At 43.4% G+C, this 57,671-nt stretch carries 46 protein-coding genes; 11 read left to right on the forward strand and 35 right to left on the reverse strand.

All coding sequences use genetic code 11. The features are described from left to right. Nucleotides 1–90 precede the first annotated feature (90 nt). Complete coding sequence (locus DXD04_RS04115) at nt 91–2,025, reverse strand: NAD(+) synthase (RefSeq protein WP_117671152.1); 1,935 nt, start codon at nt 2,023–2,025, stop codon at nt 91–93. A 198-nt stretch (nt 2,026–2,223) separates the two neighbouring features. Here DXD04_RS04115 and DXD04_RS04120 point away from each other — a divergent pair, with 198 nt between their 5' ends. Both DXD04_RS04120 and DXD04_RS04125 read left to right on the forward strand, forming a co-directional pair. Next, nucleotides 2,224–2,646, forward strand: coding sequence for a Fur family transcriptional regulator (locus tag DXD04_RS04120; RefSeq protein ID WP_117671154.1), 423 nt, complete (start codon nt 2,224–2,226; stop codon nt 2,644–2,646). 47 nt (nt 2,647–2,693) lie between these two features. Further along, entirely contained in the window at nt 2,694–3,245 is a 552-nt protein-coding gene (locus tag DXD04_RS04125) for an NADH peroxidase (RefSeq protein ID WP_007562386.1), read from the forward strand. Between the two features lie 307 nt (nt 3,246–3,552). On the opposite strand, the gene DXD04_RS04130 is transcribed toward DXD04_RS04125, so the two are convergent. The 7 genes from DXD04_RS04130 to DXD04_RS04160 form a co-directional block, all read right to left on the reverse strand. After that, on the reverse strand, nt 3,553–4,737 hold the full coding sequence (locus DXD04_RS04130) for a DUF418 domain-containing protein (RefSeq protein ID WP_117671156.1): 1,185 nt from the start codon (nt 4,735–4,737) through the stop codon (nt 3,553–3,555). 122 nt (nt 4,738–4,859) lie between these two features. Then, nucleotides 4,860–5,234 (reverse strand): preprotein translocase subunit SecG, encoded by a 375-nt coding sequence (gene secG / locus DXD04_RS04135; RefSeq protein ID WP_117671158.1) that lies wholly within the window; start codon nt 5,232–5,234, stop codon nt 4,860–4,862. A gap of 6 nt (nt 5,235–5,240) precedes the next feature. Further along, nucleotides 5,241–6,026, reverse strand: coding sequence for a tetratricopeptide repeat protein (locus DXD04_RS04140; protein ID WP_117671300.1), 786 nt, complete (start codon nt 6,024–6,026; stop codon nt 5,241–5,243). Nucleotides 6,027–6,037: 11 nt separating this feature from the next. After that, nucleotides 6,038–6,571 (reverse strand): LptE family protein, encoded by a 534-nt coding sequence (locus DXD04_RS04145; protein WP_007562379.1) that lies wholly within the window; start codon nt 6,569–6,571, stop codon nt 6,038–6,040. After that, nucleotides 6,558–7,877 (reverse strand): sigma-54 interaction domain-containing protein, encoded by a 1,320-nt coding sequence (locus DXD04_RS04150; RefSeq protein ID WP_117671160.1) that lies wholly within the window; start codon nt 7,875–7,877, stop codon nt 6,558–6,560. The genes DXD04_RS04145 and DXD04_RS04150 overlap by 14 nt, the downstream gene beginning before the upstream one ends. Before the next feature lie 73 nt (nt 7,878–7,950). Continuing rightward, nucleotides 7,951–10,599, reverse strand: a complete 2,649-nt coding sequence (locus DXD04_RS04155; protein ID WP_373102737.1) for a DUF5686 and carboxypeptidase-like regulatory domain-containing protein — start codon at nt 10,597–10,599, stop codon at nt 7,951–7,953. Nucleotides 10,600–10,800: 201 nt separating this feature from the next. Beyond that, complete coding sequence (locus tag DXD04_RS04160; protein WP_022052881.1) at nt 10,801–12,108, reverse strand: inositol-3-phosphate synthase; 1,308 nt, start codon at nt 12,106–12,108, stop codon at nt 10,801–10,803. 264 nt (nt 12,109–12,372) lie between these two features. Here DXD04_RS04160 and DXD04_RS04165 point away from each other — a divergent pair, with 264 nt between their 5' ends. Then, nucleotides 12,373–13,278: a PfkB family carbohydrate kinase gene (locus DXD04_RS04165; protein WP_117671161.1), complete on the forward strand. Its 906-nt coding sequence runs from the start codon at nt 12,373–12,375 to the stop codon at nt 13,276–13,278. An 89-nt stretch (nt 13,279–13,367) separates the two neighbouring features. Here the strand turns inward: DXD04_RS04165 and pstB are convergent, their stop codons facing one another. The 6 genes from pstB to DXD04_RS04195 all read right to left on the reverse strand — a co-directional run bounded on the left by pstB (nt 13,368) and on the right by DXD04_RS04195 (nt 19,775). After that, the gene (gene pstB, locus DXD04_RS04170; protein ID WP_117671163.1) at nt 13,368–14,138 is read right to left on the reverse strand and encodes a phosphate ABC transporter ATP-binding protein PstB; all 771 of its coding nucleotides are present in this window, start codon (nt 14,136–14,138) and stop codon (nt 13,368–13,370) included. Further along, entirely contained in the window at nt 14,126–14,995 is an 870-nt protein-coding gene (pstA, locus tag DXD04_RS04175) for a phosphate ABC transporter permease PstA (protein WP_007562367.1), read from the reverse strand. Before pstA ends, pstB begins: the two co-directional genes overlap by 13 nt. 22 nt (nt 14,996–15,017) lie before the next feature. Then, nucleotides 15,018–15,875, reverse strand: a complete 858-nt coding sequence (gene pstC, locus DXD04_RS04180) for a phosphate ABC transporter permease subunit PstC (RefSeq protein ID WP_007562365.1) — start codon at nt 15,873–15,875, stop codon at nt 15,018–15,020. Between the two features lie 15 nt (nt 15,876–15,890). Next, the gene (gene pstS, locus DXD04_RS04185; protein ID WP_040313108.1) at nt 15,891–16,949 is read right to left on the reverse strand and encodes a phosphate ABC transporter substrate-binding protein PstS; all 1,059 of its coding nucleotides are present in this window, start codon (nt 16,947–16,949) and stop codon (nt 15,891–15,893) included. 47 nt (nt 16,950–16,996) lie between these two features. Continuing rightward, a complete protein-coding gene (locus tag DXD04_RS04190) occupies nt 16,997–17,998 on the reverse strand; it encodes a hypothetical protein (protein WP_229035358.1) in 1,002 nt (333 codons plus the stop codon). Nucleotides 17,999–18,236: 238 nt separating this feature from the next. After that, complete coding sequence (locus DXD04_RS04195; RefSeq protein WP_117671165.1) at nt 18,237–19,775, reverse strand: alpha-N-arabinofuranosidase; 1,539 nt, start codon at nt 19,773–19,775, stop codon at nt 18,237–18,239. A gap of 208 nt (nt 19,776–19,983) precedes the next feature. Here DXD04_RS04195 and mltG point away from each other — a divergent pair, with 208 nt between their 5' ends. Beyond that, entirely contained in the window at nt 19,984–21,009 is a 1,026-nt protein-coding gene (gene mltG / locus DXD04_RS04200) for an endolytic transglycosylase MltG (protein WP_117671167.1), read from the forward strand. 8 nt (nt 21,010–21,017) lie between these two features. On the opposite strand, the gene DXD04_RS04205 is transcribed toward mltG, so the two are convergent. Then, complete coding sequence (locus tag DXD04_RS04205) at nt 21,018–21,707, reverse strand: potassium channel family protein (protein ID WP_007562353.1); 690 nt, start codon at nt 21,705–21,707, stop codon at nt 21,018–21,020. Nucleotides 21,708–21,710: 3 nt separating this feature from the next. Then, the gene (locus tag DXD04_RS04210; RefSeq protein ID WP_117671169.1) at nt 21,711–23,540 is read right to left on the reverse strand and encodes a potassium transporter TrkG; all 1,830 of its coding nucleotides are present in this window, start codon (nt 23,538–23,540) and stop codon (nt 21,711–21,713) included. A 184-nt stretch (nt 23,541–23,724) separates the two neighbouring features. Between DXD04_RS04210 and DXD04_RS04215 the strand changes: the two genes are divergently transcribed. Further along, nucleotides 23,725–25,089: a TrpB-like pyridoxal phosphate-dependent enzyme gene (locus DXD04_RS04215; RefSeq protein ID WP_022052869.1), complete on the forward strand. Its 1,365-nt coding sequence runs from the start codon at nt 23,725–23,727 to the stop codon at nt 25,087–25,089. Nucleotides 25,090–25,320: 231 nt separating this feature from the next. Here DXD04_RS04215 and panD read toward each other — a convergent pair whose 3' ends face one another. Beyond that, complete coding sequence (panD, locus tag DXD04_RS04220; protein ID WP_117671303.1) at nt 25,321–25,671, reverse strand: aspartate 1-decarboxylase; 351 nt, start codon at nt 25,669–25,671, stop codon at nt 25,321–25,323. Between the two features lie 6 nt (nt 25,672–25,677). Further along, nucleotides 25,678–26,523: a pantoate--beta-alanine ligase gene (gene panC, locus DXD04_RS04225; protein WP_117671171.1), complete on the reverse strand. Its 846-nt coding sequence runs from the start codon at nt 26,521–26,523 to the stop codon at nt 25,678–25,680. 257 nt (nt 26,524–26,780) lie between these two features. Between panC and DXD04_RS04230 the strand changes: the two genes are divergently transcribed. Together DXD04_RS04230 and DXD04_RS04235 are read left to right on the forward strand one after the other, a co-directional pair. Next, on the forward strand, nt 26,781–27,596 hold the full coding sequence (locus DXD04_RS04230) for a glycogen/starch synthase (RefSeq protein ID WP_007562342.1): 816 nt from the start codon (nt 26,781–26,783) through the stop codon (nt 27,594–27,596). Between the two features lie 26 nt (nt 27,597–27,622). Beyond that, nucleotides 27,623–29,098 carry a DUF4270 domain-containing protein gene (locus tag DXD04_RS04235; protein WP_117671173.1) on the forward strand — a complete coding sequence of 492 codons (1,476 nt, stop codon included), beginning with the start codon at nt 27,623–27,625 and terminating at the stop codon, nt 29,096–29,098. 66 nt (nt 29,099–29,164) lie between these two features. Here the strand turns inward: DXD04_RS04235 and DXD04_RS04240 are convergent, their stop codons facing one another. The 11 genes from DXD04_RS04240 to DXD04_RS04290 form a co-directional block, all read right to left on the reverse strand. Beyond that, nucleotides 29,165–30,535, reverse strand: coding sequence for a glycoside hydrolase family 57 protein (locus DXD04_RS04240; RefSeq protein ID WP_117671175.1), 1,371 nt, complete (start codon nt 30,533–30,535; stop codon nt 29,165–29,167). A gap of 14 nt (nt 30,536–30,549) precedes the next feature. Beyond that, complete coding sequence (locus DXD04_RS04245; protein WP_117671177.1) at nt 30,550–31,821, reverse strand: glycosyltransferase family 4 protein; 1,272 nt, start codon at nt 31,819–31,821, stop codon at nt 30,550–30,552. A 15-nt stretch (nt 31,822–31,836) separates the two neighbouring features. Further along, entirely contained in the window at nt 31,837–33,774 is a 1,938-nt protein-coding gene (locus DXD04_RS04250; protein WP_117671179.1) for a glycogen debranching enzyme N-terminal domain-containing protein, read from the reverse strand. A 275-nt stretch (nt 33,775–34,049) separates the two neighbouring features. Next, a complete protein-coding gene (gene serS / locus DXD04_RS04255) occupies nt 34,050–35,324 on the reverse strand; it encodes a serine--tRNA ligase (RefSeq protein ID WP_117671181.1) in 1,275 nt (424 codons plus the stop codon). Nucleotides 35,325–35,426: 102 nt separating this feature from the next. Beyond that, nucleotides 35,427–36,644 (reverse strand): OprO/OprP family phosphate-selective porin, encoded by a 1,218-nt coding sequence (locus tag DXD04_RS04260; protein ID WP_117671183.1) that lies wholly within the window; start codon nt 36,642–36,644, stop codon nt 35,427–35,429. A 3-nt stretch (nt 36,645–36,647) separates the two neighbouring features. Next, nucleotides 36,648–37,451: a 3-deoxy-8-phosphooctulonate synthase gene (gene kdsA / locus DXD04_RS04265; RefSeq protein ID WP_117671185.1), complete on the reverse strand. Its 804-nt coding sequence runs from the start codon at nt 37,449–37,451 to the stop codon at nt 36,648–36,650. Between the two features lies 1 nt (nt 37,452). Further along, nucleotides 37,453–38,385 (reverse strand): diacylglycerol/lipid kinase family protein, encoded by a 933-nt coding sequence (locus DXD04_RS04270; RefSeq protein ID WP_117671187.1) that lies wholly within the window; start codon nt 38,383–38,385, stop codon nt 37,453–37,455. A 6-nt stretch (nt 38,386–38,391) separates the two neighbouring features. Continuing rightward, a complete protein-coding gene (gene miaA, locus DXD04_RS04275) occupies nt 38,392–39,303 on the reverse strand; it encodes a tRNA (adenosine(37)-N6)-dimethylallyltransferase MiaA (RefSeq protein ID WP_117671305.1) in 912 nt (303 codons plus the stop codon). Between the two features lie 123 nt (nt 39,304–39,426). Further along, on the reverse strand, nt 39,427–40,437 hold the full coding sequence (gene gap, locus DXD04_RS04280; protein ID WP_007562676.1) for a type I glyceraldehyde-3-phosphate dehydrogenase: 1,011 nt from the start codon (nt 40,435–40,437) through the stop codon (nt 39,427–39,429). Nucleotides 40,438–40,670: 233 nt separating this feature from the next. After that, the gene (locus DXD04_RS04285; protein WP_117671307.1) at nt 40,671–41,624 is read right to left on the reverse strand and encodes a PCMD domain-containing protein; all 954 of its coding nucleotides are present in this window, start codon (nt 41,622–41,624) and stop codon (nt 40,671–40,673) included. A gap of 108 nt (nt 41,625–41,732) precedes the next feature. Continuing rightward, nucleotides 41,733–42,227: an SPOR domain-containing protein gene (locus DXD04_RS04290; RefSeq protein ID WP_022054022.1), complete on the reverse strand. Its 495-nt coding sequence runs from the start codon at nt 42,225–42,227 to the stop codon at nt 41,733–41,735. 194 nt (nt 42,228–42,421) lie between these two features. Between DXD04_RS04290 and DXD04_RS04295 the strand changes: the two genes are divergently transcribed. The 4 genes from DXD04_RS04295 (at nt 42,422) to DXD04_RS04310 (ending at nt 46,592) form a co-directional block, all read left to right on the forward strand. Next, nucleotides 42,422–42,625 carry a YtxH domain-containing protein gene (locus tag DXD04_RS04295; RefSeq protein WP_007562680.1) on the forward strand — a complete coding sequence of 68 codons (204 nt, stop codon included), beginning with the start codon at nt 42,422–42,424 and terminating at the stop codon, nt 42,623–42,625. Nucleotides 42,626–42,701: 76 nt separating this feature from the next. After that, nucleotides 42,702–43,070 carry a phage holin family protein gene (locus tag DXD04_RS04300; protein ID WP_007562683.1) on the forward strand — a complete coding sequence of 123 codons (369 nt, stop codon included), beginning with the start codon at nt 42,702–42,704 and terminating at the stop codon, nt 43,068–43,070. Nucleotides 43,071–43,074: 4 nt separating this feature from the next. Then, nucleotides 43,075–43,344, forward strand: a complete 270-nt coding sequence (locus tag DXD04_RS04305; RefSeq protein WP_117671189.1) for a hypothetical protein — start codon at nt 43,075–43,077, stop codon at nt 43,342–43,344. After that, nucleotides 43,344–46,592: a S41 family peptidase gene (locus DXD04_RS04310; RefSeq protein WP_117671191.1), complete on the forward strand. Its 3,249-nt coding sequence runs from the start codon at nt 43,344–43,346 to the stop codon at nt 46,590–46,592. The genes DXD04_RS04305 and DXD04_RS04310 overlap by 1 nt, the downstream gene beginning before the upstream one ends. 84 nt (nt 46,593–46,676) lie before the next feature. Here the strand turns inward: DXD04_RS04310 and DXD04_RS04315 are convergent, their stop codons facing one another. The 6 genes from DXD04_RS04315 to DXD04_RS04340 form a co-directional block, all read right to left on the reverse strand. After that, entirely contained in the window at nt 46,677–47,897 is a 1,221-nt protein-coding gene (locus DXD04_RS04315; RefSeq protein ID WP_117671193.1) for a glycoside hydrolase family 88 protein, read from the reverse strand. Between the two features lie 12 nt (nt 47,898–47,909). Continuing rightward, nucleotides 47,910–49,562: a glycoside hydrolase family 43 protein gene (locus tag DXD04_RS04320; RefSeq protein ID WP_117671195.1), complete on the reverse strand. Its 1,653-nt coding sequence runs from the start codon at nt 49,560–49,562 to the stop codon at nt 47,910–47,912. A 149-nt stretch (nt 49,563–49,711) separates the two neighbouring features. Next, entirely contained in the window at nt 49,712–51,601 is a 1,890-nt protein-coding gene (locus tag DXD04_RS04325) for a glycoside hydrolase family 97 protein (protein ID WP_259299515.1), read from the reverse strand. A gap of 127 nt (nt 51,602–51,728) precedes the next feature. Continuing rightward, nucleotides 51,729–53,219 (reverse strand): glycoside hydrolase family 30 protein, encoded by a 1,491-nt coding sequence (locus DXD04_RS04330; RefSeq protein ID WP_117671199.1) that lies wholly within the window; start codon nt 53,217–53,219, stop codon nt 51,729–51,731. A gap of 15 nt (nt 53,220–53,234) precedes the next feature. Next, on the reverse strand, nt 53,235–54,680 hold the full coding sequence (locus DXD04_RS04335) for a glycosyl hydrolase family 28 protein (RefSeq protein WP_117671201.1): 1,446 nt from the start codon (nt 54,678–54,680) through the stop codon (nt 53,235–53,237). A 196-nt stretch (nt 54,681–54,876) separates the two neighbouring features. Beyond that, nucleotides 54,877–57,375, reverse strand: coding sequence for a family 43 glycosylhydrolase (locus tag DXD04_RS04340; RefSeq protein ID WP_117671203.1), 2,499 nt, complete (start codon nt 57,373–57,375; stop codon nt 54,877–54,879). Nucleotides 57,376–57,671: the final 296 nt, after the last annotated feature.

Raw genomic sequence — 57,671 nt, forward strand, 5'->3', positions numbered from 1 at the left:
CAAAAGTTTTGTGTCTAACTTTTGGGGTGCAGTACATTTTGAGACAGCCTCTTGTTTTTTACTCCTTCTATAATATACAGGCACTTATGCTTAAAGTAATTCACATTCTTTCAACCACAATGCAGCACTGGCATCACTCGGCATACGCCAGTCTCCTCGCGGACTCAAAGATACGGAACCTACCTTCGGCCCATCGGGCAAGCAGGAACGTTTGAACTGTTGCGCAAAGAAACGGCGATAGAAGTTGGTAAGCCATTTCTTGATAGTCGTACTGTCGTACACCCCACGGAAGGCAATTTCGGCCAGATAGAAAATCTTTGCCGGACGGAAACCAAAGCGCAGGAAATGGAAGAGGAAGAAATCGTGCAGCTCATACGGCCCGACCAAGTCTTCCGTTTTCTGCTTGATATTGCCGTTTTCATCGGCGGGAATCAGTTCCGGACTGATGGGAGTATCGATAATATCCAACAACGTATTTCGTGAAAGTGTATCTACACCGGTCTGAGCCACCCAGTTTACCAGGTAGCGAACCAAGGTCTTAGGGATGCTGGCATTTACTCCATACATGGACATGTGGTCACCATTGTACGTAGCCCACCCCAAAGCAAGCTCTGAAAGGTCACCGGTACCGATTACCAGTCCGCCAATCTTGTTGGCATAATCCATCAATATCTGGGTTCTCTCTCTGGCTTGACCGTTTTCGTAGGTCACATCATGCACGGACATATCCTGACCTATATCCTGGAAATGTTGGATGCAGGCATCCTTTATACTGATTTCTTTCGTGGTAACCTGCAGAGAGCTCATCAGTGAAAGTGCATTGTGGTAGGTACGGTCTGTAGTACCGAATCCTGGCATGGTAACTCCCACAATACCTTTACGGGGCAGATTCAACTTATCAAATGTCTTGACACAAACCAGAAGCGCCAAGGTAGAATCCAATCCACCGGAGATACCTAACACCACCGTCTTGCAATTGGTGTGTACCAAGCGCTTGGCCAGTCCGGCTACCTGAATAGAGAAAATCTCCTCGCAACGTTCGTCCAGCTGGCGTTCACCAGAAGGCACAAACGGATGAGGTTCTACCGAACGGGTAAGAGTCAAATCGCGGGAAGCAACAAGGGCGGTAGAGATATGCTGCATAGGATGCTGATCACGATACATACGTACGCTGCTGGAGAAAGTGGTATTTGTCAGACGTTCTCCTCTCAAACGCTCCACATCTATCTCGCTGACCACAAGCTGTTCTTCAAATGAGAAACGGTCGGAAGCGGCAAGCAGGCTTCCATTCTCATAAATCAATGCGTTTCCGGCAAAAACCACATCGGTGGTAGATTCTCCGAAACCACAGGATGAAAATACATATCCGGCCAGACAACGAGCTGACTGCTGTGCCAACAGCGAACGGAGGTACTGATGTTTGCTGATATTCTCGGTATCGGCAGACAGGTTGAAGATAATCTCCGCGCCTTTCAGAGCCAATGCAGAGCTGGGAGGTACAGGCGCCCATACATCCTCACACAGCTCGATTCCGAAGCATACATCCGGCGTATCGAACAACAGGTTTGTACCCATCGGCACCACCTGACCACACAAACGTACATTCATGGAATCCGGATGGGCCACAGCAGAAGTAAACCAGCGTTTCTCGTAGAATTCTTTATAATTAGGCAGATAAGTCTTAGGCACAATACCCAGAATCTTACCTTTCTGAAAAACCACGGCACAGTTCATCAGCGTAGAATTGACCACGACCGGCATACCGACAATGGAAATAATGTCCAGCTGACGGGTATTATTGACAATCTGCATCAAAGCCAGTTCAGCCTGCTCAAGCAATAAACTTTGCGCAAACAAATCTCCACAGGAATATCCTGTCAGGTTCAATTCCGGAAAAACAATAATCTGAATCCCCTTTCCATCGGCTATTACAATCTGTTTTTCCGTCTGTTGTGCATTGAATTTGCAGTCGGCTACTTTCACTGCAGGAACGGCAGCCGCCACTTTTACAAAACCAAATCTCATATAATTTGTTATATATAAATAGATATGCAAAAATAAACAGAATATTTGAACATCTACACAGAATAAAGAGGGAGATTTTAAAGAAAAGGCATAAAGCAAAAAAAATAAAAAACAGAGGAGAGTATTTGTGGTTATAAAAAATCTTTGTATATTTGCCTTCGAATTAGAATTGTAACAATTACATAATTGAAAATAAATATGACAGCATACGAATACTTGCTCAGTTACCACATCAAGCCGTCTGTACAACGCATTGCCATCATGGATTATCTGTTGAACCATAAGACACATCCATGTATCGATGAAATACATACAGCTTTGTGCAAGGAAATCCCCACGCTCTCTAAAACAACGGTATATAATACGCTAAAGTTGTTTGTAGAACACGGCGCGGCCAAAATGCTGACCATAGATGAAAAAAATGCCTGTTTTGACGGAGATGTGCATCCGCATGCTCATTTTCAATGCAAGGTCTGCAATAAAATCTACGATGTGGAGATTCCACAGAACCTCAGTGAGGCCGAACCCTTCCGTAAAGAAGGTTTTATCGTAGAAGAAGTGCATCAGTATTATAAGGGAATTTGCCCCGAATGTGCTGAAAAAGGATTGATGAATAACTAAGAATTAACTTATTAATATAATAACTAACTACTTAAAATTTTTGACTTATGAAAAAGTTTATCTGTACAGTTTGTGGTTACATTTACGAAGGTGAAACAGCTCCTGAAAAGTGTCCGTTGTGTAAAGCTCCTGCTTCTAAATTCAAAGAAATGGAAGAAGCTGAAGGTGGTTTGCAGTTTGTAGACGAACACGTAATCGGCGTAGCTAAAGGTTGCGACGACGAAATGATCAAAGACTTGAACAACCACTTCATGGGCGAATGTACTGAGGTTGGTATGTACCTGGCTATGAGCCGTCAGGCTGACCGCGAAGGCTATCCTGAAGTAGCAGAAGCTTTCAAACGTTATGCTTGGGAAGAAGCTGAACACGCTGCTAAATTCGCAGAACTTTTGGGTGACTGTGTATGGGATACTAAGACAAACCTTGAAAAACGTATGAACGCTGAATGCGGTGCTTGCGAAGACAAGAAACGTATCGCTACTCGTGCTAAACAGCTGAACCTGGATGCTATCCACGATACCGTTCACGAAATGGCTAAAGACGAAGCTCGTCACGGAAAAGGTTTCGAAGGCTTGTACAACAGATACTTCAAGAAATAATTGAAAGTATAGCTTTCATCACTAACGGAGGCCACCTCAATCACGAGGATGGCCTCTATTTTTTTCTCTTTGAGAACCATAAAAGCTGAATTCACAGTTCTTTAATCAAAGCCAGTACTCCTTAGGCAGTACCGGAGTACTCCTTAGGCAGTACCGGAGTACTTCTTCGGCAGTACTTCAGTACTTCCTTTGCAGTACTGAAGTATTTCCCTGAAAGTACTGGGAAAACATATTTTTCTACATATAAGAAAGGCTGCCCCAATTCTCTTGGAACAGCCCTGTCTTGTTTATATATCTACCCAAATGATTAACGGTTCGTCTTTCCTAACCAGGTCAGTCGATGCCAGATAGTTTCCAACGGGCCACGTTTGAAATGGCGGAACCACCAGTGAGCAAAAGCAAGCTGGGCCAGGAAGAATACAATTCCAACCAATAAACTCAACGTAGTGCCACAAGATTTATGCAAGGCCAGTCCGTAACCGAAATACAGAAAACTTCCTATCACTGATTGCATGATATAGTCGGTCAGACTCATTCTTCCGTAGGGTACAAGTATCTTCAGTATCCGTCCCTTCCCCATCCAATACAACAGGAGGAATGCGGATACGATGGCCAGCATAAAGCAGAAGTTATACCAGGAATTGAAAATGGTCTTCAAACTGTCAAGCATCAGAGGCTGTGAAGCTATTGAAAATATAAAACCTTTAAGAAAATAGAAAATCACCGCCAAAGGAAGTGAAAAGCATAACACATAAGTCCAGAATGTACGTGCCTTTGTCAGAGCAGCTTCAGAAGAAGAATCAAAATATCCCACACGTCCTATCCACAAACCAAGGATGAACAAAGAGCAGGTCTGGAAAACTCGTCCGTAGCACCAGGCCCAGTTCAGGCTGGCCAACTGACCGATTGTGAAATTTACCTTCACCATCTCCCACCAGGATTCACCTCCTAACTGAGGATATACATTACCCAACGAGAAAATCATCTGTTTCGGTGCATATTCAGGATTGACAAAACCACACAGCACTTTCAGCCATTCCACGGGCTGCAGCATCAATATCAGTGCCAGTATCAGCAATCCCTTATTGCTCCAATGACGTACAGGCACAAGGATAAAACCTAAAATGGCATATAGCACCAAGATTTCACCCGGGAAAAACAAAGAATTGACAAAGCCAAAACCCAGCAATAGCAGCAAGCGCCACATATAGCGGTTCTTAAAATCTTCCCCTCTTTTTTCCGAACCCCGGCTCTGCAAATAGAACGTGAAACCGAACAGCAAGGCAAAAATAGCGTATGCCTTACCCGAGAACATGAAGAACAGCATGTCCCACAAGCTTTTATCCAAAGCGCCAAGCACCGGAGAGGTAGTTTCTGGAAAAGAATAAAAATTAAAATGTTCAATGTTATGAAGCAGGATAATCCCCATTACCGCGAATCCTCGTAACGCATCAATAGCCAGGATTCGCTCTTTCTTTTGAATGTTTTCCATCGTCTGTAAAATTAACAATAAAAAAACGGGAAACCTGTTTTTAAAAAGCAGGCTTCCCGTTTCTACAATTATGGCACGCCATCTCCCACAAAAGAGAATGTGCCTTATCTCATATTATTATCTTAGTTCTTTGCAGAATCATTTACGGCAGCCGGAGCAGTAGTAGCCGCAGCATCAGTCTTCTGAGGAGCAGCAAAACCTGCAGGAGCATTCAACGGATTTGTTTTCTGCTCTTTTACAGCCTGTTCCATGATTACTGAAGAACCTTCTACCTGAGAAGGAACTACGTAAGAAGTAGCTACACTGATTACTACCATGAAAGCAGCCAAACCCCAAGTCAGTTTTTCAATAAAGTCAGTTGTCTTACGAACTCCCATAATCTGATTAGACGAAGTAAAGCTAGAAGAGAGTCCTCCTCCTTTTGAATTCTGTATCAGTACCACGAAGCACATCAATACAGCAGCAAGCACCATTAATACAACAAATAATAAATACATTTTCTTTTATTTTGATTTAGCGTTAATAATCAATTTTTCCAAAAACCTGATTTGGTCTGCAAAGTAAGTATTTTTTTTCGGATATTTCAAATTTAATTTTTTAATAATTTCCAGCGCTTTATCATAGCGTTGCTGTTTAACATAAATTTTAGCCAAAGTTTCCGTAAAATAATCTTCCCCTTCTTCCGTATCAGACTCTTCTTTTTCTGTATCAGGCACAACCTCCTCCGTTTCTATTGTTTCAGAAGAAAATTCCTCTTCCGACAAAGCAGTCTCCTTTATCGGCTCCACTCCTTCGGCTTCTTCACGAGCCGCCTGTTCTATAAAGTGGTCGATTAAATCCTGTCCGCGCAGGGGATTTACAGAAGCGGTTTCTGTATTTTCCTCCTTTTCCATCAGCACAGAAGTATAATCTACGGCTTCTACCGGCAAAGGAAAGAGTTTCTCCACAGAAAGGTCCTTATCGTCGGCCAGAAAACGGTCAATCAGGTCCAGCGTTCTATCAGATGTTTCTGACGATACATTTTCTTTTTCGGCTACATGCCGGTTAATGACAAACTTATCTCCTTCAATGGCATAAAACAGGATACTCAAATCGGCTACAAACAAAGCCCCCTTGCGCAACTCATCTTTAAAAGAAGGATCACGCAACAGATACAAATTCTTCAAATACAAAATACGGGCTGTCTGGAAAAAAGGATACTGCACCAGAAGCTGTCTTAATTCATACAGGCTTTCAGTGCCCAACTCTTCCGGGTGTTCAATCCAATGCTGTAGTCGTTGTTGTACCATCATTCCTGCTCTTACCAGTTGGCTACAGTTGCATTAAATATCTGCTCCACGATTTCGTCAATCATCTGCTGTACAAGCTCTTCTTGCACGGACGATAACTGCTGGCTGGCATTGTATTCACGGCTGGCAGTAAACTGCTGGTCAGAAATATCTTCCGCATGATTGGTATTATTGACAAATCTCACATTTACCGTCATTCTCAACTCTGCCATCGTAGAATAACCGTCAGAACCTACCCCTTTATTGTAAGCATCGTAGTTCGTAATTTCACCCGACAATTCCAGGTCACCTCCCTGACGAACCTGTTTCAGACGAGTCTGCTGCATATATTTATCCTGCAAAGCCGTGTTGAACATCGACTCCATCGGTCCCCATACAAAGGCAGCCGAACGGTTCGGAAAGTTCTGAAAACTGATTGTCTTCACCTTATCATAGTTAATGGAAGAACCATTAAATTTATACGAAACCGTACATGCCGTAAGGATACACAAACAAACGGCCAGAAAATATTTACTCAGTCTGCTATATTTTTTATTCAAGTCCATATTCTTTGATTTTTCTATAAAGGGTACGTTCTGAAATTTTCAAATCATTCGCTGCATTTTTTCTTTTTCCATGATGCCGCTCCAATGCCTTCCGAATCATTTCTTTCTCCACTTCATCCAATGAAAGGTTTTCTTCAATGTATTCTTCCGTATCCTGCACATCGTCCGACACATCTGCATGTGTAACCTTCACATTCGGATTTACTTGTGACACATTCGTTACCGGAGTCACGCTGGATACCTTGCCCACTTCCTCCGCAGGATTCAATACCACTGCAGAAGGCTGTATCAGGCTGGATGGAGTTTCGGGGATATAATGTACCGGCATAGACGACGGAGCAGTGACCGTTCCACCAGCCGCACGTTCGGCCATGATGTCATGCACCAGTTTCTTCAATTCGGTCACATCCCTCCTCAGGTCAAACAACACCTGATAAAGTATCTCTCTCTCACTCTGGAAACTCTTTTCACCTTGCGGCTTCACGCCACCCAGCAATGTCGGGAATTTAGACACGGGTTGAACTGGCAAATACCCCCGAAGAATTTCGGCAGTAATCTCACGGTTGGTTTCGATAATGGAGATTTGTTCCGTGATATTTTTCAACTGACGGATATTACCCGGCCAGGTATACGATACGAGTAACAGCTTGGCATCCTCCATCAACTGAATGGCCGGCATACGGTATTTTTCGGCAAAATCTGCAGCAAACTTACGGAACAAAAGAGGAATATCATCCGGCCGTTCACGCAGTGCCGGCACTTTAATAGGCACCGTATTCAGACGATAGTACAAGTCTTCACGGAAACGTCCGTTCGCTATGGCTTCCGTAAAATCCACATTCGTGGCTGCCACAATCCTGACATCCGTTTTCTGCACCTTAGAAGAGCCGACCTTTATATATTCTCCGCTTTCAAGCACACGAAGCAAACGAGCCTGAGTAGAAAGAGGAAGTTCACCCACCTCATCCAGAAAGATGGTGCCGCCATTAGCCTCAGCAAAATATCCGTTACGGTCGCTGATGGCACCGGTAAATGCCCCTTTCTCATGACCAAACAGTTCGGAATCAATCGTACCCTCCGGAATCGCTCCACAGTTTACCGCAATATACGGTCCATGCTTTCTCCGGCTAAACTGATGGACTATCTGAGGGAAGCTTTCCTTACCGACTCCACTTTCTCCCGTCACCAGTACAGACAAGTCTGTAGGAGCCACCTGAATAGCCACATCAATGGCACGGTTCAGTCCTTCACAATTGCCTATGATGCCAAAACGAAGTTTTACACTCTGTATCTCTGATTTCACCATATAGTCTTCGATTATATGGCAAATTTACAAAAAGTTTGAAACCCGTACATGCATTTACTCCAAAAAGTATAATTTAGAATACGGTACGAATCATGAAGCGTATACCCCACTTGCTGGCTGTAGGCAGTTCATTGTAATTCAAACGACGCACATATTCCACATGGAGCAACTTGAAGATGTTATGAATACCCGCACTTACCTCCACATAAGGTTTCTTGGGATCCATGACATAGCTCGAGGTATGATAATTGCCCGCTGCATCGTAATGTCCCGGGAACAACATCAGCTCCGTATCATTGGCATTCTGCGGAAGCAACGGGTTATTCTTGTCGGTAAGTGTTCCCCACAAACATTTCACACCGATAAACTCACGCCATTTCAGCTTCTTCAGAAGAGGAATACGGTTGAAGATTTTTCCCTGCAGATTCCATGATACATCCAGCGATGCATAACGGTCGTTCAGGAACTCCATATTATTAATCAAGCTGAAGGTTTCGTCCTGAAGAATATAAGACAAGTTGGCCGCCGGCATAATCAGCAAGGGGAAAGGTACCTTATTCCATTGGATACCTCCTTTTACACAGGTATCAATGTTTCCCCAGGAGCTCAGCCACCAGCGCTTGTAGAGACTCATTTCCGTCATGTTATAGGTATAATCACTACCCAAGATACCCTTCAATCCCAGCGTATGCTGCAACGTAAAGACCGGTGCATCGAGATTGACCGGCAAACGGCGCTGCTTGGTATTGATGAATGTTTCTCCCGGTGCATAACGAAAAGCCAGCGTAGCCTCAGCCAGTGAAAAATCCTTCGTATTATAAGGAGAATGTACCCATTCCGTTCCCGTCAGTGCACCCGATGCCAAATCCTGCTGCAACTGATTTTCCTGTGCCATTGTACGATAAAACAATTTTCCACAAGCCTCCAGATTGGTATGCTTCAGCATAAAGGTCGTTTTCAAACCACTTTCCTTCTCCAATTCATACTTCACGCTGGCCGTACGCTCGTAGTTATACTGGTCGACCGATGTCACCTTAAATGAAGTAAACACATTGTCCTTGTCGGTTCCCATAAACTTGTCGGACGGCAACATATTATCATAAGAATACGACAGCGTCAACGAATTAATCGGATACTCACGGGGAAGGTATTCCTTCTTGTTGAAAGAATATTCCACCTCAGCCTTGTATTTTGACTTCTCGTCCTTAAAACCATACGCATAATATCCGCGTAAGAAGAGATGAGGATTCAGGTTCGCAGTGGTTTGTGCAGAAGCTCTCAAACGCAACCCGTCAATGTAGTTGCTTGAAATCATCGTATTAATCGGGCCAATATCCACCTTACTGGGTCTTCCCTTCACTCCTGTTTCGACAAAGTTTTCGATAAAGGCCTTGGCCACAAATATGATGTACTTAAATCCCTTGATTTTCGCCAGATTGTCCACAAACTGTCCCATATTATCTTCCGACTTTGTCAGCTCCGTCGGGCGATATTCTTTCCAGAAAGAGTCGTCACGCATCATGGCATTGACATCCTTTATCTCATCTCCCTTCTTCTTGAATATCTTGGCAGGAATCTCGTCAAATCCAAAATCAGAATATCGTGTGGTACGCCTTACCTGGAAAGAACCCAATATCTTCTTCAAATAAGACAGTTCACACAGCATGTCATCTTCCATCAGCACCCATTCTCCCGTAGACAACTGACCGAACTTCTGTTCAATAATCATATTATCCACAAAGTTGATATCAGTCTTCTTCGGAAGATTCATGATACATTTATTCACACGGAAAGTAGAATCCGCAAGAATATACAAATGACCGGTGAAACCAAAATCCTGCGAGTTGTTGGGTACGAAAGTTAAGTGGAAGCATTTTTCCTTATCCACCATCATCGTATCCATGATGTAATACTTATAGAAATTGATACCCGCATTCGAAATCGGACTATCGAACGGGTACTGAAGGAAACGGAAGCGGTCCTGATAAATATTAATATCCTGGAACACATCTTTCAATACAGTCGACAACATATCGCCTGTATTAAACAATTCATTGACTCCCGTAGAGTTAATACCTTTTACAATCGTCTTTTCATCGTGGGGATTTTTCCGGTACAGTTTTTCCGTCACCGTCTCGTCCACGGAAATAGGCAGAATATTCTTACCCGTCACGCTACACTGCTCCACCTGGTCACGGAAGAAAGGATACTTCTTAAACAGGTTTGATTCACGCAACGAGTCGGTTGTAATATTATTTAAAGAAAATGTAATCTTCTGATACTTATTATAATGATAGAAGTCATTCACCCCCAAATCATTCAGTTTTTTGGCTGCAATAACTTTCTTCATCATTTCCACTGCCGGATTATTCTTTCGAGAATATTTTTCCTTCTTAGGCTTCACCACGACCTCATCCAGCACCAAGTCGGGCTTCATTTTCACATTCAATGTCTTCGTCTTGGCAGACACATCACGTACCTCCGTACCATAGCCCACCATAGAAAAGGTCAATTTATTCCACCCTGCATGAGCAGCTATTGAATATTTACCATCTATATCTGTAATAGTTCCCACCCCTTTTCCGTCATAATATACATTCAAATAAGGGATAGGGTCACCCGTTTCGGAGTCTGTAACGACTCCACTGATTTGTGCAGAAAGTTTCACAACTCCCAGACACAACACGATTAAAAAAAGCAATCTTTTTATCATATATCTCATTAACACCTTAATAGTCCAGCTTATCAAGTTTGTAAAAATACAGAGTGAAATAATCTCTTACAAATTTCACTCCCTGAAAAACGATATTCTTACCTTTTTTTATGAATAATAGAATATAATTTCTTCTGTCACCTACGAAAAAACCGGCAATGAAGCGCCCTCATTGCCGGTTTTATTTTTTTACAAAAAAGACAGTAAGCCTTAGTCAATTTCTTCATCAGCTTCATAGCCTCCCATCTCGCGCAAAGCATTCTTCAGCATGACATATTGCTGGAACAAATGATTTACCGGAACTTCACCCTCTGTATAATCGTGCATCGGGCTCTTCAGGAAGAAACTCAAGAAGCGTTGTGTTCCGTAACGTCCGGCACGTGCAGCCAAGTCGCTCAACAATACCAAGTCCAGACACAACGGAGCGGCCAAAATAGAATCCCTGCACAAGAAGTTGATCTTAATCTGCATCGGATAGCCCATCCAGCCGAAAATATCAATATTATCCCAGCCTTCCTTGTTGTCATTACGAGGCGGATAATAGTTGATACGTACCTTGTGATAATAATCAGAATACAAATCCGGCTGGTCTTCCGGTACCAGAATAGATTCCAGTGTAGAAAGCTTGCTCACTTCTTTTGTATGGAAGTTAGCCGGTTCATCCAACACAAGACCGTCGCGGTTTCCTAAAATATTGGTAGAGAACCATCCTGACAGTCCCAGACAACGTGTTCCGATAATCGGCGCAAAGCCCGACTTCACCAATGTCTGACCAGTCTTGAAATCCTTACCGGCAATCGGCATCTTAGTCTGTTCTGCCATTTCCCACATAGCCGGAATATCCACAGTGGTATTCGGCGCACCCATGATGAAAGGAGCTCCTTCGGCCAAAGCAGCGTATGCATAACACATAGAAGGAGCAATGTGTTCGCGGTCATCCTGTTTCATTGCGTTCTCCAACGCAGCCAAGGTGCCATGTACGCTTTCACAAACCGGTACATAAATTTCAGTAGAAGCAGCCCAAAGCACGACGATACGTGCACAATTGTTGTCTGCCTTAAATTTACGAATGTCCTCTCTCAGTTGTTCCACCATATCCCAGCGGGTAGCACAATCTTTCACATTGTTTCCATCCAGGCGTTTGGCATAGTTACGGTCAAAGGCAGCCTTCATCGGCACAATCTTTTCCAGTTCATCTTTCACCGGATTAATATCCTTCTCACGCAACACTTCACAGTTGATAGCCGACTCATACGCATTGGCCGGATACACATCCCATGCACCGAAAACAATGTCGTCCAGCTTAGCCATGGGGACAATTTCATTGTAATGCAAATATTTCTTTGCCTCCCCACGTCCTACACGAATCTTATCATACTGCGTCATTGAGCCCACCGGCTTTGCCAATCCTTTACGAGTCATTAAAACCCCTGTCATAAACGTGGTAGCCACAGCTCCCAGACCAACACACAATACGCCCAGCTTACCTTCTGCGGGCTTTACATTCATTTTTTCCATTTCTAAATTCCTTTTTTTCCTAATAACTTTACATTTATCCTTGCCTTCGAAATCAAGTCTTTTTCAAGAATATATCCCAAAGTGCAGGTAACAAATTGCTCAAAGTTAAGACTTTGTTTAATTAGATAAAGCTTTTATGAGCTTTTTTATTTGCTAATAAGTAAAAATAAGCCATAAATTCAGAAGAAAAAGCCATTAACCGACTTATCAGAGAGTAAAATAATGCGTATCTTTGCAGACGCATTTAAAGAAATACTCAACTACATGAATGATATTTGTTGCATTGGACACATTACATTAGACAAAATTGTAACTCCAAAACAAACGACTTACATGCCGGGAGGCACTTCTTACTATTTTTCACACGGTATACGCAGACTGAAAGATTTCAAAAACTACAAGCTGGTAACCGCTGTGGCTCCTAGTGAATATGGCATCATTGAAGAAATGAGAAAAGAAGGGCTTCAGGTAGAAGTCCTGCCAAGCCGTCACACCGTATATTTCGAAAATACATACGAAGAGAATCAGGACAACCGTTCCCAGCGTGTATTGGCTAAGGCTGACCCTTTCACCGCAGATGCTTTAAAAGATGAAAATGCACACATTTTCCATTTAGGAAGTTTGCTGGCGGATGACTTTCCACTTGAAGTAGTAAAGGAGTTGGCACAGAAAGGTACATTGGCTGTCGACGCACAAGGCTATCTCCGAAAAGTGGAAGGTGAGCACGTATTCCCTGTAGACTGGCATGAAAAGAAAAAAGCCCTGAAATACATTGATATCCTGAAAGTCAATGAACACGAAGCTGAAGTGCTGACGGGCTTCAAAGACCCTGAAAAAGCAGCCAAGCAACTGGCTCAGTGGGGTGTTAAAGAAGTTCTGCTGACTTTAGGAAGTCTTGGATCACTTATTTATGCAGAAGGAAAGTTCTATAAAATTCCGGCATACGCTCCTAAAGAAGTAGTCGATGCTACCGGATGCGGTGACACTTACGTACTTGGCTATCTCTACATGCGAAACAAAGGAGCTTCATACGAAGAAGCAGGATGTTTTGCAGCTGCCATGTCTACTATCAAGTTAGAAAAATCTGGTCCTTTTTCCGGAACGGAAGAAGAAGTATGGCATATTCTGAAAAACAACAAACAAAAACCGGAAGTACTGGTTGCCCAATAAGCCCAAATTTTTCATACAAATAAAAACATTAAGGGGTTGCCTGCTGATTTCAGCCTGCAACCCCTTTCTTATACCTGTCATCCTAACGGTTATCCCATCTTTCCTGTCAGATAGGCTCTTGTACGTTCGTCAACCGGATCTTTAAACATTTTCTCCGTATTGTCATACTCTATCAGTTCACCCATGTACATGAACATGGAACGGTCGGAGATACGCATAGCCTGTGACATGTTATGAGTCACAATCAGGATAGTCACCTCTTTTTTCAGCTGGTCCATCAACCCTTCGATGTGCTTGGTAGCAATCGGGTCAAGAGCAGAAGTAGGCTCATCCATAAGCAGAATGTCCGGCTGAAGCGCCAGAGAACGTGCAATACACAAGCGCTGTTGCTGTCCACCTGAGAGGAAAGTACCACGCTTTGTCAGAGAGTCCTTTACTTCATCCCACAAACATACGTTGCGCAAGTTACGTTCCACAATCTCATCCTTCTGCGATTTTGACAGATGAATACCATTCAAGATATATCCGGCCAGCACGTTGTCGTAAATATTCATGGTCGGGAACGGGTTCGGGCGCTGGAACACCATACCAATGCGACGACGTTCTTCCATCGGGTGCATCTGAAGCACATTTTCACCATTCAGTAAAATCTCTCCCGTCACACGGATATTCTTGTACAACTCGTGCATGCGGTTCACGGCACGCAGTAACGTACTCTTTCCACATCCAGAAGGCCCCATGATGGCCGTAATCGTATTTTTCTCAATATCAGCCGACACATGCTTTACAGCCATCACGTCGCTGGTATATGATATACACACATCTTTTATTTGAAGAATCGGATCCTTTATATTTTCCATTTCTTTGCAATTCGTTTAGCTAATAAATTCAGACATAACACAAAAGTCAACAGGAACAAAGAAGCTCCCCATATCAGGCTCTGCAAGTTCGGGTCGTTGAAGAACTCCCAGATAAGCAAAGGAACAGCCGACATCGGCTTGGTCATGTTCCAGCTGATAGCAGCTCCTCCCAAGGCAGTAAACATCAACGGAGCTGTTTCACCGACTACACGAGAGATGGCCAACAAAATACCGGTAAAGATACTGCCCAGTGCAGAAGGCACCATCACCTTCAGCATCACTCTCCAGTAACTACCTCCCAATGCCAGTCCAGCCTCTTTCAAGGTTTCCGGAAGCACCTTCATGGTTTCTTCCGTAGAACGGATAATCAGCGGAAGCATCATGATGAACAATGCCACACTTCCTGCAATGGCCGAATAACCTTTCATCGGGACAACCACCCAGATGTAAGTAATGATACCGATAATGATGGAGGGAGTACCCTGAAGCAAGTCGGTCAGGTAGCTGACAAACACGGCAAACCAGCTTTTTCTGTATTCTGACAGACAGATACCACACAGAATTCCTACCGGGATAGCGACTACAGCAGCCAGCAAAAGCATCAGGAAGGTTCCGATAATTCCGTTTGCAATTCCCCCCGGAATTGCTTCTCCGGCAGAAGCGGCCATCATCGCCTTATAGGCATTCGGAGTAGCTTCGGTGAGAAACGACCATCCCAATTGTTTCCAACCCTTGATCAATACTTCTCCCAAAATCGCCAGCAAAGGAATCGCTGTCACACCCGACAATACGCAAACCAGAATATAAAGCAAGCGGCTTTTCAGGATACGTATCTTAATATTATTTCCATATAACATAAGCACAAATCTTTTTAGCAGATTACACGTGACGGGCACGACGAATCAAAATCTTTCCGATAATATTAATGATGGCCGTAATCAGGAACAGTAACAAACCGATGGCGATCAGTGAAGAAAGCTTCAAACCGTCTGCCTCGCCAAACTGGTTTGCAATGATACTTGCCATGGTATTACCCGTGGTACGCAGTGTGTCCGGCATCTGGTTGGTATTTCCAATCAGCATGGTCACTGTCATCGTTTCTCCCAGCGCACGTCCGATAGCCAGAATATAGGCTGAGAAAATACCGGAACCCGCCATCGGGAATATCACTCTCTTGATTACCTCTGCACGCGTAGCTCCCATGGCATAAGCCCCTTCTTTCAAGTCGGAAGGAACCATCTTGATAAATTCGGCACTCAAGGAAGCTGCATACGGCACAATCATGATGGCCAGCACAAACGCAGCAGTCAGAATACCGGAACCCTGCGGAGACAGATTCAAGTGCATGAATACGGTACGAAGTACATAGAAACCCCACAAACCATAGATAATGGAAGGAATACCTGCCAGCAAATCAATCACTGTACCCAGAACGGCTGCGATTTTCTTTCCACGGAAATACTCACCAGTGAACAGTGCGACAGGAAGTGAAAATGGAATACACATCAGCAACGCCAGTGCCGTTGTAAGCAGTGTACCCGTAATAAAAGGAAGAGCGCCATAACTTTCTTTACCGGCAGTGGTCACCCAGTCGTCAGAGAAGATAAAATGCCAGAATCCAAACTCCTCGAAAGCGCCGGAAGCGTCAACGGTGAGGGAGTAAATAATTCCCCCACCAATGACCGGTATCACTATAGCCGATAAGATAAGTAAGACTTTAAACAGTTTGTCTTGCATAACTTATTGTCTTATTTATTTAAGAATCGGCTGTCCATCGTATGTCACAGCTTTCAGGTTCTGAAGGCTTTGTTCGATAGCCTTCTTAGGCAGCGGCGCATAGTGTACGGTAGCAGTAGTCTGCTGTACGCTGTCGCTCAACATATATTGCATTAAGTCCAATGTAGCTTTTGCCTGTTCCATAGAACGGTCTGCATAGTGCTGTTCCTTGTAAATCAGCAACCAGGTGAAGCAACTGATAGGATAAGCTCCTGCTGCATCTGCATCGGTAATTGAACAACGAGTATCCTGAGGAATGTCACCGGCAGCTGCAGAGATACTTTCAGTAGAAGGTACTACCAATTCACCACGCTTGTTATATACGCTTGCGTAAGGAATTTTCTGAGCAAAAGCATATTCAGAACCAATATATCCTAATGAGTAAGGAGTCTGTGCGATAATTCCTGCTACGCCCGGATTACCTTTAGCAGCCTGTCCGACCGGGAAATCCACGGTTTTACCTGCACCGTAAGTGTTTTTCCAGTTTTCACTTACTTTTGACAGATAGTCTGTAAAGATGAAAGTTGTTCCACTACCATCTGAACGGTATGCCAGAATGATTTTCTTTGCCGGCAACTGTACATCCGGATTCAGTTTCTGCAAACGCGCATCGTTCCAGTCTGTAATCTTACCTGCATAAATATCGGCAATCACGTCACCAGAAAGATTCAGTTTAACCACATCCGGCAAGTTGTATGCCATTACGACAGCTCCCATACAAGTCGGGATGTGTACCACCGGCTGCATTTCAGCCATTTCCTTGTCGCTCAAGAAAGCATCGCTACCTGCAAAGTCTACGATACCGTCTTTCAAGTTGCGGACACCACCGCCACTACCAATACCACCATAGGAAATCTTGTCACCAGAAGTTGCATTGTAGTTTTCGAAAGACATATTATAAAATGGCAATGGGAATGTAGCACCTGCACCTGTCAGTTCTACTGATTCACGACCATTAGCTGATTTCTGTCCACCACACGCTGCAAACGACAAAGCCATCGCTCCAGCAATTAAAGGCAAATAAAACTTTTTCATTGTGTTATACATTTAATATAAGTTACAAATCTATGTTATTCATTGAGTTAAATCGCAAACGAAGCATTCAGGTATACATAACTGGCTGTCTTGCCGCCTTCTGTTTTCGGCGACCACAACCGGAAGTTAGGAGCTAACTTGATGTATTTACCTAATTTAAATTCGGTACCTACCATTCCGGCCATACCGTCCGCATCTTTGTTCCAGTCTTTCTCTGAAGAAAGCAAGTCCCAACGACCGAAAAGACTTATTTTCTTGCTTAACTGTGCAGACGCATAAACCGAGAAACCATCCTGATCACAATCAGGCACATATTTCGTATTAGTCTGGTAGTTGTATTCCGCTGCCACTGAGAAGGCTGTATGCTTATATCCGACAAAAGCAGCCAGATTCGTAATACCTTTTTCCCCTTCTTCTACCGATTCATTATACGAACCGTATGCACGTACCGTCAAACCCTCAACCGGAGTCAGTGTTACGCCTGCACCATACTGCAAGCCGTCTTTCACCTGTACTTTTTTATAACCTTCTCCGTTGGCTACAATCACATCGGCCGAAACCACCTTGTTAAATTTATAGGCTACTGAAACTCCCAAGTCCGCACTGCTGCCGAACTTATATTCATCCTGGAAAGATTTCATCACATAACGTTTTCCCCAGAAATCTTCCTGAACCTTAAATTGAGTCGTAGTGATTAATCCGGCGTTCAGCGTCCAGCCGTTTTGCTTCCAGGTAATCTGTGCATTTTTCACATATCCGATGCGCTGATGGTCATTTACGTCTTTTGACTGACCGAAATCAAGTACTGCCTTCAACTGCAATCCGTGAGGCAAGGCATACTGATAGCCAATATAGGCACGGTCCAGATTAAACCCTCTGTCATCATTGACAGAACCAAAACCAGAATGCGCATCCGAAAATATGGTAATGATGGCATCTCCTTTTTTCTCACCAGGAGCCCGTTCTTCAGGCGCTCCATCTGCAAAGGCAGCACCCACAGTGCACATCCAGATGCTTAACAGACATAAAACTCTTTTCTTTGTTTTCATTTTTCCTATAGACTCATTTTTTTGACACCACAAAGGTCTCATATTAGTGTTACAAACAGATGTCATACGCTTAAAGAAAATGTAACATCCTGTTACATTCATATTACAAAATAAAAATATCGCTTTCTGAAATCAAATTCCGTTAACGGACGGTTGATTTTCAGAAAGCGATACTTTACTGATTATATGGTATTTACAAATTCTTCTTTTCTACAAAAAAAGAAGATTCTGCAATATACTATTTAATTTCCAATGTAACAATTGATTTTGCAGGCAATTTCACTACAAGTCCATTCTTTGTCAATTTAGCACCCTTGAAATCGGCCAATTTCACCAGATTAGGCTGTTCAAATGTATTGTAATCGTCAATCTTTTCAGAAGTCAGAATCTGTCCGCTTACCGATTTAGCCTTTACATCACCCAGTGTCAGTGTGATTTCCTGTGACTCTTCCAGGTCTACGTTAGAAAGTGACACATGAATAGCACCTGATTTATCACGTGAAGCAGTTGCACTTACCATCGGTACGATACGATTGTCGCGTACGATCTTACGTTCGCACTGCAAATCAAGCGGCAGATAAGTAGCATCCTGATGTACGTTATACATCTTGAACACATAGTAAGTCGGAGTCAGCACCATCTTGTCTTCTTTCGTCAGAATCATAGACTGCAATACATTTACCACCTGAGCAATGTTAGTCATTTTAACTCGGTCAGTATATTTATGGAAGATGTCCAGACTCAAAGAAGCCACAAAGGCATCGCGCAAGGTATTCTGCTGGTAAAGATGACCGCTGATAGTACCCGGTTCTTCATCCCACCAGGTTCCCCATTCGTCTACCATCAAGCCAATCTGCTTCTGCGGGTCATATTTGTCCATAATGGCAATGTGACGCTTGAGCACATCTTCAATTTCGCGGCATTTTCCCATTGTCCAATAGTAATCCTCATTGTTGAATTTCGTAGCAGAACCTTTGCTTCCGCTCCATCCAAGCACTGTATAATAGTGCAGAGAAAGTCCGTCCATGCGATGACCCACGTTTTTCATCAGCACTTCAGTCCAGTTGTAGTCATAATCGCTGGCACCGCTGGCAATCTTGAACAAACGGTTACCATCATAGTTACGGCAATAAGTTGAATAACGGCGATACAAATCAGCATAGTATTCCGGACGCATGCTACCTCCACATCCCCAGCTTTCATTTCCTACTCCGAAGTATTTCACCTTCCATGGTTTCTCACGTCCGTTTTCCAAACGCAGTTTTGCCATCGGGCTTCCTTGTTCAGAAGTCATGTATTCTACCCATTTAGCCATTTCTTCCACGCTACCGCTACCTACGTTTCCGCTGATGTAGGGTTCACATCCTAACATTTCGCACAAGTTCAGGAATTCGTGTGTTCCGAAGCTGTTATCTTCTACGGTTCCTCCCCAGTTGTTGTTGACCATACGCGGACGTTTTTCACGAGGACCGATACCATCCATCCAATGGTATTCATCGGCAAAGCATCCTCCCGGCCAGCGGAGTACAGGCACTTTCAAGTCTTTCAATGCTTCGAACACATCTTTACGATAACCTTTAATATTAGGTATGGAAGAATCCTCTCCTACCCAAAGACCTCCATAGATACATGTACCGAGGTGTTCGGCAAACTGACCATAAATTTCTTTATTGATGATTTGTTTTCCCTGTTCCGGATGAACAGTCACTGTAGCCTTCTGCTGAGCAAACAAAGGCATTGCGGCACAAAAGGCCAACCCTAAAATTGCATTTTTCATACTTATTGATTTTACTTGTTTATTTCACACTTCACAAATGTAGGAATATTTTCCATGTAATGGGTGTACATTTGACATTTTTGAGGAGGAGATTTGAACATTCGGCCCTAAAATGCATGAAAAGTATACACTACCCCTACAGATTCAGACTTTTCATGACACCAAAATAAAGTTTTCTTACTACTTTTACGCCCAAATTTGAAACCAGATGAAATCAAAAAAGACAATCATTATTTGTGCCCTTGTCACAATTCTAATTTTAGGAGGCGTAATCAGCGGGGTTTCCTTGCTGTTCAACCACCCTCTTCGTATCGAAAAACCTACCTTTATTTATATAGACCGTGACGATACAGCCGATTCGGTGTACGTAAAACTTCAAAGAGATTTGAATGCCACGCATCTGACAGGATTCAAAATGCTGGCTCGTCTCAAAAAATACGACCAGCAGATTCATAGCGGAGCCTATCGCTTTGATGCCTCCATCAATACGCTGACCTTATTCCGCCGCCTGAGCAGCGGACACCAGACTCCGGTCAAAGTGGTTATACCCAGTGTGCGGACCCTGTCCCGTCTGGCACGCTCGCTGGACCGTCAACTCATGCCCGATTCCACGGAATTTGCCCGACTTGTCGGTGACAGTGCCTTCTGCGCTTCATTGGGTTTCAGCCTTGAAACGATGCCTGCACTATTCATCCCGAATACGTATGAAGCCTATTGGAATACGGATGCGGAAGCCTTTATCCAACGAATGAAAAAAGAATATGAACGTTTCTGGACGCAGGAGCGTAAAGATAAGGCTCAAGCCTGCGGACTGACTCCGGTAGAAGTCAGCACACTGGCCTCCATCGTGGAAGAAGAAACAGCCAACAAAAGTGAAATGCCGATGGTGGCAGAACTTTACCTAAACCGTCTACAAGCCGGAATGCCACTCCAGGCCGATCCGACCATCAAATTCAGTCTGCAAGAATTCGGACTGCGACGCATTCTGCACAAACACCTGGAGGTAGAAAGTCCTTACAATACTTACAAGCACGCGGGGCTTCCTCCCGGTCCTATCCGCATTGCTTCCATTCAGGGAATAGAAAGCGTATTGAATCATGCACAGCATGATTACCTCTACATGTGCGCCAAAGAAGATTTCTCGGGCACGCACAATTTCGCCGCTACCTTTGCTGAACATCAGGCCAATGCCCGCCGCTATCAGCAGGCACTGAACAAGAGAAATATCCGTTAGGGAATGGACTAACGGACTGATTTCCAGAATTGCATGAAACTGGAATAAGATCCGTAGCACACCAGTCCGTCGCCTTTCTGGAGTGCATAATCCTCAGGGAATGTATTGGCCACTTCTTTCTCAAAGACAGATATACCCAGGAAGTTCTTCACCTGTTTACCTTGTACCAGAGAAATCAGTTTCAGGCCGAATTCTTGTTCCAGGTTCAGCTCATTGATGTGATAGCCCACCAGTTTCTCCGGAATTTCCAGCTTGAACACGTAGGTATTGCCGTCTATCTGGAAAAATTCGGCCCCGCCATCCAGTTCCAACTGCTGTGCCAGCAAACGTGCTGCATCCTGTTCCGGTGTCAGGATACGGTCTATCGAGAAGGCTTCGAGTACTCCCTTATGTACTTCGTCTACCGCCCGTGCATAAATCCGTTTCACCTTCAGCTTTTTCAGCAACGACACAATCCGGACCGAAGCGCCGAAGTTATCGCCTATGGCTACAATTACCGCATCCACACTCTTCAGCGGAAGCACGGAAAGTGCCATTTCATCTGTCGCATCGAGCACAAACGAGGCCGCCATGCGGTCCTTCACACTGTCTACGTGCAACCCGTTTCCGTCTGCACCGACCACTTCATGCCCCATGGCAGTCAGCTCCATGGCTAACGTGGCCCCATAATGTCCTAAACCAATAATCAAATATTTCATACATCAGTTGATGATAATGTTATCACTCGGATACCTGTAATTGCGTTTCTTTTCCTGGCGTACCAGACCGGTGAGCAAGGTAAATGCACCGACACGACCGATATACATCAGCAAAATGACCAGCAGCTTGCTGTCATTGCCCAACGTAGGAGTCAGGTCAAGGCTCGAACCTACCGTACTCAGCGCCGACACGCATTCGAACGTAACGGCCAGCAGCCCGGCCTCCGGCTCCAGCATACTCAGCAGGAATATGGCCAGAAAAGCCAGTAGCAGATACAATATCAATGCCGCGTTCGAACGGCGGATAGAATCGTGCGAAAGTTCTCTGCGCAGAATCGCCACCCGGTCTGTCCCGCGCACTACAGCCCATAAATTGATTAATACCACCGCAAACACATTGACCTTCACGCCGCCCGACGTAGATTGCGTGCCTCCTCCTATCATCATCAGTACTACCATGAGCAACAAGGTTTGAGTAGACAAGGAGGTCAGCCCCACACTGGCAAAACCGGCAGTTCGCGGACAAGAGGAATTAAAGAAAGCATGCACCCACTTGTCTGCCACCGGCATGCCCGCAAAAGAATGGTTCCACTCCAGGGCAGCAATGGCCAACGTACCACCTATTAAAAGAAAGACTGTAGCCACCAGCACAATCTTCGTATTCAAATTATACAGGTGTACTTTTTTCCGGAATCTTCCGGAACGACGCAACAGCCAGAATTTTCCGGCTTGCAGATAATACGCCACCGTTTCATACAAGTTCACCAATATCGGGAATCCGATGCCTCCCAGTGCAATCAGCAGTCCCAAAGTAATGTAAAGCAGATTATGTCCCTGCATGACGGCCGGATTGCCCATTCCACCGGGCAAGGTGGAAAAGCCTGCATTACAAAAGGCTGACACGGAATGGAAGGCTGAGAAAAAAAGTTCTTCCTGCAAGGTCATTCCCAACGTGCCGTGCACACTGAGCCAGATAACCACCATTCCGACTCCTTCTATCGCCAGCGTAAAGCCCAATATATATAATAAGGTAGACAATAGCGAATTCAAGGAGTTGGAACTGATCATGTCGCCCACCATCAGCTGATTATAAAGCGAGGTATTCCCCATAAAAAACATGGCAAAGAAACTTGTCAGCGTCATCACCCCGAGTCCGCCTATCTGAATCAGGAGAATAATCAGAATTTGTCCCTCCAGCGTAAAGGTGGAAGGCACATCTACGGTGACAAGCCCTGTGACGCACGTCGCACTCGTGGCGGTAAACAGCGCATCCATGAACGAAATGCCGTGGTAAGTGGCCCGAGGAAGCATCAACAATCCGGTACCCAACAGAATAAACACCAGGAAACTGCCTGCCAGAATCAATGACGGATTGGTACGTTTGCCCAGCAAGCGCACCAAAATGCCCGACAGCTGGGAGAAAGAAAGCAGCACCAGGATGGTTCCCTTGTAATAAGCATGATGAAAGAACACCCATACCCAATACACTCCGGTAGTCTCCTCCGGCTTTTTGAATACCACAGGGAGCAAGGTCAGATAAAGCAGTATGGTAAGAATCCATGTCCACGGAGTAAACTTAAACGAGGAATCTTCCTGACGAAAGACAATCTGTATCGTTGTTGTAACTAAAAAGATGACCCATACCGTATGATAGACCGTATGTATCAGATTATACTCCGCCGCAGAAATCCTGAATCCATATTCATACACAATGGTCAGTAAAAAGACAATGCCGCACAGAAAATTAATCCCCATCACCCAGTTAAGCAGCTGGTTTACACGCGGCATAAGCAGTTTCTTATTATATAAAAAAAGTCGTTCCCAATAATCCATATTATAGTGAATGAATGTATTTACAAATGTATGGAAAAATCCATATACTTATGCGACAAAGAAAGGAGAAATCTACCACAAGATTCTATTCAGTAAGAAAACAGATAAGAAAAAAAGCAAAATGAGTTGTTTGTTATCATTTATTTCCATATTTTTGACGAAAACTTAAAAATAGTAAGCAATTATGAGTAATAGACAGAAAAGATTCATCTTACCTGAAGATGAAATACCAAAATACTGGTATAACATTCAAGCCGACATGGTCAACAAACCCATGCCTCCACTGAACCCGGCTACAAAAGAACCGTTGAAACCGGAAGACCTCTACCCTATCTTCGCCAAGGAACTCTGCCATCAGGAATTGAACCAGACTGATGCGTGGATTGAAATTCCGGAAGAAGTACGGGAAATGTACAAATACTACCGCAGCACCCCGCTGGTACGTGCTTACGGACTGGAGAAAGCACTGGGTACACCGGCACACATCTATTTCAAGAATGAAAGTGTCAGCCCTATCGGTTCACACAAACTGAACTCTGCACTGGCACAAGCTTACTACTGCAAGAAAGAAGGCGTAACGAACATCACTACTGAAACAGGTGCCGGACAATGGGGAGCTGCCTTGTCGTATGCCGCGAAGGTGTTCGGACTGGAAGCTGCCGTATATCAGGTAAAAATCAGTTACGAACAGAAGCCTTATCGCCGCAGCATCATGCAGACCTTCGGCGCACAGGTAACTCCTTCTCCTTCCATGTCTACCCGTGCAGGAAAAAATATCCTGACCAAATATCCGAACCATCAGGGTTCACTGGGTACTGCCATCTCGGAAGCTATCGAGCTGGCACGCACCACACCAAACTGTAAATATACACTGGGGTCCGTGCTGAGCCACGTAACCCTGCACCAGACTGTCATCGGACTGGAAGCTGAAAAGCAGATGGAAATGGCCGGTGAATATCCTGACATGATTATCGGATGCTTCGGAGGAGGTTCCAACTTCGGAGGAATCTGTTTCCCGTTCATGCGTCACACCATTCTGGAAGGAAAGAAGACACGTTATATCGCAGCCGAACCGGCATCTTGTCCGAAACTGACCAGAGGTAAATTTGAATATGACTTCGGTGATGAAGCCGGCTACACCCCGCTGCTGCCGATGTTTACCTTAGGACACAACTTTACACCTGCCAATATCCATGCCGGTGGTCTGCGCTACCACGGTGCAGGTGTCATCGTTTCTCAGCTGTTGAAAGACAATTTGATGGAAGCGGTAGACATACAGCAGCTTGACACTTTCAAGGCCGGCTGTCTGTTTGCCCGCGCTGAAGGTATCATTCCGGCTCCGGAATCTTGCCACGCCATTGCTGCCGCTATTCAGGAAGCAGAAAAATGCAAGGAAACGGGTGAAGAAAAAGTAATTCTGTTCAACTTGTCCGGTCATGGTCTGATAGACATGAGTGCGTACGACCAGTACCTGTCGGGCAACCTGACCAACTATTCACTGAGCGAAGAAGACATAGCAAACAGCTTGCAGGACGTGCCTCAAGTGTAATTTTTGACACGCGTCCAAAACGCAAGTGCGTTTGAGAGAAAACGCAAGGACGTTTTATCCTAAACGCAAGTACGTTTTGATTCAAACGCAAAGGCGTTTTAGTACGAACGTACTTGCGTTTTTTCGTAAGCGAAAAAACGTTTAGAATATACCAAAACGAAGGGTGCCGGAAAGAGATTTCTCATCTTCCTCCGGCACCCTTTATTTATTTCATCAACTTATCTAATCCAATTACAACAGACGATTTGTTGCCGTATCCGGGAATACCACGGTCGGCTTGAAAGTCTTGGCCTCCTCAAAGTCCATCAAGGCATAGGACATGATAATCACCACATCGCCCACCTGTACCTTACGGGCTGCCGCTCCATTCAGACAAATACAACCTGAGCTACGTTCACCCTTAATGATATAGGTTTCAAAACGTTCACCATTGTTATTGTCTACAATCTGTACCTTCTCACCGGCAATCATGTTAGCCGCATCCATCAAATCTTCATCAATCGTAATGCTGCCCATGTAGTTCAGGTTCGCTTCTGTCACCGTTACGCAATGAAGCTTCGACTTCAACACTTCAATCATCATCATCCGTTATCCTTTATATTTAATGTTATCAATCAGACGTACTTCACCGCAATACACTGTGATACAACCTACAATGTAATTGCTTTCGTCCCATGCCTTTACGGGCTGAAGCGTATTGCCATCCACAATCTCAAAATATTCCAGTTCCAGTCCCGGTGCGCGACGGATACAGTCTTCTACAAACTGCTTGGTTTCAAGCAAAACACGTGACTTGCTGAAATCTACACTGGCAAACAATGCCTTGGAAATCTGCAAAGCTTCCTTCCGTTGTTCTGCCGTAAGACGTGCGTTGCGGCTGCTCAGCGCCAGGCCGTCTTCTTCACGCACAATCGGGCATCCCACAATCTGAATATTGAAAGGATACTTGCGTACCATTTCACGGATAATGGCCAGCTGCTGGAAGTCCTTCTCGCCAAAGTAGGCACGGTGCGGTTCCACCATCAAGAATAATTTGCTGACAATCTGACAAACCCCGTTGAAATGTCCCGGACGGTATTTTCCTTCCATCACCGTATCCAGCGGCGCATAGCTGAACTGGCGGGTATCGGGTTCAGGATAAACTTCTTCTACAGAAGGAGCAAAAACCAACGTTGCTCCACATTTCTCCAATAAAGCACAATCCGCCTCCCGTGTGCGCGGATATTTTAAAAGGTCATTCTGGTCGTTAAACTGTGTAGGGTTCACAAAGTCACTGACTACCACTACATCATTCTCAGCTACGGCACGATTCACCAACGAAGCGTGTCCCGCATGCAAAGCTCCCATCGTCGGAACCAGTCCGATAGTCTTTCCTTCTTTGCGGAAAGCATCGAGTTCGGCGCGAAGCTCACTGATTGTTTGAATTAACTTCATCTCTTATTCCTGTTTTTAATCATAAATTCAGAAAACGGCTGCAAAGTAACTATTTATTTAGCACATAAAGAAACGGAAACGGAAAATTCTTTTGATATTTAGCGAATTTATCCTATTTAGAACGTACAACAAACACTATTATAGCCTACTGTTTATCAATACATTAACATACTATAAGGATTTATAAACGGCTGTCGATTCGCTTCATTGGTGTATTTTTTGTATCTTTGCCAGTCGTTAAGAGCAACTATAATACAATGAGCGCGAAAAAAGTTTTATTCATTACACAAGAAATTACTCCCTACGTACCCGAAAGTAACCTGGCATTAATCGGCCAGAATTTACCGCAAGCCATACAAGACAAAGGCCGCGAAATCAGAACATTCATGCCGAAATGGGGCATCGTGAACGAACGCAGAAACCAATTGCATGAGGTAATCCGTCTGTCTGGAATGAATCTGATTATCGACGACACGGATCATCCGCTGATTATCAAGGTGGCATCTATTCAGGCTGCACGCAGACAAGTGTACTTTATTGATAATGATGATTATTTCCAGCATCGCCAGATGACATGCGATGAAAACGGAAAGGAATATGAAGACAATGGCGAACGTGCCATCTTCTATGCCCGTGGTGTGCTGGAAACTGTCAAGAAACTGCGCTGGTGTCCGGACGTGATTCACTGTCACGGATGGATGAGTGCGATGGTTCCTCTTTATATTAAGAAAGCATATTACGATGAACCTTCTTTCCGCGACTCAAAGGTGATTTTCTCACTTTATCAGGAAGGATTTAATTCGAATTTAGCTCCCAACTTTGCTGAACAAGTGCTGTTCAAGGAAGTAACTCCGGAAGATGTCAGCATGATGAAGTCGCCGGCAAACTATGAGGAACTCTGCAAGTTAGCAGTAGCCTACTCTGACGGAGTGATTCAAAATGACGAAACTGTAAACCAGAATGTACTCGACTACGCACGAAGCCTGAACATTCCGGTACTTGAATACGCTTCGGGCGATGCCTATGCAGATGCGTGTGACGCATTCTATGACAAGGTATTCGTTTCCGAATAAATATGAATACATAAAAAAGGACGAAAATGAAACTTAAGTTCTTGGCAGCAGTCGGACTTGCAGCCACACTCTACAGTTGTGATGATACCACTACAGGTGTCGGTGAATTCGTGGCAGATGCAGATGAAATTACTGCATCGGCTCAAACTTTTGAGGCCACTACCAAAACCCTGAAATATACAGACTTGAACCAGAACGGAGTATTCTCCCGTACAAGCAGCGCATACTTGGGTAAATTCACCGATCCGGATTTTGGTACGTATACCACCGATTTCATCACACAAATCAATTGCACGGAAGGTTTCGAATTTCCGGAAACAACTCAAGAAATTGTAGCAACAACATTGGAGTTATCGTATGCAAGTTTCTTCGGTGATTCACTAGCTCCCATGCGTGTAAGAGTGGACATGCTTGATAAAGCAATTGATGATACAGGCGAAGACTTAAATTTATATTACACGTCTTATGATCCGATAGAAGAAGGATATTATAATCCTGAGAAGCCAGAATTAGCAGAACAGGATTACGCCGTACGCGACAATTCTTGGACAGATGAAGAAATTGACTCTATAAAAAGTGAAAATGGATATTATCCACCATTGGTTATTGATTTGGATAAAAAGAAAAGTTCAGGCATAAAAGAAGATGAAGCAGGAGCTTTTAGCCAATATCTTTGGAATAAATATCAAGAAAATAAGGACTATTTCAAAGATGCTTATTCATTTATCCACAATGTACTCCCTGGATTTTACGTTCATACCACAAGTGGAGAAGGGGCTATTCTATACATTGGAGATATTTGGCTGCGCATGAAAGTTAAATATTTAGTCGAAAGACCTTCTACTGGGGCTATGGATTCTGTCGTGTATACTTCCATTCCTTTTGCAGCAACCAACGAAGTGTTCATGTCTACTCGCTTGAGTAATTCTGAAGAGACATTAAATAGCTTGGCTGGAGAAAAGGAACACACCTATCTGAAAACTCCTGCCGGACTTTGTACAGAAGTGAAACTTCCTTTACAAGAAATGTATGATGCGTTAGGTACAGACACGCTGAACTCCGTATCTATGGCATTTACTAAATACAAGAACGTCAGCGATAATTCTGAAAATAGCCCGTACAAAATGGGTACTCCGCAGAACTTACTGCTTATTCGTAAAAACGAAGTAAAAGACTTCTTTGAACAAAGAAAGAATTACGATAGTAAAACTACCTTCTTAGGTACTTACAGCAGTACAACCAACTCCTATTCGTTCTCACAAGTAAACCGACTGATAAGCCAGATTTTCAGCGATATGAGAACAAAAGAAGAGCCTGCTCAAGGATGGGATGAGTATAATACTATGGTATTGATTCCGGTGAAAACTGAAACAGACTCACAAGGAAACACCATCGGTTTGTCGCACGACCTGGAAGTAAACTCAGCCAAACTAATGGGCGGCGAGGATGGAGAAAAGATTAAGATGGAAATTATCTATACCAAACCGAAATTCAACAAATAACGAATAAGAGCATAAAAAAATCCGGAAGTAAAACTTCCGGATTTTTTTATGCCTGTATCTCAAGCTTTATTTCTTTGCTGTAGTAGTCTTTTTGGCAGCAGTTGTTTTCTTTGCTGGAGCTTTTTTAGCAGGAGCCTTCTCTGGCTGTTCTTTAACCAAAGACTGCAAATGTTTCACCTGGTCATTCAACTGTACCAGCTCTTCTTCCTGGTTACGAATGGTTGTCAACAAAGAATTCAGTTCTTCATCTTCCATATCTACCGGATACAATGAATTTACGCGAGAAATAAAGTCCCCAAGAATATTCATATAGTTAGTGAAAGCATCATACGGTGAATCATAAATACCACGATCCAACGATACGCCCATCTGCTTTGTAGTCATGAAGCGGAAGTTATTACTTGCCTGCAGGTAATCCCAATCCTGTTTGATTCGGCGGTCAGAGCACAAATGTACACGTTCTGCCACGCTATACAACTTATCAAATGCTTCACGCTGCATTACATTTCCTAACCACGGGCTAATATCACGTTCTTCGTCTACCCAAGACATCGGATAAGGTACATCAATCATATCGACTGATTTCAGTTTCGTTACGATTTCCGACGGAGTAGAGAAAGTAATGCCTTTCTGCTTAGCACATTCCGGCAATGCTTTCAAGAATTCCAGAATATTGGAAGACAGCGGCTGGAAGATACCCAAAGCAGACAATTCCATAAAGATATTGATAACCTGTTCGTTTTCCGGCAGAGAAGCAATCCAGCCAATATATTTATCTGCAAACAACGGATATTCGCTCCATTCTGTATTAGAGAAACGTAAGCTAATATCATCAGACAACTTAAAGTCACGCAGCAACAGCTTCAGATTCGGATTTTCAGCACAATGATACAAATAGTGAGGACTCTTCCATCCTAACACATGTTTAGCACCTTCTGCCAGCATACCCTTGAATCCCATTCCTGCTACGATACCGCCAATTTCATTGTCATAAATCAAGCTGGAGTTACGGAATACCTTAGGATCTTGTCCGAAATAGTCTTTAATCTTCACACGCATGCGTTCTACCTCTTCGCAGAAACAAGTCTCATTCTTCAATGAAGACAATCCATGTGAATAAGGCTCGCAAAGGAATTCGCAGCAACCTGTGGCATTCAACTCATGCAGCAATTCTATTACGGCCGGAGCGTGGATTTCCAACTGTTCCAAAGCCACACCTGAAATAGACAAGGCAACTCTAAATGCGCCATTATTTGCTTTTGCCATATCAATCAGGGTTCTCAAGGCCGGTATATAGGAACGTTCGGCCACTTCATTCATACCCTGCTCATTGGCATAATCATCGTAGTAATAATGTTCTGAACCGATTTCAAAGAAACGATAGCGTTTCAAATGAATAATCTGGTGTATTTCAAAGTAAAGACAAATTGTTTTCATATTGTTTTGCAGTTTTATTTACCATAATTTTTTAAGACTTGCTCATAAAGTGCGCGAATCTTCACGCCGACTTTCTCCCATACAATACCATCCACTTCTTTCTTTCCTTCATCGCGGAGATATTCATAAAGTGAATCGTTGGTACAGATAGAATGAATGGCATCTGCCATTGCATGTATATCCCAATAATCCGTCTTAATACATTTCGATAGAATTTCGGCACAACCGGATTGCTTAGAGATAATCGTCGGTACACAGCATTGCATAGCTTCCAATGGTGAAATACCAAATGGCTCAGACACTGACGGCATGATATACACATCACTCATCTTCAATACTTCATATACCTGCTTGCCTTTCATGAATCCCGGGAAATGGAAACGGTCGGCAATACCTCTTTCCGCAGCCAGACGAATCATGGCATTCATCATATCACCGCTACCAGCCATCACAAAACGAATGTTACGCGTGCGATTCAATACCATAGCAGCAGCTTCCACAAAGTATTCCGGACCTTTCTGCATGGTAATACGTCCCAAGAAAGTAACAATCTTTTCTTTCGGATTCTTCTTAACCTGAATATCCTGTATTTCTTTTGGAAGCGGAGACACTGCATTATGCATGGTGAATACTTTGCGAGGATCCTGATAGTACTTATGAATAACCGTCTGACGGGTCAACTCACTTACACACATGATACAGTCAGCATGGTCCATACCATTCTTTTCAATAGAATAAACGGTAGGATTCACATTACCACGGCTTCGGTCAAAGTCTGTGGCATGCACATGGATAACCAAAGGCTTTCCTGAAACCTGCTTGGCATGAATACCTGCCGGATAAGTCAACCAATCGTGTGAGTGAATAATATCAAACTGCTGCTGACGAGCTACCACACCGGCTACAATAGAATAGTTGTTGATTTCTTCATGCAGATTATCAGGATATCTTCCTGAGAACTCCATACATCCCAAATCATTGGTATGCATATAATTGAAATCTGCATAAATATGGTCGCGCAAGTCATAATAAAGCTGCGGATCCATATAATGTCCTACTCTATCTTTTACATAATCCCACTGTACGTCACGCCATACAATAGGCACACTGTTCATTCCTATAATACGCAAGAAACTCTGGTCTTCGTCTCCCCAAGGCTTCGGAATACAGAAGGTAATTTCCATATCTTCCTGCTGAGCAAGTCCATGAGTCAATCCATAACTGGCTGTACCTAATCCTCCCAAGATATGAGGAGGAAATTCCCAACCAAACATCAAAACTTTCATATAAACCCCTCCTCTTTATTGATTGTTATATTTCTCCAACAAATTCAATGTACGTAAAATTTCGGCCACATTCATTGCAAATGAAACAGCACCTCTACCCTGGAATGGTGGGTTACCATCAAACAACTCCGGAATGGAACTGATGCAATGACAGGTCATCTGATCTTCATAACTGATAAGCTGACGCTCTACAAAGGAAATGGCACTCCGCTTATAGATACGCAAATAAGCCTCCAGATAGAAACCTTCCAGCCAAGGCCATGCTGTACCCTGATGGTATGCATAATCACGCTGAAGCTGCGGACCGACGTAGTTTGGATTATAACCTCCACTCTTCGGACTCAATGAACGAAGACCTTTCGGAGTAAGCAATTCTTTAGTCACGATGTCTACAACACCTTTTTTCTGTTTAGAATCTAACGGAGAATAATCAAAAGCTGCTGCAAAAATCATGTTCGGACGAACACTCCAGTCCATCATATCGCCATCTACATAATCAAGCAGATAGCCATATTCATTCAAGAAGGTCTGCACGAATGACTTAGAGACTTTATCAGAGAACTGATGCAAGTAGTCAACAAAGCCATAGTCTGATGACAGCAAATCAGCCACAAAGCAAAGTGCGTTGTACCACAATGCATTAAATTCTACAATGTATCCAGTACGAGCAACTACCGGACGGCCATTCACGGTAGAGTTCATCCAAGTAACGGCCTTGTCTCTTCCATTTGTATAAACCAATCCGTTTTCATGAACCTTCAAATTAGGATGATGATTACCTGCCAGATAATCCATCACATCCTTCAAGGCTTTACCATATTTAACTCGGGCCTCATCCCATGACACCATCTTGGCATATTGCTGTATTGCCCATACCAGCCACAACAATACATCCGGATGTTCTATTTCTGTCACTTTCAAATGAGATTCTTTACCTTCCATGAATGCATAAACAGCCTTTAAAGCCGTTTCCATAATCATTTCAAACTTACCAATCTCACCAATAGAAAGAGTAAGTCCCGGAAGAGAAATAAACATGTCACGTGCACGACACTTAAACCAAGGATATCCGGCTAAGATATACGACTCACCGTCCTGCTTGTTAAGGAACTGATGTGCCGAATTAATAAGGCAGTTCTTGAAGTTATTGCGAGGTGTTCGCTGTTCCATTTCTGCTGCGAACAAAGCATTCAACGAAGTAGTTTCAATTGGTGCTACACCACCTGAGAAAGTAACAGATTCCCCTTTCTTAATACTAATCTCAAAGTAACCAGGCACATACAGGTCTTCATTAAAGTCATACCCGCGTTCACGTTCTTTCGGATATTCTATGCCTCTATACCAATCGGGCTGGAAACAGAATTGATTTTCCTTACTCAACTGCATGTAAAGTTCAGGATAACCGGGATACATGCATGTCTTGATTCCGTTCTCCACCACATCATAATGGCGACTGGCCTGCGCATTTTCGTGTGTATACTGTCGTACACTGCGGAAAGCCAAATAAGGGCGTAAACGAAGAGTTGTTTCTGAATGTGCATCAACCAATGTATACCTTATTAGAATACGGTTTTCATGGTGAACAAATAACTTCTCTTTCTTTAAAACAACACCACCTACACGATAAATTGTTGTCGGCACTTTCTCACACTCGAATTCGCGGATGTATTTATGTCCTCTAGGACTGAAATTGTCACCTCCATACTTATGCAGGCCAAGATTAAACTCGGCCCCATGCTGGATAACAGTTTCATCCAATGAGGAAAGTAATACATGGTTCTCATCGTCCAACTCCGGTACAGGTATCACAAGCAAGCCATGATACTTACGCGTATTACAGTCTACAATTGTCGAACAATGATAAGCCCCCGAGCGATTCGTACGAAGAATTTCTCTAGTTAGAGTTTCTTCCAGATTTGTCATTATCGTCTTGTCAAATCGTAAATAACTCATAGTTGTATATTAAGGTTATAAATTAATACTCGTCACAAAAAATGTTACTTTTATTTCCCCTCAAATTTAATGATTAAAAATAAACAACAAAACCAAAATCCTTTTTTTTTACCTCAAAAGCCTGTTTTTTCTATCTCTAAAAGCATATATCCCCGTTTTATTATAAAAAATCTTACAATCTTGAGTTTTAAGAGGTAATTATATAAAAAACGTCTGATACAGATTTAGGCATACCTAAAATCTGTATCAGACGAAAATATTGTTATAATATATTATTAATCAATCATATCAAACCCGCAATAAGGAACCAACGCCTTAGGAATACGGATTCCTTCCGGTGTCTGATTATTTTCCAACAATGCAGCTACGATACGAGGCAAAGCCAAAGCAGAACCATTCAATGTATGGCAAAGTTCTGTTTTCTTTTCAGCTGTACGATAACGACATTTCAAACGGTTTGCCTGATAAGTATCGAAATTTGAAACTGAACTTACTTCCAGCCAACGTTTCTGTGCTTCGGAATATACTTCGAAATCGAAGCAAAGTGCAGCTGTAAAACTCATATCGCCACCGCACAGACGAAGAATTCTATAAGGAAGTTCCAGTTTTTTCAACAAGCCTTCTACATGGTCCAACATTTCCTGATGAGACTGTTTGGAGTGTTCCGGTTTATCAATACGCACCAACTCTACTTTTGAGAATTCATGCAAACGATTCAAACCACGAACATCCTTTCCATAAGAACCAGCTTCGCGACGGAAACACTGAGTGTAAGCACAGTTCTTAATCGGAAGCTGTTTCTCATCCAGAATCACGTCACGGTAAATATTAGTTACAGGTACTTCTGCTGTAGGAATCAGATACAAGTCATCCAAGTTGCAGTGATACATCTGACCTTCCTTATCAGGCAACTGTCCTGTACCATATCCTGAAGCAGCATTTACCACTGTAGGAGGCATAATTTCTTCATAACCTGCCGCACGAGCTTCATCCAGGAAGAAGTTAATCAATGCACGCTGCAAACGAGCACCTTTTCCTTTGTATACCGGGAAACCAGCACCTGTAATCTTAACGCCTAAATCAAAATCGATTAAATCATATTTTTTAGCCAGTTCCCAATGTGGCAGTGCATCTTTCGGAAGTTCAGTTTCCATACCTCCCATTTTCTCTACCACATTATCTTCAGCTCCGAAACCTTCCGGAACACTTTCGTAAGGTACATTAGGGATGGTATAAAGCAAGTTCTGCATATCTTCTGCAGCCTTATCCATCGTTACCTGCAGTTCTTTGCTAATTTCTTTGATTTCAGCTACACGAGCTTTAGCAGCTTCTGCCTCTTCCTTTTTTCCCTCTTTCATCAAAGCACCGATAGCCTTCGATGTAGAATTTACTTCTGAGAGATTTTTATCTAATTGGTTTTGTGCGCTACGTCTCTGATCATTCAGTTCAAGCACTTTTGCAATTGTTTCTTTTGCATTTGCAAAATGCTTTTTCTCCAATCCACGAATCACCTTGTCGGTGTCTTCTGTAATTTGTTTAATAGTAAGCATATCTTTTTACTTTTTAATGTAATCCAAACCGTAATTGCGTTGCAAAGATATAGTTTTTTATTGGAATATATAAACAGATGCCATGCAGAAAATAACTTCTTCTCAGAAAACGGGCAGTGTATAAACCAAACCTAATGAGATACGCTGATGATTATAACTTTCCGCTCCCCAGGAACGTGCTTTCTCTGTCAGATGTATATTCTTATATAAGAGGTGAAGATAGCACAACAGCTCACTGTTTTTCAAAGGATAGTATTCTGCACAAAGCTGTACGTTCCATACTCTGCGATAGGTACCTGACGAAAACATGTCATTCGACTTGAACACATTGCCCTGTTCATAGACTCCCTTTACATACATATTCCAATGTGAAGCCACACGATAGTCTAAATTGAATATAGTCGTAAAGTAATCCACATTCGGCACTGTAGTACCTTCACCATTCACAGCTGTTACCTCACTGATAAGTCCTTTAGAGTCAACACCCTCGCGTGAATACATGAAATCAATATAGCCTAAAAAGGGTTTCTTGTCCCATACATTTCCACAAGTAAAATAAAATACATTCTTATGCTTTGCCAGCTGTCCATAGGAAAGAGAATAACGAAGCTGCATGGCATGACCTACAAAATAACCGTCCCAGTTAACAGTTGCCAGCAAAGGTATTTTAGTAGGTTCTACTCCTTCCGGAAGTCCATACATAAACTGATCGGCACTATCTCCGTTCCGATTATTTGTCACCTGAAAATTAAACTCATGGTTGTCATTCATCTTATAGGCTGCATTCAAACCCGCCTGATAGCATGGTATCGTGTTATTGAAATCGGAGTAATGACGCACTTTAATGGCATTCACCCAACACTCATACCTACTGAACTGGACAGGTTGTTTTCCGGCTGTCAACTTCCATTTATCATTCAACTGCCAACCCACCATGGCCAATTCAACCGACCCGGAAAGATTATCCAATGGAATATTGGGAGTCGTGTATTGATTCAAAGACTGACGGAAATGATAGGAAAACTTTTCATGAAATCCCCCTAACACCTCCAAACGGATACGATGTACCTTAAATGCCGCTTCATCCAGTTTGGCATTATTAAAGGAGACATCGGCAGCAGAACAGAACTGAATATTCATATCTGCCCAATCCACCTTCCGCTTACCATCCGTCATTCTCTCCAACAGCGGCACATTGTCTGTAGAAGACACCATAGATTCACTTTGGGCATATCCATTTCCTACTGACAATGTAAGGCATACAAACAAAGACACTACAATCTCTTTCCAGACTTTTATCTCAACCAGCCGCCCCATCATACATTACAAAGATTGACGAATACGAACCAGTTTCACCAGCAAGTCTTCCAGCAAGTCCAATTTTAACATATTGGCTCCATCGCTTTTTGCTTTAGAAGGATCTTCATGAGTTTCCATAAACAACCCATCCACACCAACTGCCACACCAGCCTTTGCCACAGTTTCAATAAGCTGCGGCATACCTCCTGTCACTCCAGAAGTCTGATTAGGTTGTTGCAAAGAATGTGTCACATCCAGCACTACCGGATGTCCGAAAGACTGCATTTCCGGAATTCCTCTATAATCGACAATCAAATCTTGATAACCAAACATTGTACCACGTTCCGTCAACATCACCTGATCATTACCTGCCTCTACGACTTTATCAGCAGCAAAACGCATGGCAGCAGGAGACAAGAACTGTCCTTTCTTAATATTGACAATTTTTCCGGTGCGAGCTGCCGCAACCAGCAAATCGGTCTGACGGCAAAGAAATGCCGGTATCTGCAACACATCCACATACTCAGCAGCCATTTCTGCTTCGGAAGCGGTATGAATATCTGTTACGACAGGCACATCAAACGTACTTCTTACCTTAGCCAATATTTTCAACGCTTTTTCATCACCTATTCCAGTGAAAGAATCCAGACGTGAACGGTTTGCTTTCCGGTAAGAACCTTTAAAAACGTATGGAATATGCAAGTTGTCTGTAATTTTTACGACTCGTTCCGCAATACGAAGAGCCATGTCTTCTCCTTCTATCACACAAGGACCTGCCAGCAGGAAAAACATGTCATCCCGCTTTAAATCAGAAATATTCTTTATCATATTAATTAGGTATTATCAAAGTAATTGCTTCTGGAGCTATTGTAATCTCAATCGGGAAATGACGGTCTAACCAAAGACGACCATCTAAACTGACTTCTGCATTCTGTGCACGCAGCACCTTTACGCATCGCGTACGATAAGGCTTGACCGTCTTATGATTCAACAATCTTCCCTGTTGCAACATCCAAAGTCCGGAAATTAACTGACGAAGCTCTGGACGATAAATAATAGACACATCAAGCCACCCGTTATATGGAACGGCACTTGGAGTCAGTCCATACCCGTATGCACTACCAATTCCCACAGCCATGATACGTCCACGAATATGTTCGTCATTTACCTTCAAATGCATCCGATGCAATTTCCGCTCAAAGGCAACCAAAAACAACGAGGCTAAATAAGAAATCAAAGGAATCCCCCAAAAACGACGGGTTTCATTGGTAATCCGTACGATACGAGCACCAAGTCCCATATATACAGCATTCAAAAAGTAACGAGTCTGATGTTGTTCTCCGTCAAAATACGAGAACACCCCAATATCAATCTTTCTTAAGCGGCGATTAATCAACACATCCACCGCTTTTTTATAATCATCGGAACTTAGTCCCCAGTACTTTGCAAAATCATTACCAATTCCGTTCGGAATAATTCCTAAAGCGATCTGACTTTTATCTTCCACATCGGAATACATGATACCATTCAAAGCATCATTAAGGGCACCATCACCGCCTACTATCACAATAGTAAGATAGCCGTTGTTAGCCAGTGTCTTTGCCAAACGCTCAACCGAACCAAATCCCTCCGACTGTACATAATCATATTTCACCTTACATTCATCCATGTAAGCACGAATAGTCTGCCAACGTTTCTGAGCCTTGCGGCTTCCGGCCTTGGGGTTATAAATCACCCCCCATCTGTCTGGTTCTACTGCCATTTCCGTTTATTTTATCAGATCAATAATTCGTTCCACATTCTCATTCAGTGGTGCTTCAGCATCTATCCAATGAATCTGAAAGCCCCTTCTTTCCATCCCTCTAAACCAGGTCATCTGCCGTTTGGCAAACTGATGAATAGCGATTTCAAGCTGGCTGAACATTTCATCGTAAGACAGCTTACCTACCGCATATAAAGTCAAATATTTATATTCCAAACCGTAATAAATCAGGTCATCAGGATTTATACCTTCTTTCAGCAACACCTTCACCTCGTCAACCATTCCTTCCTGTAAGCGCTTCTTCAATCGGTTGGTAATCTTCTGCCTGCGCAAATCCCGATCAATATCCACTCCGATAATCAGACTATGTATCTCGGGGAATGAACGCGCATTGACATCTTGAGTTAAATAATATTCCTCTATTTCAATTGCCCGAATGGCTCGCTTCACCGTATCTACATCTGTTGAATTATGCAATTTCTTATAACGAGACAAGATATCCGTCAACTCCTCAAGCGATTTGGAAGCCAAACTTTCTCTCAGTTCTTTATTTTCCGGAACAGGGAGCAAACGGTATCCTTTCAAAATAGACTCCAGATACATACCTGTACCTCCACATAAAATCGGTAGAAGTCCTCTGGCCTTTATATCTTCGTATGCAACTAAAAAATCACGTTGATATTCAAATACATTATATTTATAGCCTGGCTCCACAATGTCAATCAAATGATAAGAAACCTTATAGCCATCAACCACATAGTCCGATAAATCTTTACCCGTTCCCAAATCCATCCTACGATACACCTGACGACTGTCACCACTAATAATTTCTGTTTTCAGACGAGCAGCCAAAGCTGCAGCCAAAGAAGTCTTTCCTGAAGCCGTTGGACCAAGTATCGTAATCAAATCATAATTCATAAAGTCATTTTTGAGAAGTTCAACGGCAAAGATAGTTTTTTTCTGCACAACACGCACGAATATGCGCAAAAAAAAGCCGCCAGGAGAAAATCCTGACGGCTCTTGCTATATAGTCTAAACTAATTAGCAGTTTACAGAAGCCATGTGAGCAATCAAATCCAATACTTTGTTAGAGTAACCGATTTCGTTGTCATACCAAGAAACAACCTTAACGAAAGTATCAGTCAAAGCGATACCAGCTTTAGCATCGAAGATAGAAGTGTGAGTGTCACCCAAGAAGTCAGAAGAAACAACTGCATCTTCAGTGTAACCCAGAATACCCTTCAATTCGCCTTCAGAAGCTTCCTTCATAGCAGCGCAGATTTCAGCGTAAGTAGCCGGTTTAGCCAAGTTAACAGTCAAGTCAACTACAGATACGTCCAAAGTCGGAACACGCATTGACATACCAGTCAATTTACCGTTCAAAGCCGGGATAACTTTACCTACAGCTTTAGCAGCACCAGTTGAAGACGGGATGATGTTACCAGAAGCAGCACGACCACCTCTCCAGTCTTTCATAGAAGGACCGTCAACAGTTTTCTGAGTAGCAGTTGTAGAGTGAACTGTAGTCATCAAACCATCAGTGATACCCCATTTGTCGTTCAAAACCTTAGCGATAGGAGCCAAGCAGTTAGTAGTACAAGAAGCGTTAGAAACGAACTGAGTACCTTTAACATAAGTTTTTTCGTTAACACCGCAAACGAACATCGGAGTGTCATCCTTAGAAGGAGCTGACATAACTACATATTTAGCACCAGCTTCGATGTGAGCCTGAGCTTTTTCTTTAGTCAAGAACAAACCAGTAGATTCTACTACGTATTCAGCACCTACTGCATCCCAAGCCAATTCTTTAGGATCTTTGCAAGCTGTTACACGGATTTCTTTACCGTTAACAATCAATTTGCTGTTTTCAACGTCAGCTTCGATAGTACCGTTGAATTTACCGTGCATAGTATCATATTTCAACATGTATGCCAAGTAATCTACTGGACACAAGTCGTTAATACCTACGATCTGAATATCGTTTCTGTTCTGAGCTGCACGGAATACGAAACGGCCGATACGACCAAAACCGTTAATACCTACTTTAATCATTTTGTTTAAAATTTAAAGGTTTTATAATTGCTTTATAAACACTCACTCTATTAGTAATCAAAAGAAACCATCAATTTGACATTTATTCCTTTCCGATTGCGATGCAAAAATAAGTATTTCTTTTGAAAGTAAACAACGAATAAGAGAAAAAATACTCAAAAAATATCAGCTGTTACACCTTATTTTTATATATACAAAGGCTTTTTCTGCCTCCTCCTAGCTTTTTTGCAATCTCAATATACCAAATTGACATTATCTATCCATAATTTATTTCCAGGAGACCCCACAAAAGCTCCTCCCATACTTGAAGTAAACTGAAGAATCAAATGTGTAGGATGCTCGTCTTTACTGGCCCAGCCCACTTCTTTTATAAGTTTACTTTCTCCTTTGCTGTTACGGGCATAATATCCGCCTGTACCTAATTGCATCAATTCTGGTACATAACGCTTGTCATGCGTAATATCCCCATACATTATTTCATAAGTAGCTCCATTGTGCCAGTCTTGCGAGCGGTTGTATTTTACGGCTACTGTACCTACTCGCTTAGCAATAATGTTTCCTTCCGCATCTTCCGAACGTTTCTGCAACAGACAAACCATAATCGCACAATCCTGCCCCGGCACAGTAGTCTTCTTGCTGAATCCGGTCTGACGAATACGGTTCGGTTGTCCAGACATTTGCACCTTATAGTCATAGCGAACCGCCTTTGGACGGGAAGTAAAAGGAAGGCCTGAATTCAGTGCTTTTTCTCCATCTTTAGTTCCCGTAATCGGTTCCTTCATATCACCCAGGAACATAGAGCCTGAAGCTAACACCGTGATATTCACCATTCCCAGTACCTTTACACTTTCAATATGAGTTTCCAGACGTGCACAATAGCCATTTCCTCTCTGTTCAGGATATACACTGGTATTTGTTTTTACAATCCCCATCACTTTAGCCATTACATTAGAATTTCCCCACGGAGATCCTCCCTGATTCACATAAGCCACATTTCCGTCGATTTCCTTTGTGGGACCTAATTCATACAGCAATTTTGTATTTCCTCCAATAATCCCCGACTCATGAATCTTACGGGTAACCCACTGATCCATATCACCGTATTTTATTGGCACAACCTTTTCCTGTGCTTGCATAGCCAAAGGCATTCCAAGCAAAAACATACCTATAATCCTATTCAATTTCATAAATACCAAATCTTTTTCAGCCGACAAATATAAGCAAAAAAAGCGACAGCTTTTACACTGTCGCTTTCAATCCTGAAATATGGAATAATAATTCTTATCTATATCACATTAATACACACGATACAATAACCAAGCACCTTGGAAATCTTCACGTGTAGGATATTTTGCTTTAAATGCATCTCTTGCACGAGCAGCTTCGTCTCTTGTATCAAATGATTCAACAACCACACGATACATATTGCGTTCTGCATTGTACACCACCTTTGCATTATAACCGTCTCCATCCAGTTTTGACTTCAAGCCATCCGCATTTGCTTTTACACCAAAGCTACCGCAAACTACGCTATAAGCTTTCAAGCCATCACCAGAAACCAATTCTACCTTTTCTTCACGAACCGGAGCTGTAGATACAACTGGAGCAGGTGCGGGTGCTGTTTCTACTGCCGGAGCTTCCACTGGTGCCTCAGTGGCTGCAGAAGCCTCAGCAAGTTCCTGCTGTTTAGCTTTTTCATACGCTTTCTTGTAAGCACTTTCACTTGATTTACAAGAAGAGAATGCCAATGCAGTGCACAGAGCCATTCCCATTACAACAATCTTCTTCATGTTATCTATACCAATATTAGATGAATATTCAATTTAATACGTCGCAAAGGTAACAATATAAAATCTGCCATACTATTAAAATCCGTTAATTCTATTCTATCGACAGCATGGAGCTGCATTTTTCCATGAAAAAAGAACAACATATCAGGATTATTATTAGATTTGTAAAGTAATAACTTTTAAAAATTAGATTTATGAAAGCTTTAAGTATTGTAGCAGCATTCCTTGGCGGTGTTACTTTAGGAGCTGCAGCCGGCATTTTGTTTGCCCCGGAAAAAGGTGAAGATACCCGTAGAAAAATTGCTGAAGTTCTTCGCAAAAAAGGTATTCGACTGAACCGTGCCGAAATGGAAGACTTGGTCGATCAAATAGCAGCAGAAGTTAAAGACGCTGAATAATTTGTCGTAAATATAAAGCAGGCTTTTTCAAGGGAAAAGTCTGCTTTATATTTTTTTCATCTTAGAATAACTGCTTATGTTTGCAAACGATAAAAGCATTGATAACCTTGAATCCTTATTTAAAGAGGTACGAAAATACATTGAGCTTCAAGGTCAATACGTCAAACTCGATTTGGTAGAAAAACTCACTATCCTGCTATCTACCTTAATCCTTATACTCATCATTATCATTTTGAGCATGATGGCTCTTTTCTATTTTTCCTTCATGCTCGTATACGCACTGGCTCCTCTTGTAGGCAGCCTGATTGGAGGATATGCCATCATTGGAGGGGTAGTTCTTCTCTTGGCCATACTCATTTACCGAATGAGAAAACAATGGATATTCCAGCCTATGGTACATTTCCTCGCACGCTTATTCCTTGACGAACCTGCTTCTAAAGAATAAAATAATGAACGATATAAAACCCATTCCCAACTATAGCGTTGAAATCATCTCTCAATTAAGGGCACAAAAAAAGCAAGAATTAAGAGAGTCTAAAGAACGCATACAACTCCTGACACAGGAATTATTCTCTCCCCAGAAAAGTAAAAACAAAATGGAGAATATGATGCAGCATATCAATGCCGGCATAGCCGCTTATGATGGGCTGAAAACCGGCATCATGATTTTCCAACGCATACACCGTTTTTTTAATCGAAAAAAAGATAAGAACCGCTGATGAAAACCTCATTATTCCTTGCCGCCCTTGCCGCATTTACCACGGCAGGAGCTACAGAAAATCCATTATGGATGCGCTATTGCTCCATTTCACCCGACGGAAGCACTATTGCTTTCTGTTATAAAGGAGACATTTACACCGTACCCTCCACTGGTGGAAATGCCAGACAACTTACCACCAATCCGGCACACGACACTCATCCGATATGGAGTCCGGATGGACAGCAGATTGCCTTTGCCTCTTCTCGCCAAGGGAGCATGGATATTTACATTGTATCCAAAGACGGAGGAATCCCCAAAAGACTAACAACTCATTCTGGAAACGAAACCCCTGTCACATTTTCAGACGCTACACATATTTTGTTCAAGGCCAACCTGATGCCTGATGCGACCGACCTGTCCTTCCCCAGTGCCCAGTTTCCACAAGTTTATGAAATAAACACTCAAGGCGGACGTCCCCAACTCTATTCCTCTCTTCCTATGGAAGACATCAGTGTTGCACAAGATGGTACGACCTTACTATATCACGACCAGAAAGGATACGAAGACCCCTGGAGAAAACATCATACTTCCTCCATTACACGCGACATTTGGATAAGTAAAAAAGAGAACAATGAGCGTACTTATCAGAAAGTCACGTCATTCAATGGAGAAGACCGTAACCCGATATGGAGTAACGATAACCAGTCGTTTTACTACCTCAGCGAAAAAGCAGGCTCGTTCAATATTTTCAAATGCAACCTTGACGGAAGCAATGAAATGCAGTTGACACACCACACTCAGCATCCGGTCCGTTTCCTGTCATCCTCACAGAACGGACTTTTATGCTACGGTTACGACGGTGAAATCTATACAGTCAAAGAAGGACAGCAGCCTCAGAAAGTAGCTATCCGTATCGTTACTGACCAGACAGAAAACGAACTGGCTCACCAAATAAAATCTTCCGGAGCTACAGAAATCGCCGTACCCCCCAATGGCAAGGAGGTAGCATTTATACTCCATGGAGATGTATTCGTCACTTCTACTGAGTATACAACAACCAAACAGATTACAGACACTCCCGAACAAGAGAGAAGCATCGACTTTGCTCCCGACGGACGAAGCATTGTATATGCATCCGAAAGAAACGGACTCTGGCAGATTTACCAATCCACCTTAACTAAAGAGGAAGAAAAGTTGTTCACCTACGCTACCGACATCAAGGAAGAACAGCTGACACATTCTCAAGTCACTTCCTTCCAGCCACAATACAGCCCGGACGGAAAACAGATTGCATTTTTAGAGAATCGCACCACATTGCGAGTGCTCAACCTGAAAGATAAATCTGTCCGCACTGCCATGGACGGGAAATATGAATACTCTTACAGCGATGGAGATCAGTGGTTCCAATGGAGTCCCGACAGCAAATGGCTGCTTTGCGGATACATCGGAACAGGAGGATGGAACAATAACGACGTAGCCCTGGTCAACGCTTCCGGAAATGGTGAAATCCACAATTTGACAGAAAGCGGATATACAGATTCCAATGCCAAATGGGTACTGGACGGAAAAGCCATGATTTGGGAAAGCGACCGTGCCGGATACAGAAGCCACGGAAGCTGGGGAGCTGAAAGTGATGTGTACATCATGTTCTTCGACTTAGAGGCTTACGAACGTTTCCGCCTTAGCAAAGAAGAATTTGCTCTCGTAAAAGAGAAAGAAGATAAAGAAAAAGAGAAAGACAAGCAGAACGACAAGAAAAAAGATAAAAAAGAGAAATCTGAAAAAGACAAGGAAGTCACTCCACTCACCTTCGACCTGGAAAACTGCCGTGACCGGATTATCCGCCTGACCGTGAATTCTTCTCATTTAGGCGATGCCGTACTCAGTCCTGACGGCGACAAGCTTTACTATCAAGCCTCTTTTGAAGACGGTGCCGACTTATGGGTACACGATCTGAAAGAACAAAAGACCGAACTTCTACTAAAAGACATCGGATATGGCTCGATGACCTACAACAAGGAAAACAAACAACTCTTCCTTTGCAGCAACGGAGGCATCAAGAAAATAGATATTGAGAAAAATAAGACTGACAACGTAAGCTTTGAAGCGATATTCAATTACCGTCCATACGAGGAAAGAGAATATATTTTCAACCATGTATGGCAGCAAGTGCTCGACAAGTTCTATGTAGCCGACTTACATGGAACTGACTGGAAATTCTATCGTGAAAGTTATGCACGTTTCTTGCCGCATATCAATAACAACTACGATTTCCAGGAAATGCTGAGCGAACTGTTAGGTGAACTGAACGGCTCACATACAGGAGCCAGATATTATGCTCCGGGAGCCACCTTGTCTACTGCATGCCTGGGTGTATTCTTCGACAACAGCTATGAAGGAGATGGATTGAAAATCCAGGAAATTATTGCCAAAGGCCCGTTTGCGGTTAAAAAGACAGATGTAACCGCAGGTTGTATCATTGAGAAAATTGACGGAGAACCTATCCTGAAAGATACAGATTATTATCCTATGCTGGAAGGAAAAGCTGGAAAGAACGTACAGCTCAGCATCTACAACCCGCAAAACGGAAAACGCTTCCCGGTAACCATCAAGCCCATCAGTACAGGTGAGCAGAATGAATTGCTCTACAAACGCTGGGTAAAGAAAAATGAAAAGATGGTCGAAACTCTTTCCGGAGGACGAATTGCATACGTACACGTAAAAGGCATGGATAGCCCAAGCTTCCGAAATGTATACAGCGAATTATTGAGTGACCGCAACCGCAACAAAGAAGCGGTCATCGTAGATACCCGTCACAACGGAGGAGGATGGTTGCACGACGACCTGGCCACTTTACTAAGCGGAAAAGAATACCAGCGTTTTGTTCCTCGCGGACAATACATCGGCAGTGACCCGTTCAACAAATGGCTGAAACCATCTTGCGTGATGATTTGTGAAGACAATTACAGTAATGCACACGGTTTCCCCTGGGTATACAAAGAGTTGAAAATCGGTAAGCTCATCGGAGCTCCTGTTCCGGGCACCATGACTGCTGTATGGTGGGAACGTCAGATAGACCCGACCATCGTCTTCGGTATTCCTCAAGTAGGTTGTATGGATATGCGAGGCCAGTACATGGAAAACAAACAATTGGAGCCGGACATCAAAGTCTACAACAGTCCTGAAAAATCACTGAAAGGCGAAGATAAACAGCTTGCAGCAGCAGTAAAGGAAATGCTGAAAGAAGCCGATGCACAAAAGAAATAATTGTAACTCCTAGACAAGTCTATAAAAAAGCGGGGAAGGACAAAACACATCGTCCTCCCCGCTTTTTTATAATAACTCCAATTTTTATTCTACGGCCCGCAAACCTTCATTAATTCTCTTCAATCTCAGCAAGGCCTCAATATAGTAATAATCTGCATAGATGATAGAAGCATCTATTTCCGACTTAGCTGGCCAGTGACCGGTAGAATGTAACAAGAAAGCGACATTCGTATCCCGTGACTGATATTTATCGCTGCTCAGACTGCACAACATTTTTTCCGCAGCTTCCTTGTACTTTTCCCCTTGCCCGTTTCCATAAAAACCAGACATCTCCAGCAAAGCCGAAGCGACCACACAAGCCGCAGAAGCATCCCTAGGTGCATTCGGGATGTCAGGTGCATTAAAATCCCAGTAAGGCACATAGTCCTCTGGCAAATTCTTCAGATACACGTCCACCAACTTCTCTGCAAATTCCAGATACTTAGGATCACCGGTTTCACGGAACACCACAGTATAGCCATAAATAGCCCAGGCCTGTCCACGTGCCCACATCGACTCATCCGCATATCCCTGATGCGTGCATTTCTTAATGCAATTCCCTGTCAGTGTATCATACACAGCCACATGATACGAGGTATAATCCGGACGGAACTGGTTTTCCATCGTTTTGTCTGCATGCGACACTGCCACATCAAACAACCGCCGGTCTCCCCCGTTGCGGGCAGCCCAGAAAAGCATCTCCAAGTTAATCATGTTATCCATAATGGTGTTATGCCCGCCCAACATCTCAATGTTACGAGGCCAGGACAGAATCGTCCCCACTTTCGGATTATACAAAGTAGCCAGCGAGTCAGCTGTAGCAATGATTACATCCCGATAAGTCGGATTATGCGTCAGACGATACCCGTTTCCATAACTGCAAAACACGAGAAAGCCCAAATCGTGATCATACGCCGGAATCTCCGAAAACAACTTTAAAGACTCCGTGTACTTTTCTGCCAGTTCACGAATCGTATCATTTTGTGTAGCTTCATAATCATACCACAAAATACCCGGCCAGAATCCACCTGTCCATTCTTCCTTAGCCACCTTCCGGCAATTCCAGAACTTTTCTCCCGACAAGATATTTCGAGGCTGCATACTATAATCCGCCTCCCCGTTCTTTTCCAGTTCAGCCAGCGCACGATGTACTTGCACGTCACAATACGCCAAGGCTTTATCCACATCCAGGTTTTCAGTCTTTTCACCGGCACAAGAAGATAAAGCCATGATTCCTATGCCATACAACAGATTTCTAATTTTCATATCTAAATTCTTTTATTTTTCCACACGAAACCAGTCTACATCCAGCCAGCCACGCTCCTTTCCATGAGGAGTTACGCTGAACATTCCCACCTTCGCACCAATCCATTTTCCCTGACGGGCTTTGAACAGCGTGCCGGCCTCCGTAAATTTCTTTCCATCCAGACTGTAGCTAAAGCGACAATATGCCCCTTTGTCCACATGTACCCTTATGTAAATCTCTCTTTCGTAATTGGGGAACAAACCTGCTTCAAACTTCCGGCTGGGCTCTAATACGGCTAATGTAGAAACCTGTTCCAGGTTACCTTGTTCTGCATCCTTACATACAGCCTGCTTCAGCAAGAATTTTTCTTCCTGCTTTTCCACTCCTATCCAGGAATAGTCCCAGCCCATAATGATAAGTCCCGAAAGTTGTCCGTCATCTTTTGCCGAAACCTTCAATTTAGCGGTAGCCGTAAATTCCTCTGCCGGGAATTTTTGCATCAACAGATTCGGTACTTCCCAGAAGTTCTTAAAATGCGGCGAAAGTTCATGCCCATAAATACGGGCATATCCCATATTCGTCGTAAAGCCAAACACATCCTGATAATTTGCATGCCATTCCCATTGCAGCCCCAGCTTACGAGTATCAAATTCATCACTCTCCACAGGTGTTTCTATCGGATACGTTTTATCGGTTTTAGGTTTACGATAACGGCTCACCGGGTCTCCACAACCGTCGCCGTCCTTATCAACTCCAATTACCGGCCAGTCATTTACCCATTTCATCGGATTCAGATGCAGTACACGTCCATAAGCTCCCTTATCCTGAAAATGCAAAAACCAGGATTCTCCGGCCGGAGTGTCTACCCATCCTCCCTGATGCGGTCCGTTGATGTCCGTCTTTCCTTGCGCCATCACAATTCGGGCTTCATACGGTCCATACACATCTTTCGAACGCATCACCAGTTGCCATCCGGAAACGACTCCACCCGCAGGTGCAAACAGATAGTAAAATCCATTCCGCTTATAAAACTTAGCTCCCTCAATGGTATGATTTACTCCGTCATTTCCGTCGAACACCAGTACCGGGTCCGAAATGACTGCCGTACCTTCCTTATTCATCTCGCACACCGTCAACACACTGTTGAATTTCGCTCGGCTTCCGGCCCATGCATGAGCCAGATACACACGCCCGTCGTCATCCCATAACGGACAAGGGTCAATCATCCCTTTTCCAGCTTTTACCAGCACTGGTTTATCCCATTCTCCATACGGGTCACGAGTCTTTACCATAAAAATGCCAAAATCCGGATCACCCCAGTATATATAGAACACTCCTTCATGAAAACGAATAGAAGGTGCCCATACGCCTTTTCCATGACGAGCTTCATTATAATATTCCACCGGTTCCACCTTCTTCAAGGCATAATTCACGATTTTCCAGTTTACCAAATCCTTTGAATGCAAGATAGGAAGTCCCGGAGTACAATTAAAACTAGACGCCGTTAAAAAATAGTCCTCTCCTACCGCACATACATCCGGATCAGAATAATCCGCATGAAGCACTGGATTCCGGTACATGCCATTCCCTTCATCAGACACCCATACCTCAGAACGATACTGTGCCATCGCTGGATGAAACAGGCTGCAAACTGACAGACTCAATATAAAAAACAATCCTTTCATTCTTCTTTCCTAATTTAAGTAACCCTCAAAAACAATCTTCTACCTAAAGAAAAATACCCAAAACTTAAAAATCCATTTATCTAAAAACTTTTCGTCTATAAATACGAATCAGGGTTCCATTCCACTTAAAAGAAGAACCTAAAAATTTCTTAAAATGATTCTCCGTTATATTTCTTATAAGCTTTTGCTTCCTTTTCTGTTACCGGCACCAGTCTCACGGCAGCTCCTCCTCTGGGTTTCAGGGCAAACTTTATCACATCCCCAGCTCCAACCAACACATACGAACATTTCACCTGTGTCTTTGTCTTCACTTCTTCTCCCCCATCGGTATAAATAGATGCCAGATACATCTGATTCTTGTCCAGGAAAGAACAATCCAAAGTTTCAACAGAACCGTCATTGTTGGTCAGCATTCCCACAAACCATTCTTTCCCTTTCCGGCGAGCCATGGTGATATTTTTACCCGGCATACCATCCAACACATGCGACTCATCAAATACAGTCTGCAGATTTTCAAACCATTCAATCTCCGGTTCACCGTTGTAGAATTGAGGACGGTCATACCAGAAAATTGTCATCAACGGACTATAAAACACCAATGAAGCCGCCAGCTGATGCGCATGCGTATTCTTCAAGCGCTTGTCATAATAACAGATAGTATAATCTGCGGCCCCGTTAATCATACGCGTAAACGGAAGAATGGTACTGTGTGTAGCATCCGGAAACTCTTCGTTCCCCAGGATACCTTCCTGTGTCAGCAGATTTGGATAAGTACGGCTGAATCCCGACGGACGGAACTCATCATGAATATTCATCATCAGGTTATTCTCTGCAGCCAGACGCACCATGTCGTGCAACCAGGTAGCCCAACGATGACTTGCATACTGCACAAATCCTGACTTCACTCCCACAATGCCCCATTTGTGCAACAGTGGGAACAATTCGTGCATCTGCTTCTGCAAAGCATGTTGATTGACATACAACCAGATACCTACACCTTTCTTCTTTCCATACGCCACCACTTTCGGCATGTTCAGTTTTGACACCACCTTCGTGGCATCCCCATCATGTGAGGTACAGGGCATATACCACTGCCAGTCAAAAAGCATGTACGGGATGCGGTGTTCCGCACAGAAATCAATGGTCTTCAAAGCCTGGTCTGTCGTAAGCGACGTTTCGCGCATGATTTTTCCCGGCTTAATCCAGTCCGTATTCTTAATCTCACAAGGAGGATTCAAATTTTCGATAATATAATTGTGCTCCAGCAATTCACCCGGTTTGTCAGCTGCCATGATGACCTTCCACGGCGTCGCATAATAAGTAACAATATCTACCGGACTGTACATGACAGAAGTCAATGTATGCTGTTTTTCAGAAGAAGACTGAAACTTAGTCAGACACCAGTCGTCTACATCCGCATCTGTCAATGCTGCCCAAACTCCATTAGGCAATTCCAGCGTCAAGGCACGTTCCACCGGCTTCTTCAGCGCATTCACGTCCAGGTATTCAAAATGCGCCTGTGCCCATTGTTCGGCCCAAGCCTTGGTTCCTTCCGGAAAAGTATACTCCGTCAGATCCCCCACTACCTTATGAAAAATAGCTTTCGGATGTTCCGGGAAATAATAACGAAAAGCCACCCCTTCATCATAGGCACGCACTTCTACATTCAAACGGTAATCAGAACCGTCCTTTTTTGATAAATACAATGTGCCCCATCTGTAATTGTCACGCACCAAGCTGCGTTCCCCATAAAGCGGTGTCCAAGTAGTGTCATGGCTGCCATAAGCTACCGAATCCACCTCCAAATTGTCCATCCAGCATGCCGGCTGAGGCAACTTACGCATCCCCAAAGCCATTTCCCAGACACGATTGTCCAGTTGCAATCCGGCCTGCGATTCCTTCACTACCTGTTTCCCATTGTAATTTACCTCATAGCAAAGTACATTGGCTCCGGAAGCCGATTTTTTCTCATAAAATTTCACCTTATGTATACCTTCCGGAGAAGACAAATTCAATTCTATCGGTTCTGCTGCACACATTGCAGCTCCAAGAACCCATAATCCCAACGTCAAAGACAAGTTCTTCATATTCCTTTTATATTGTTTTTTATAGAAATACGAATAACTTGTCCCGACTACTCAATCAAAATGTAAATTTCTTTGATTTTTATTTCACTTGAAACTCAAACGTATTAAACGAATGAGCCTGCAAAGTCACATTCAGCCATTTTTCTCCCAACTTCACCGTCAGTTGCTGCGGATTATCCTGAAAGTTTCCTGCTACCACCACGGTTTTTCCTTCCGGAGTCTGTACCACTAACACCGGCTTCTTATCCTCACCCGTCGGTTTAAACGCCAGCACCTTCGTGCCCGGCATCAGGAAACGGGTGTAATGCTTCACGGCATAATATTCCGGCGTAAAGATAGCCTTAGCCTGTTTGGAATCCACCCGTATCAAGGCATTCTGCTTCCATCCCCACGGACTTACTCCTTCATCCGCCAGAATCGGATTCCAGAAAGTATACTCCTCACAGCCATTTCCCAAATAATGGTTCATCAGATGAAACGTATGCTCTGCGGCTTTCCAGTCGAAAGAACCCCATCCGCATTCACTTTCAGTCTGCACATAGTTATAATTCGGATATTTCGCACGCAGGCGGGTCAGTAACTGTCCTCCTTCCCACTGCAGTCCTATTCCTTGAATCGTTTCAGGCATACGTGGGTCGTCCAGCACCTTTTCTATTACTTCATAACGGTTTGTGTTGATGGTTCCGAAATACAATTTCACGTCCGGATGCGCTTTCTTCAGTGCCGGAGCCAGATACTCTACATTGAAACGGATAATTCCCTCCGGTGTCCATGCACATCCCGGATAAGGCGTATAGCTCCACGATTCATTTTGAAACATTACCATCTTTATGGGAATATTCAGCTCTTTATACGCGGAAACAAACTTGCAAAAGAAATTCGCGTATGCCGACAGGTAACGAGGGTCTTGAATAAAGAAGTCCGTTTCAGCCAGTTCTGCCGGGAATACTCCTTCTGTCTTAGGTCCTTTATTTCCTTGCAAATAATAGTCCTTCGCCGGATGCATCGTATTATATTTATCACTGCGCACCGGATAATCCTGATTGATTTTCATCCAGTTGGGCGGACTCCATGGAGAAATCCAGAAGGTCATGTTCGGATTATAACGCTGAGCCGACTTGATATACGGCACAAGCGAAGTCTTATCGCGGTCTATATTAAAATGCTTCAATTCAAAATCTCCCGGCACCTCGTCGCAGCTGTACCAGTTGCGTGAGAAGTCGTTCGCATTCATCGGAAAACGCCCCAACGTAAACCGCAAATCACCTTCCGGAGAAAACAGTTTCCTCAGAATTTCCTCTTTCTCATTACTAGGCAGCACATTCAAGGCATCCCATCCCAACTCATTGAAACAAGTACCCCAAGCCTTGAAAACGACTACAGAATCTCCCTTATCTACCGATAAATCAGCAGCAGTTCCCTCTGCCTTCGTTTGCAATTTCACCTTGTTCTGTGTCCAAGTCTTCCCTTCACAACTACTCACCCAATCACATGTCTGTGCCTGCACAGATACCTCAAGCAGTGCAAGTCCCATACAACTGAACCAAATTTTTCTCCATTGTCTTTTCATAGCGTCAACTCTTTTTTATTTCTCAAAAGTATTCAAAAAAGAAACACCTTCCACATGCGGACCCACATAAATTCGTGCCATATCTCCCGTATGATACCATTTCGGCTTTCCCGGCATATCATCAGAAATAATCTGACCGTTTATGCGAAGGTTTTCAAAACGAATGTTCCGTACCTTCCGCTGTGCATCATATCCCTCAATCACGGAAATCTCAGCCCGATTACCGGTGTACGACACATTCTTGAACACCACATTTTCAATCCCTCTTCCCGGCGCCTTGCAATATTTCTCATTAAAGAAAATACGAAGATTCACTAACTGCCCCTGTCGGAAGTTTTCAATGCGTATATCTTCAAAACGCACATTCCGTATCAGATTCTCATCACCCGCATTAATAGCCAGACAACCTTGATAGTTCAACTGCTTCTCCTTATGGTCCAGAATATCAATATTCACATAATTCAGATTCTCCAAAATCTCCGGCTTGTCCACATTTCCATGAATCCCGATAAAAATAGGATGCGCCACATCGGCCCATAACGTAGAATTCTGCATGGTAATATTCGAACTTGGTCCTTCAAATCCCAATCGTGTGCCATATACCGTAGTACAGTCATCCGATGTCCGGCAAAATACCCTGTCGAACAATACATTCCGGCTGGAAAACACATTCATCCCATCTCCCCAACCAAAATAACTGATGACTTTTACATTTCGAATGGTAACACTGTCCGAGCCACCCGTAGCACATTGTGTAGCCATTAATCCTTCCACGTACACATTACGGGAATTAGCGATACGAATACCCATCTTCACGCTCGGGTCAATGATGCCCCTTCCCAGCAGCTTCACGTCATGCACATTTTCAATCAGCATCCGTCCCATCATCACGGATCCACCAGCCACATAGACCGTCTTACCGGAAGGAATACGAAATTCTCCTCCTTCAAAACGATGAATTCCGGGTCCGAAATAAATCAGGTCCGGATTCTTTTTGTCTACCTTAAATGTATCCAAGGGATTGGCAAACAAATGCAGGTTATGAAAAATATCTCCATTCACTTCCACCGAAAGATTGGCCGGTTTCTCTAATGAAAATTGAAGCGTATTCCCTTCTATCGTAAAAGGAATATCGTATGACAACGGACGTACACGAGCCGAATCGATCTTTCCTTTATTATACGTCACCGCAATCTCCACCTTTTCCGAAAAGTCAAAGGTAGCCATGGAGGCATGTTCTACATGGTGTTTCGTTCCACGCACTTCGTCCACATTCACCAAATAAGCAGGCACAGACACCCAGTTAGTTTTTTCAGCTGGACGAATTCTAACCGTAAAGTCATCGTTCAGTTCTACACCTTTGGGAACTTGCCATGACACGACCTTCCCTGCAGCAAAAATTTTACCCAAGCCACAACATAGACAACACAAAAATAAGTATCTAAATAACAAATGTCTCATTTTTTAATAAGTTAATTTTTCCCATATACAAAAATATACCCCTAACGACTATTGGGGTAAAATCTATGTAACAAGAGTTGGAAATATTGTAACAAATACGCTTTTTGATACAAAAAAGCCGCCGAAACGTTCTCTGAGGGCATTTCGGCGGCTTCCCGTCACATTATTACTTTATATTTTTACTATCGGCTATTTCTCATTTTTCGGTGTGTTGACCTTGCTGGCGAAGGAATGTTTCACGATCATACTTCCGCTGATGTATCTTCCAATATTCCTCCAGATTATCAGCTTCCTCTTTTGTCAGATGAATCACCGCTCCGTGCTTGGGCGAAGTATAGTTGGTGGTTTTCATAACTCCTTCATTGAAGTGCCCCAAGTTCTTGAAATGTACAAAATCGGAAGTTTCTGCAAAACCGAAGTTATGAGGATGAATGCTGAAAATGTCATACATCAGCACCCACTTGTCCTCTCCAATCCTTTTCCATACGTTGGGGGCTTCGCATGCCTTGGGTTCAAAGTCATACCAGCGGGCATCATACACATAACCACCGTTCATCCGGTCGGATACCGCCTGCTTGATACCACCTACACCATCGTGTGCCACATAAAACAAATGATATTTATCGCCTATCTTGGTAATGTCTCCATCAATAGCAGACACGCCGTCCATCGGATACTCAAACAAAATCTGTGGCGTACTTTCTATCTTATTGAAATCATCGTTCACATACACATAGTACAATTTGTTGGCCTCGCTCTTGAAACGCATGGTGTAATAAATCATCAGTTTGCCTTTCTTGTCATCGTATGTCACTTCGGGTGCCCATACACAACCAACTTCACTCAATCCGGCAGAAAGCTTGTCGAAACGGATATTTGCCCGGTTCCAGTGAATCAAATCCCAGGATTTCATCAATACAAGTCCCCGGTTATTTCCCCAGCCGTATTCCGGTCCGCGCTCCCACTCCGTTTTTCGATAACCGTCGCGCAAACCGAATACATGCAGGTCGGTCATAGCTAAATAAAAGGCACCATCCGGTCCACGGAAAATATGAGGGTCACGGATACCTCGCTGCTGGGCTATCGTGTCACCGGCCAGCACAGGCTCTCCTTCATTGACTGCCGTAAAGGTGTAGCCGTCACGACTTACTGCCATATACAAACCGTGTGTTTCATCCCGATGGAAAACCATCAGATAAGCTCCCATGTCTTTTTCTTCGGGAATAGCATTCCGATAACAGAAATTACGGAAACCTGTTTTTCCTTTTCCGGCAGCAAACAGAGCCGGACGCAAAGCGTAAAATTCTTTATACACATTGTGGTTCAGACGAGCTACATCCACATTCTGAGCAAGCACCTCCCAGGACTTTCCATCTGCACTGACCGACATTTTCAGGCGGTTTCCCTGATTCAGCAGTTTCACCCGGAAGTTTTTACCTATTTTATTGGCTACCGTCAGAGGCTTTTCCTCTCCCCTGTACACCGTGAAATTCTTTCCATCGGATGACACTCCCGCGTAGGCTTCTTCATTGTAGTACAGCAGCAGGCCTCCGATGTTTCCATTTCCCAACCTCACTTCGACTTCCGTTTCATAGCATTTATCCATAGCTGTAACTAGCAGCAGACGACCGTCTGCCGGAGTGCGTCCCTTGGCCTTCACCTGCATTTCTCCTTCCGTAAATGTCAAAGCCTTGGGGGCATATTCCTTCCAGAATGTCCACTGAATGCCCAATTCCGGTTTACTGAAATCATCCGACAGTTCCATCTTCCATTCCGGTTGTCTGTTTTCGCTTAACCAGACAGCCTCCTGCTGGGTACGGCACCATCCGTCGCTGGTCCATTCTATCGGTTCAATCAAGGTAGAACGTCCCAACGTATGGTATCCGTTGGCGTAAGCATGATACACCACCCACCAGTTACCGTTCACGTCATCTACCAGAGTGCCATGACCTTTTGACCACCAGTTTTCACTGGCACTGTAAGTATGTACAATGGGGTTATAAGGTGAGTTCTCCCACGGACCGAACACCGATTTGGAACGTGCCACCACACACATGTGGCTGGTAGCCGGTCCGGCAGTTCCTCCTTCGGCCGACATCATGTAATAATATCCGTCTTTATAAAGCAGCTTGGGAGATTCCAGGTACATATCCTTCCCTTCTGTAACCCAGTTGGCCGGATATTCCCAACCGTCGTACACCTTCCGGCTCTTTCCGGTAACTTTCAGTCCGTCATCACTCAAAGGAGTAATCCAGCCATTGTTGGTAAACAGGTAACGCTTTCCGTCTTCACCTACCACATGACCGGGGTCAATGCCTTTTACATCCAGTTTTACCGGTTTGCTCCACGGACCGCGAATATTGTCGGCATAAATTACATAGTTTTCGCCCGTAGATGTGGGATAATAAATGTAGTAACGGTTCTGGTATTTCAACAAATCCGGAGCCATGGCAGAGCCTTCATATTCTGGTAACGCCTGGCAAACCGGTTCCCAGCGCATCAAATCCGTGGAATGCCAGATAAGAAAGCCAGGTGCATAATAAAAAGGAGAATGCGTCATGTAATAGTCCTTTCCGTCACGCAGGATGGAAGGATCCGGATAGTCTCCGGGCAAAACAGCTTGAGGGAAACGTTGCGCCTTTATCCCTACCCCAAAGAGAATAAAGCAAACAATAAACAAAAACAATTTTCTCATGGTATTCAAATTTACAATTTTCAATAAGCCAAATTTAAACAGCGCCAGTTATAATTGGAACCATAAAAGTAACAAAAAACAGAAATGAAGTAACAAAAGCATTTTTTCACGTTCTAGTATTTTATCCGTTTCTTACCTTCATCACAATAACCTGTGACACAATAAATTGGAATGATTCTTCTTTCGGCTGTATTCCTGCTTCACCTATCAACCTTCACTGTAATCGGCTGTTTTTCAATGAAAGTTTCCCAAAAAGTGAAGGATGAAGGACGAAAAAAATTTTTCTCTATATAGAA

The sequence above is a fragment of the Phocaeicola plebeius genome (assembly GCF_003437535.1).
GTDB lineage: Bacteria > Bacteroidota > Bacteroidia > Bacteroidales > Bacteroidaceae > Phocaeicola > Phocaeicola plebeius_A.

Coding starts and splice junctions, on each gene's coding strand:
- DXD04_RS04150 (WP_117671160.1), bottom strand. CDS start 7,877: ATGGTGAAATCAGAGATACAGAGTGTAAAACTTCGTTTTGGCATCATA.
- pstA (WP_007562367.1), bottom strand. CDS start 14,995: ATGTTATATGGAAATAATATTAAGATACGTATCCTGAAAAGCCGCTTG.
- DXD04_RS04130 (WP_117671156.1), bottom strand. CDS start 4,737: ATGGAAAACATTCAAAAGAAAGAGCGAATCCTGGCTATTGATGCGTTA.
- DXD04_RS04245 (WP_117671177.1), bottom strand. CDS start 31,821: ATGAAAGTTTTGATGTTTGGTTGGGAATTTCCTCCTCATATCTTGGGA.
- pstB (WP_117671163.1), bottom strand. CDS start 14,138: ATGGAAAATATAAAGGATCCGATTCTTCAAATAAAAGATGTGTGTATA.
- DXD04_RS04205 (WP_007562353.1), bottom strand. CDS start 21,707: ATGAAATATTTGATTATTGGTTTAGGACATTATGGGGCCACGTTAGCC.
- pstS (WP_040313108.1), bottom strand. CDS start 16,949: ATGAAAAAGTTTTATTTGCCTTTAATTGCTGGAGCGATGGCTTTGTCG.
- DXD04_RS04330 (WP_117671199.1), bottom strand. CDS start 53,219: ATGAAAAGACAATGGAGAAAAATTTGGTTCAGTTGTATGGGACTTGCA.
- DXD04_RS04125 (WP_007562386.1), top strand. CDS start 2,694: ATGAAAAAGTTTATCTGTACAGTTTGTGGTTACATTTACGAAGGTGAA.
- serS (WP_117671181.1), bottom strand. CDS start 35,324: ATGCTTACTATTAAACAAATTACAGAAGACACCGACAAGGTGATTCGT.
- DXD04_RS04270 (WP_117671187.1), bottom strand. CDS start 38,385: ATGGCAGTAGAACCAGACAGATGGGGGGTGATTTATAACCCCAAGGCC.
- DXD04_RS04230 (WP_007562342.1), top strand. CDS start 26,781: ATGAGCGCGAAAAAAGTTTTATTCATTACACAAGAAATTACTCCCTAC.
- mltG (WP_117671167.1), top strand. CDS start 19,984: ATGAAATCAAAAAAGACAATCATTATTTGTGCCCTTGTCACAATTCTA.
- DXD04_RS04290 (WP_022054022.1), bottom strand. CDS start 42,227: ATGAAGAAGATTGTTGTAATGGGAATGGCTCTGTGCACTGCATTGGCA.
- DXD04_RS04160 (WP_022052881.1), bottom strand. CDS start 12,108: ATGGAAAAAATGAATGTAAAGCCCGCAGAAGGTAAGCTGGGCGTATTG.
- DXD04_RS04335 (WP_117671201.1), bottom strand. CDS start 54,680: ATGAGACATTTGTTATTTAGATACTTATTTTTGTGTTGTCTATGTTGT.
- DXD04_RS04340 (WP_117671203.1), bottom strand. CDS start 57,375: ATGAGAAAATTGTTTTTGTTTATTGTTTGCTTTATTCTCTTTGGGGTA.
- DXD04_RS04300 (WP_007562683.1), top strand. CDS start 42,702: ATGTTTGCAAACGATAAAAGCATTGATAACCTTGAATCCTTATTTAAA.
- panD (WP_117671303.1), bottom strand. CDS start 25,671: ATGATGATTGAAGTGTTGAAGTCGAAGCTTCATTGCGTAACGGTGACA.
- DXD04_RS04240 (WP_117671175.1), bottom strand. CDS start 30,535: ATGAAAACAATTTGTCTTTACTTTGAAATACACCAGATTATTCATTTG.
- DXD04_RS04235 (WP_117671173.1), top strand. CDS start 27,623: ATGAAACTTAAGTTCTTGGCAGCAGTCGGACTTGCAGCCACACTCTAC.
- DXD04_RS04190 (WP_229035358.1), bottom strand. CDS start 17,998: ATGAAAACAAAGAAAAGAGTTTTATGTCTGTTAAGCATCTGGATGTGC.
- DXD04_RS04310 (WP_117671191.1), top strand. CDS start 43,344: ATGAAAACCTCATTATTCCTTGCCGCCCTTGCCGCATTTACCACGGCA.
- DXD04_RS04115 (WP_117671152.1), bottom strand. CDS start 2,025: ATGAGATTTGGTTTTGTAAAAGTGGCGGCTGCCGTTCCTGCAGTGAAA.
- kdsA (WP_117671185.1), bottom strand. CDS start 37,451: ATGATAAAGAATATTTCTGATTTAAAGCGGGATGACATGTTTTTCCTG.
- DXD04_RS04140 (WP_117671300.1), bottom strand. CDS start 6,026: ATGGTACAACAACGACTACAGCATTGGATTGAACACCCGGAAGAGTTG.
- DXD04_RS04295 (WP_007562680.1), top strand. CDS start 42,422: ATGAAAGCTTTAAGTATTGTAGCAGCATTCCTTGGCGGTGTTACTTTA.
- pstC (WP_007562365.1), bottom strand. CDS start 15,875: ATGCAAGACAAACTGTTTAAAGTCTTACTTATCTTATCGGCTATAGTG.
- DXD04_RS04315 (WP_117671193.1), bottom strand. CDS start 47,897: ATGAAAATTAGAAATCTGTTGTATGGCATAGGAATCATGGCTTTATCT.
- DXD04_RS04285 (WP_117671307.1), bottom strand. CDS start 41,624: ATGAAATTGAATAGGATTATAGGTATGTTTTTGCTTGGAATGCCTTTG.
- DXD04_RS04210 (WP_117671169.1), bottom strand. CDS start 23,540: ATGGATTATTGGGAACGACTTTTTTTATATAATAAGAAACTGCTTATG.
- DXD04_RS04195 (WP_117671165.1), bottom strand. CDS start 19,775: ATGAAAAATGCAATTTTAGGGTTGGCCTTTTGTGCCGCAATGCCTTTG.
- DXD04_RS04155 (WP_373102737.1), bottom strand. CDS start 10,599: ATGAGATATATGATAAAAAGATTGCTTTTTTTAATCGTGTTGTGTCTG.
- DXD04_RS04305 (WP_117671189.1), top strand. CDS start 43,075: ATGAACGATATAAAACCCATTCCCAACTATAGCGTTGAAATCATCTCT.
- DXD04_RS04165 (WP_117671161.1), top strand. CDS start 12,373: ATGAATGATATTTGTTGCATTGGACACATTACATTAGACAAAATTGTA.
- DXD04_RS04325 (WP_259299515.1), bottom strand. CDS start 51,601: ATGTGTGCAGCAGAACCGATAGAATTGAATTTGTCTTCTCCGGAAGGT.
- DXD04_RS04260 (WP_117671183.1), bottom strand. CDS start 36,644: ATGATGGGGCGGCTGGTTGAGATAAAAGTCTGGAAAGAGATTGTAGTG.
- gap (WP_007562676.1), bottom strand. CDS start 40,437: ATGATTAAAGTAGGTATTAACGGTTTTGGTCGTATCGGCCGTTTCGTA.
- DXD04_RS04250 (WP_117671179.1), bottom strand. CDS start 33,774: ATGAGTTATTTACGATTTGACAAGACGATAATGACAAATCTGGAAGAA.
- panC (WP_117671171.1), bottom strand. CDS start 26,523: ATGAAGTTAATTCAAACAATCAGTGAGCTTCGCGCCGAACTCGATGCT.
- secG (WP_117671158.1), bottom strand. CDS start 5,234: ATGTATTTATTATTTGTTGTATTAATGGTGCTTGCTGCTGTATTGATG.
- DXD04_RS04120 (WP_117671154.1), top strand. CDS start 2,224: ATGACAGCATACGAATACTTGCTCAGTTACCACATCAAGCCGTCTGTA.
- miaA (WP_117671305.1), bottom strand. CDS start 39,303: ATGAATTATGATTTGATTACGATACTTGGTCCAACGGCTTCAGGAAAG.
- DXD04_RS04320 (WP_117671195.1), bottom strand. CDS start 49,562: ATGAAAGGATTGTTTTTTATATTGAGTCTGTCAGTTTGCAGCCTGTTT.
- DXD04_RS04215 (WP_022052869.1), top strand. CDS start 23,725: ATGAGTAATAGACAGAAAAGATTCATCTTACCTGAAGATGAAATACCA.
- DXD04_RS04145 (WP_007562379.1), bottom strand. CDS start 6,571: ATGGACTTGAATAAAAAATATAGCAGACTGAGTAAATATTTTCTGGCC.